The organism is Campylobacter sp. CN_NE2 (genome assembly GCF_027797465.1).
Lineage (GTDB): Bacteria > Campylobacterota > Campylobacteria > Campylobacterales > Campylobacteraceae > Campylobacter_B.
This window is the reverse complement of the sequence record NZ_CP115608.1, coordinates 230342-288012: the sequence shown is the minus strand read 5'-3', so window position 1 is coordinate 288012 and position 57671 is coordinate 230342. Positions and strand designations below refer to the sequence as shown.

The following is a 57671-nucleotide window of genomic DNA, read 5'->3' as shown; positions in this document are numbered from 1 at the left end:
GTATTGCAAGATACCAAAACGAAAAAAACGAAGCTCATATATAATAAACTCTACATTTATTTAAACAACCCATACAAAATTTTTAAAATCGTAACAGCGACAACGAAAAATAGAATTTTTCGCACAAATTTGACATCTTTTTTCATAACCATATTTGAGCCAAAGTATCCGCCAAGCACCTGCCCTACTGCCATGACGCCACCAAGCAACCACAAAATTTGACCGCCGATGATAAAAACTATCAAAGAGACAATGTTTGAAGTGAAATTTAAAACTTTTGTGTGAGCGACTGCTTTTTTCATATAAAGCCCCAAAACCCCCACAAGCGCAAGTGTCCAAAACGACCCTGCTCCTGGACCAAAAAAGCCGTCATAAAACCCGAGTAAAAAGCCAAAAATGATATAAAAAGCTCTGGCGTTCATCTTTGCGTTTCGCTCTTCTTCGCCTAAATTCGGCGAAAAAATCATATAAACCAAAAGTGCTAAAAGCAAAAACGGGATTATGTAATTTAAAAATTTTGAATCTATCAAAAGCACAACAAATGTGCCTAAAATCGCTCCAAGTAGCGTAAAAACAATGCCAAGAGCGATCTCTTTAAAATCCACATAGCCTTTAAATGCGAAATTCGCAGCAGCCGTAAAACTACCAAAAGTGCCTTGAAATTTATTTGTGGCTAGTGCGGCATGTGGCGGAACACCGATAGCAAGGAGTGCAGGAAGTGCTATCATACCGCCACCGCCTGCAATCGCATCAACAAAGCCCGCAAAAAACGCAGCCAAAAAGGCAACCACAAAATGCCAAATTTCAAATTCCATTTTTTTCTCTTTCAAATTTAAATAAAAATTTGCAACTAAATTTGCAAATTTTACACTTTTATATCCTTAAATTCGCCACTTTGACCCAAACGATAAAGCGCAAAATCATATTTTATAGGATCGTTTTTATCAAATTTACGCAAAGCTTTTGTTAGCAAATTTACCGCTTCAAAATCATAACTTTTTCGCTCTATTAGCCCCAAATTTAGCGAAACTCGGTGTGTATGCACATCAAGGGGAATAAGCAAATCTCCCTGACTAATTTTTTCATAAAAACCCAAATCAATGTCGCTTTTTCGCACTGCCCAACGCAAAAAAAGATTGTATCGTTTATACGGCGAGACGGGCTTATCTGTAAAATTTCGACCGAAAAAAAACTCATAGCCAAAGCTTTTATATGAATTTAGCTTGTAAATTTGCGAAATTAGCAAATTTATGCCATCTATTATCTCGCCTTTTTGCGAAAGTCCTTTTAAAACGCACTCTTGGATAGAAATTTCATTTTTTAAACGCCTTAAAGTGATAAAAATTTCAGCCACATCTTGCGAATTTTGAAAGCGATATTTATGGCTTTTTAACTCTTTTTTTATCGTGCTTTCACTGGCATTTAAAAGCGAAAAATCAAGCGAATTTAAAAATTTTAAAATTAAATTTGCATTTCCGTAAGCAAAAAGCGCACAAATAAGTGCGATAATATCGTCATTATGGAGCTTTGCGACTTGCAAGGGATCGGCTTTTGCAAATAAATTTTCGTCACAATTTTTTAAATTCGCATGAAAATCCAAAAGCTCTTTTAAATTTGTAAATTTATCCATTTTTTCTCACAAAAAAACTGATTGTCGTAGCACCAAATTTGCGTGATTTTTTAAGGCAAAATTCGCAGATATTTTCATCAAATTTAACGCTACTTTGGTGTTCTAGGCAGATTAAATAAACAAACTCAAATTTAGAAATTTCTTCGATAAATTTGATAACTTTTTGATAAATCAACTCAAATCCGTCGCGAATTTCAAACGGCGGATCGATATATAAAATAGTGCCAGAATTTCCACCCAAATTTGCCAAAATTTGCGGAACTTTTGCAAAGCAATCGCCGTGCAGGGCAAATTCCGCTACACCCAAAGAAGCAAAATTTGATTTTGTGATTTCGTAAGCTTTTTTATCAAGTTCAACTGCATAAACGCTTTTTGCGCCGTTACTTAGGGCTTCAAGCGCCATAACGCCGCTCCCGCCAAAGCACTCGATAAAAATTTTCCCATATAACTCCGTGCGTAGGCTATCAAAAACACTTCCTTTGACTATGCTTTTTGTGCTTCTAGTTGTCGCTAGGCTTGGCAGATTAAGCTTTTTGCCTTTGTAAATTCCGCTTGAAATAGCCGTGAAAATGGGCTTTGGCATTAATTTTTGCTCTCTTTGATGATTTTTATTAGCTCATCTTTAAAATTATCAATTAAATCAGAAATTCTATCTTCTAGCGAATTTTGTGAATTTGATAAATCTGTCAAATTTGATGAATTTTGCAAATTTGACGCCGTTTGCAACTTTTGAAACTCTTCATTTTGGCTTAAATTTGCATTGAATTTGATAATTCTATCGTATTCAAGCAGTTTTTCTACCAAAATATCTTTGTTAAAAGGCATTTTTAAATCACCGTTTTCATCGCCGACTAAAAAAAGCGGTTTTGGTGTATCTTTTTCTTCGTCGCTGATTACCATATCGCATTCATCGTAACTAGCGATAAATTCGCTCAAAAACATTTCTAGTGATTTTTGTAACATCAAACAACCACAATCGATAAACACTTTCATTTTCGCCCTTTTAAATTTGATTAAATTTCTTTAAGCACAGCCTTTAAACGCTCAAAACCTTCTTTGATTTCGGCTTTTGTGATATTTAGCGGCGGCAAAAATCGCAAAGTATTTTTGCCGGATTTTAGCACCAAAAGTCCGTTTTTTAGGGCTTTATCAAAGATAATGCCAAGATTTTTTTCATCTTTTAAAACTAGCCCTTGCATAAGCCCAAGACCAACCCTTTTTTCAAAAATTTCAGGGTTGTCGCTGACGATTTTATCTAATTTTTTTCTAAAAATTTTAATAGTGCCGTCGAGTTTGCCCGTAACTTTGAGCTTTCCAAGCTCATTTAGCGTAGCAAGTGCAGTCGTGGTGGCTAAAAAATTCCCGCCAAATGTGCTTCCGTGTTCGCCGGGAGAGAAAATATTTTCTTTGGCCAGTGTCGCACCTATCGGAACGCCACCTGCTAAACCTTTTGCAAATGTGATAATATCCGGTTTTATGCCATAAATTTTGCTAGTTACAAACTCACCCGTGCGAAATACGCCACACTGAACTTCATCGGTGATTAAAAGCAGTTTTTTCTCTTGCAAAATCTTTGCTAATTTTTGCACTTTTTCTTTATCCAAAGGCATTATTCCGCCTTCGCCTTGAACTAGTTCTATCATCACGGCAACCGTGTTTTCGCCGATATTTTCGATGATTTCATCGATTCCGTCAAAAAATTTAAATCCGTCAATATAAGGGGCAAAAATTTCGGGGTGAAATTTATCCTGTCCTGTGGCGCACAAAGTAGCCATCGTGCGCCCGTGAAATGAATTTTTCAAAGTTAAAATTTCATATTTTTTCTTTTCAAATTTGGTTGCGCCGTATTTTCGCGCCATTTTGATTGCTGCTTCGTTGGCTTCGGCACCTGAGTTGCAAAAAAACGCATAAGTTTCAAAACCTAAAAATTCACTCATTTTTTTAGCAAGCCCCTCTTGTGGTGCGATTTTATAGATATTTGAAGTGTGAAGCAAAGTTCTAGCTTGTTTTGAAATGACTTTTGCAAGTTTTTTATTTGCATGACCAAGAGAGCAAACGCCGATTCCTGAACCAAAATCGATATATTTTTTGCGTTTATCATCAAGCAAAATCGCCCCGCTTCCCTTGACGAAACTCACATCAACTCTGCCGTAATTATCCATTAAAAAATTCATTTTTCATACCCCACTTTCGGTAAATTCCAAGATCTGTAATATGCAAACACTCTAATCGTAACGCCCAAAATAAGTAACGCAATAACGCTAAAAACATTTGCAAAACCAAGTTTATATAGGCAAAAATAGGCTAATCCTACGCCCATACTAATGGTGCCGTAAAGCCCCGTGCGAAGTAGCCACGGAACTTCGTTTAACAAAACATCGCGTAAGATTCCACCGCCCACGCCGTTTGCAAAGGCGATTAATACTACGCCAAAGACATTGTAATCATGATTTATCGTTACCATTGTGCCAACCAGCGAAAAGCTTACAATGCCGATAGCATCGGTAAAAATAAAAAAGAATTTATCTTCAATATCCTGTTTTTTATGTAAATTTAGCACAACTGCCAAAATCATCATAAAAATAACGATGATAACGGGCAAATAGTTTGAAAATGAGTAAATTTCTCGTCCCACAAGGACATCTCGTATTATGCCGCCGCCAAGTGCGGTCAAAAATGCTGCGATAAAAAGCCCAAGCCAATCACAGCTTTTTCTCACGCCAAATAAAAATCCGCTTAGCGCAGCAGAAGCGATACCGATATAATCAGTAATAGTTAAAATATCCATAAATTCCTAAATTCTGCGTAAATTCAAAAACAGCACATTACAATAAACAAAAAGCCGAATTTGCGAAAAATTCACAAATTCGGCACATATTGATCCGACAAGATAAAACAAATTACTAAAAATGCCCCATAATCATCTTACAAAGCGGAGCAAATACCGCCAAACAACCCACAAAACAAACTATAAAAAATATCAAATTCGCATAGCCTATCGAAATATTTGCGCAACTTGGTTCAAATTTGCAATCGCCTTCTAAAAGCGCAGGATTTGCCAAAGTAGCCTTATCGCCTAAAAATTTAAAATAATTTTCTTCTATCTTTTTTTGCTCGGCTTTTGTGATTTTTCGATTTTTATAACCTTTAATCTCTTCTGCAAATTCGCAAATTTGCGCTAATTTGTTTATAGCGTCATTTTCTCCCATAAATTCAACCAAATAATCGACATACGAATCGTTATTTATATACTCTAAATCACAAAATTTATCAATCTCGTAAAGCATAAGCTGAATTTTTGCCGCTTTAATTCTATTTTTAGCAGCCTTGCTCGCTTTAATCCAAAGCAAAGAAAAAACGATTCCTAAAAATGAAAGTAGCAAAAATAACAAAATATAACCGTGAGTTAAGGATTTTATCATATTTCCGCTTTGTGCGGCGTTGTTAAATAAATTTAGTGCAGTAAGAGCAAAAACGATATAAATAACAGCTAAAAATCCAAACAAAACACCACAACCCCGTCCCGAATTCCTAATCGCAAAGCCGTAATTTCGAGACAATCGGTTCCAAATTTCAATATCTGAAACTTCATCTTTTAGCATACAAAATCCTTTAAAAATTTAATATTTTTGTAATTATAGTAAAACAAAATTTAAAAATATTTGATTTTTGCACAAAATTTAGCCAAATTTACTCTATTTTTTGATTTTCGATATAAATAAATGGCTCATTTTGGTAAAAATTTCTTATCTCATCATCGATTTTAACGATACGACGAATATAATTTTCTAAATTTTCTCTGCGTGAATAAATAATGCCTAAATTTTCTCCGCTTACTGCGCGAGAAAGTGCCACATAAAGCTGTCCGTTTGCAAAAATATTATTTATATCGCAAACCAAATTTCTTATACTCATACCTTGCGATTTGTGGATTGTGATTGCGTAGGCTAATTTTATGGGAAATTGATAATAACTTGCTAAAACAATCTCTTTTATCTCATTGTCTATTCGCATAAATTCGCTCAAATCATAGCTTTGGCGTTCCACTTCGACAATTTTTCCGTCAAGTTTTGCTACGACGATACTACCAAGTTTTCCGTCTTTTTCTTTGAATTCTTCGATAATTCCTTGTTCGCCGTTATAAAATTCTCCCCAGCGATTTGTCGTAAAAATAACCTTTGCACCGACTTTTAGACGCAAATTTTCACTTACGCTTAGACTTTTTATCCATTTTGCGATTTTTTCATCATTTAGCGCAAAATCATAAATTTCATAGTATCCATCTGCTACCACCAACGGCGAATTTATCGCATTTAAGCGAAGTGCGTTAAGCTCGTCAGCTTCCATATTTCGCCCAAAAATCATCGTCGAACTTGATTTTGCCCCGCTAAAATCTATCAAATGAGATTTTAAAAAATCAATCATTTCATCATTTACCACGCCAACACGCAAATTTGAAAGCATTTTGTATAAATTTTCATCTTGCGTTCGCTTTGAGCCTATCATTTCGATATAAGCGAAATTTAACTGCGCCCAGCCGTAAGACGAAAACGCATAAAAGCCCGAAAATAGTGAGTTTTGTGGTTTTTGCGTTTCATCTTTTTTTTGCACCGGGGGAAGCTGATAAAAATCCCCCACGACAAGCACTTTTCCGCTAAATTCGCTATTTATTAAACGATAATAAACAAGATCAAAAACTTCGGCACTTATCATCGAAATTTCATCGATTACTATGAGTTTTGCGGTTTTTAGGATTTTTTTAAGCTCTGAAATTTTATCTTTTTGTTTTTTATCCAGCTGTTTTAACTCGTCTGCGTTTTTGCAAATTCCAAGTTTAAAAAAACTATGAAGCGTTACGCCACCGATTTCAACTGCGCTTATGCCGGTGCTTCCAAGCACGACAACCGACTTTTTTGCGCCTTTGTAAGCGTTGATTATATCTTTTGTGATATAACTTTTCCCGACACCACCACCACCTGTAATAAAAAGATTTGATTTTTCTAACTTTTCAAGAACGAAATTTAACAAGTATTATCCTATTTTTGGCACAATTATAGCCAAAATTTTTTAAAAGGGATAAAATTTGAGATTAAATTTAATCAAATATTTGATATTTTTGTTTTTTGTGCTATTTTTTACGGCATGTTCGAGCAAATTTAGCGAACCAATCGAGCCGTTTTTAAGGCTCGAATTCGAACAAAACGCAACGATTTTACCAAAAATAAAAAGCGAATTTAACGCAGATACCAAGAAATTTTTAGAAAAATATTTTGCCGTTTGGAATTTGGAAAAACCGACAAATAAACTTGCCTTTACAAAGCTAAAAATCGAAGCACTTTGGGGGCTAAAATACGCAGATAAGGCTTATGCGAGATTTGATTCGCACGGCACAAACTACGACGAAGCGTTTTTAAATTCTATCAAATTTAACGCAAATGAAAGCGAATTTGGCAAAATTTGGCTTCCTGCGATTACGACAAATAACGCTTTGCTTCGCAATCTCCCAACCAACGCTCCGATTTACGGAAATCCTAAAAAAGCAGGCGAAGGTTATCCGTTTGATTATGCTTCGGTTTCGGCTCTTAGCGTAGCTTATCCGCTTTTAGTGTCGCATTTTAGCAAGGACGGCGAGTGGGCTTTTGTGCAAAATGACACGGTTTGGGGCTGGATACAAAGCTCAAATTTGAAAATTTTAGATGAAAATTCGGCTGAGATTTATAAAAATTCAAATTTTTTGACTATTTTAAAAGATAATGCGCAAATTTATGATGAAAATAATGCCACAATTTTTTTGGCTAGAAGCGGGACGATTTTGCCTTATGAAAGCCAAAATAACGCCAAATTTAGCGGTAAATTTTTAAGCAAAATGGGCTATAAAAAATATTTTGTAAATTCTAACGACGCTTCAAAATTTCCTGCCAAGTTAAATAATGAAAATTTGCAAATTTTGACAAATTCGCTTATCTCGCAAAGTTACGGCTGGGGCGGAACTTCGTTTTTGCGAGATTGTTCTTTGATGACAAAGGATTTTTTAGCGAATTTTGGAATTTGGCTTCCTAGAAACTCAAAAGCCCAAAGTAACGCAGGTTTAAAATACGAACTTAGCGAATTTAACAACGCAGAAAAGCTAGAATTTATCAAAACGCATGGCATTGCGTATCGCACCATACTTTATTTAAGCGGACATATCATGCTTTATGTCGGCGAAATTAACGGCGAAGTAGCGGTTTTACACAGCATTTGGGGGCTAAGAACCATAAATGACGATAGAGCAGTCATCGGCAAAACAGCCCTTACCACGCTTGAAATCGGCAAAAATCGCCCTGACATAGCCAAAGATAGACTTTTGCTTTCTCGTATAAGCGCAATGACGATTTTAGGGGAATAAAAAAGTTTGCAAGTGTCGAATTTAACACTTGCAAATAAAAATTTTTAGGATTTTGCAAATTTAACAACCGCTTTTGCAAGTTCTAGTGTAGGATCAATAAAAACTTTGTTTGATTTTATAAGCGGTAAAAAGATTGGAATTTCAGTGCAACCTGCTATATAAGCATCTGCTTGTGTGTTTTGCAAAATTTCTTCAAATTTACTCACAAATTCGGCAGTTTTTCCGGCTTTTACACCTTTATAAATGCAATCCATGAGCAAATTTTGCATTTTTAAATTTGGCAAAATAGGATTTAAATTCGCATTTTTTAGCGGATTTTCATAAATTTTTGCCTTTATCGTGCCGTCTGTCGCTAAAATAGCGATATTTTTCGCATCGCTAAAATCACGCAATATCGCTTCAACTGTAATTTCTGCGATATGTAAAATTTTTACTCCTGTTTGTTTTTTAACATCTTCGGCAAAAAAATGTGCCGTATTGCACGGCATACAAACAGCTTCACAACCTGCGTTTTTTAAACGATTTGCACTCTCAACAAGTCTAGGCAAAGGATTTTCTCCTTTACCTAAAATAAATGCGGTGCGATCTTCGATTTGCGGATAGCTATCGATCAAGAGCGGAATATGCTCTTGATCGCACTTTGCAGGAGTTTGGCTTATGATTTTCATATATAAATCAGCTGTTGCCAAAGGCCCCATGCCACCGATAATACCAACTCTTTTCATTAAAATTTCCTTGTCAATCTTTCCATTTTTCCATGTCTAATTCGTTTTCTGTTTTTGCCACATATAGCGAAGCTACGACATCACCTGTTACATTCATAGAAGTTCTACCCATATCCAAAATAGCGTCAATTCCTAAAATCATACCATAAGCGATAGCGACATTTCCGCTAACTTGAACACCTATTGATTCTAAAACCAAAAGAAGCATTAATGCTCCGGCTCCCGGAACCCCAGCCGTGCCGATAGCAGCTAACATAGAAGTTAGAATGATAGTAAAATAAGCACTGCTATCTAGATCTATACCACAAGCATTGGCGATAAAAAGCGTGCAGACACCAAGATATACGGTTGTGCCGTTCATATTTACGGTTGCACCAACAGGCAAAACAAAGCCGTAAATTCCTTTTGGAATTCCCATTTCTTGGTCTGCTGTTTTCATAGTAATCGGCAAAGTTCCGTTTGAACTTCTAGTTACAAATGCAGTAACCATCGGCTCTCGCACTTTTTTAAGGAATTTTACAGGACTTAATCCTAAAAGCAAACAAATTCCGCAATAAACCACAAAAACTTGAAGCGCTAAACCCACATACAGCGCAATCGTAGTAGTAGCCAATGAGCCAAACGCAGCCGCTCCTGCTTTGTTAAAAACAACAAACATTAGTGCAAAAACACCGATAGGAGCATATTGCATAACCCAACGAATAACTTTAAACATGATTTCGCTCATACCGTCGAAAAAGTTAAAAACGGTATTTGCTGAATTTTTTATGCGTTCATCATCGCTATCGCGACAAAACGCAAGACCTATACCAAAAAATAAACAAAATGCAATAATCGGCAAAATATCGCCTTTTGCGATAGATTCAAAAGGGTTTGTAGGTATGATATTTAGCAAAATTTGCGATAGTTTTGGTGCATTTGCTGCCTTTTCGACAGCTTTTGACGCATCGCTTAGATCTAAACCGCTTCCCGGACTAAAAACAAAAGCACAAGCCAATCCGATAACAATAGCAAATAGCGTAGTAATTGCATAAAAAATAATCGCTTTTATACCCACGCGTCCTAAATTCGCAGGAGAAATGCTACTTGTACCGACGATAAGCGAACATACTATAATCGGCACCATAATCATTTTAAGCATTCGCACAAACAAATCACCAAATGGAGTTAAAAAGTTAATAAGTCCGTCGGTTTTAGGTATGAGCATACCAAGTGCCGAGCCTAAAACAAGGGCAATCATAATACGCCACAGCAAACTAGAATTGAAATAAAAAGATAAAATTCCGCCTTTTTTTACGACTTCTTGTTTAGTATTTTCCGACATACTAGCTCCTTTAAGTTAAATGGACTAAACAATTTTACAATTTTTTCACTAAATTTAAAGAACAAAATTTACAATTTGCAAGGAAAAATTAATTTCCTTGCAAATTTGGGTTTATATTAGCGCAGGTGCTACAATGAAACCTAGCGCAACAGAAATGGCTACCATTATAGTTCCAGGGATAAAGAAAGAGTGGTTGAAAATATATTTTCCTACTCTTGTAGTACCTGTATCGTCCATAGCGATAGCTCCTAGCGTAGTCGGATATGTAGGAAGCACAAATAAGCCTGAAACAGCAGCAAATGAAGCAACCAAAATCCAAACTTGTCCTGCATTTTCCGGACTTGTCATACCAAGAGCAGCAGCGATTGCCGGCATCATAACCTTTGTTGTAGCAGCTTGTGAATATAACAAACAACTTAGGAAATATAGTGCAACAGCAAGAATAAACGGATATTGAATAACTATATCTTTTGCCACCTCTTTGATTCCGTCAAGGTGTCCATTTACAAATGTCGTTCCCAACCAAGCAATACCAACAACGCAGATAACAGCCTGCATACCGCTTTGGAAAGTGCTTGTGCTTAGAAGTTTGCTTGTATCTGCTTTACACAATACAACAATAGCAAAACCGACTGTTAGCATACAAGAAATAATTCCCAAGTCTCTTGTCAATGGCGGTTCTTTTATAAGTCCGACACTTCCTGAAATAGCCAAAGCATAGAAAACTACAACCAAAACGCCGATTGCAAAAATAGCAACCGATCTTTTTGCGTAAGGTTTAATCTCTTTTTCTTGCATACCTTTGTTTGCTTTAACAAGACCTTTTGCCAATCTTTCTTGGTAGATAGGATCTTTTGAAAGATCAAGATCATAAAGTTTATTTACTATAAAAGCTGTGATTATCATAGCTACAAATGTAGTAGAGATACAAATTAGTAATAATTTTGGATAACTAACACCCAAAGGCTCACAAACACCTGTCATAGCAACAAATGCAGCTGAAATAGGAGAAGCAGTGATAGCTACTTGACTTGAAACAACAGAAAGCGCAAGCGGAGCAGAAGGTTTAATGTTTTGCTCTTTTGCAACTTCTGTGATAACAGGAATCATAGAAAATGCAGTATGTCCTGTACCTGCAAAAATAGTTAGCAAATATGTAACAACAGGAGCTAAATAGTTTATATATTTTGGATTATTTCGCAAAATTTTCTCCGCAATGGAAACGAGATAATCAAGTCCCCCTGCAACCTGCATTGCCGTAATGGCAGAAATAACTGACGCTATGATCAAAATAACATCTAGTGGTATATAAGTCATTTTGGTTTCCATGCCTAAAAGCACGGTTAAAATAATCAAACCTAAACCACCTGCGTAACCTACGCCCATACCGCCTAGACGAACGCCTAAATAAATCGCACCCAACAGGACGATTAACTGTAAAATCAACATAATGTCCATCTGAAATCCTTTTATCCTTTTTTATATTTTTAGGGGAAATTTTACTTTCCCCATTTTATTACTTTATTTTTTACCTTTAAATTTATCTTTGTCTTCTGCCGTCATATGCGGATTTAACAAATTATCAGGGCGCAAAATATCTTCGATTTGCTCTTTTGTTAAAAGTCCGCGTTCAATAGCAATCTCTGAAACACTTTTTCCTGTATTTAATGCTTCTTTTGCGATACTAGCACTATTTTCATAACCGATATATGGGTTAAATGCAGTAACGATTCCGATAGAGTTATAAACATAATTTTTGCAAACTTCGACATTTGCTGTAATCCCAAGAATACATTTTTCACCCATTGTTCGCATTGCTTTTCGTAACATAGCAATTGAGTTAAACAAATCATAAGCGATAATCGGCTCAAATGCGTTTAGTTGTAATTGACCGCCTTCTGCGGCTAGTGAAATGGTAACATCGTTTCCGATAACTTCGTAGCAAACTTCACTAACGACTTCTGGAATAACAGGATTTACTTTGCCCGGCATTATCGAGCTTCCCGGTTGCATTTTTGGTAAATTTATCTCATTAAATCCGCATCTTGGACCGCTTGAAAGAAGTCTTAAATCGGCACAAATTTTGCCAAGTTTTGTAGCAACTCTTTTTAAAACGCCTGAAATTTGAACATACGCACCGGTATCTTGTGTGGCTTCGATTAAATTTCCTGCTTTTACAAAAGGTCTGCCTGTAACTTCTTGCAATTTTGCTTCGACTAATTTTGGATATTCAGGGTGCGAATTTATACCTGTTCCGATCGCAGTTCCGCCCAAATTCATCTCTCGCACCAAATTTCTTGCTTCCATAACTCGTTCGATGTCTTCATTTAACATTACAGAGTATGTTTTAAATTCTTGCCCCAAAGTCATAGGAACGGCATCTTGCATTTCGGTTCGTCCCATTTTGATAATATTTCTAAATTCGTGAGCTTTTTTATTAAAACACTCAACCAAAAATCGCATAGCATCGGTCAGCTCGCAAAGTCTTTCATAAATAGCCACTCTTAGCGCCGTCGGATAAGCGTCATTTGTGCTTTGTCCTAAATTTACATGATCATTTGGATGGCAGTATTTATACTCGCCTTTTTTGTGCCCCATGTGTTCAAGTGCCAAATTTGCGATAACTTCGTTTGCGTTCATATTCGTGCTAGTTCCAGCTCCACCTTGAATCATATCTACTACAAATTGATCTATAAATTTACCGGAAATGATTTGATCGCAACCCCAACAAATGGCTTCTTGAATTTCTTTATCCAAAAGTCCCAATTCGCCGTTTGCCAATGCTGCTGCTTTTTTAACTTGCGCTAGGGCTTTTACAAAACCCGGAAAATCTTTTAGTTTTTCGTGGCTGATATTAAAATTTTCAACCGCCCTAAAAGTTTGCACACCATAATACAAGCTATCGTCGATTTCTAATTCGCCGATAAAATCGTGTTCTTTTCTTGTTGCCATGTTTTCCTCCTGACATTAAAGATTTAAGATTTTCATCTTTCTAATGAAATTATATGATTTTTTTTCGCTAAATATGGCAATCTAAAAACATAAATTTAAACTTAAATTTTTTTTGTTTTTTTATTTTTTAAGTTTAATACTGAAAATATTCTGAATTTAGTATAAATTTTTACATTTTTTTGCCATAAATTTCGCTTTTTAGCTGAATTTTATATTAAAATAGAACTTTCTTAAACTTTCAAGCTTAAAAACAAAGTTTTAAAATTGAAAAAATTTTTTTAATTTTTTTTAAGAAAAAATGATTTTTTTAATTTTAAGTGTTACAAAAAGTAACACTTTTTGGAATTTAACAAATTTGCCAAATTTGGTTAAGCTATATTTAAATTTCAGATAAAATAGAAAACTGATTTTTCATTATAGTCCTAAATTTGGTAATTTTATAAATTCTTAAACAATATTAAGTTTTTAAAATTTAAAAAAATAAACATTTTTTTTATAAATTTCAGCATTTTTCTTAAATTAATTTTAATGCCATTTTTAAAGAGAATTCTTAAATAATTTAACGATATAATTTTCTATTTAAAAAACGGCAAATTTAAAGACCTTTCTCTTTAAATTTGCCGTGATTTTTTACTATTTTTTGCGATAAAGCTACCAATTTTGTTTAGTATAAAATTTACAAAATTCCCGCTTCTTTTTTAAGCCTGTTTGCATACATTTGCCTTAAAATCGGCACGAATTTTCCTACTTTTCCGCCGCCGATTGGCTTACCGTCAGCCTTTATGACAGGAAGTAGCATTAAAGTCGCCGCACTGATAAAAGCTTCATCAGCATCATAAACCTCTTCCATACTAAATTTTCGCTCGACCACTTTTAGCCCTGCTTCGCCAGCAAAACCTAAAATAACCTTTCTGCGAATTCCGGGAAGTATCTCGTTTGATAGCGGTTTTGTGATAAGTTCGCCGTTTTTGATGATAAAAGCAGATGAGCTGCTACACTCGGTTACAAAGCCGTCTTCAACCAAAAAGCACTCGTCAGCTCCCATTTTGTGCGCTTCGTGTTTGCTTATGCACTGCGCTAAAAGCGAAACTGATTTTATATCGCGTCTTTTCCAGCGAATTTCAGGCAAACTTACGATTTCGATACCCTTTGTCGCGTCAGGGTTATTAAAAATCTCTTTTGGATATGCAAAAACAAAGCAAGTCTCTTCCAAACCCACAGGAAAATCAAAATCTCTCATAGCCACACCACGCGTAACTTGTGTGTAAATTCCGCCCTCAACGATACCGTTTCGTTTGATGACTTCGTAAAAAACTTCTTCGTATTTTTCTTTACTCATCGGAAGTTTTAGCTCTATTGCAGCCAAGCTTCGCTCGAATCTCTCCCAAAAATCGGCTCTATCGACGAGCTTGCCATTTACCACAGGAACGACTTCGTAAATTCCGTCGCCAAATATAAAACCACGATCAAACGGGCTTATTGTAGCTTCTTTTGCGTCGCAAAATTTGCCGTTTATATAAACTATTCCGCTTAAATTCGAACTCATTTTTAATCCTTTTTAATGAATTTTTGCGTAATTTTAACTCAATATTGATTAAATTGATTTAAATCGGCAAATTCGGACGATTTTTAGCCATAAATTTAAACAAAATTTTGTATAATACGCAAAAAATTCAAGGAAATTTTATGTGTAAAAACCTAAAAAAACTAGTTTTGCAAAAAATGTTTCATGTATCAAAAAAGCCTGTGCTATTTCGCGATTTGCTTGAAGCAAATGCTGAATTTAACGATGGTATGCTAGTAGATCCTGCAAAGCTAAATTTCAAATTTAACTACGGAAAATCTTATATTTTATTTGGCATTTTTGCTTTTATTATTTTGGTGCCGACCATTTTGCTAACTCACGCATTTTTTGCCAAAATCGATGTGCATTTATCACTTTTAGCCGTTATCATCGCCACTTCTGCTGTGTTTATCGGGTTTGATTGCTTTAAAGCGTGGGCGAGAAAAGAGCTAACGCACGAACTTATCAAAAAAGCGTGGGAAAACCACTTTTTGTATTTTCCTTATGAAAAATACTCCCAAATAGTCGAGCAAATTTACGACGAAGCCGTCAAAAACGAAATTCCAAAGCGAGATTTGGAAAAATATGTTTTGGATAAATTGGTGCAAAAGTAGGAATTTGCGCCAAAATTTCCTAAATTCGTTTAATAATCAATAAAATTTTTAAAATTCGTATCGCTTGACGATACGACCTGAATTTAAATTTGCTAGAATTTGTCATTGCGAATTTTTGAAATGGTGCGAATTTGCGTTATTTGTCATTGCGAGATTGCCACACTACTACTTCGCAGTGCCTTGTAAAGTATAAAGGATAAAATTTGAAAAAATTGAAAGAATTTGCAAAACGCAAAAAAGAACAAGAAGAATTTGCCAAAAAAGCTAGGCAATCTTCTTTAAAACTAGAAGCAAAAATGCAAAAATTAGCCCCAAAAATAGAAGAAAAAGAAGCCAAATATCAACAAGATTTAGAATTTCAAAAGAAAAATAATCCGAATTTTAGGGATTACGATGAAAATCCGTTGATAATAAAAAATTATGAAAGATTTTTTGTTTTAAGTTCATATTTAATTTGCCTTTGTGTCGGCGGGGTGTGCTGTGTTATTTTTAGGGATATGTTTTTTTATGGCAGACCATTTAAATTTGAACCTTTGTCAATGGTAGTTGTATTTTATTTTGCCTTTGTTTATTTATGGGTGGTTAAGTTAAATTCATTTGAGATAGTGTTTGCAAACAGATTTATTCAATTTGTAGATAATGGAGTAGTTAAAAGGCAAATTGAAATTTCATTAGAAGAGCTCTCTAAGCCATATTTTTCATACTCTTCAATTGGATATGATTCGTCGTTTGTGTATAACGCAGTGCATTTTTGTGTTTTGTTGCTCCTTATTATAGCAATGCCAAAAATCATTATACCTTTTTCGATATTTTTTTATCTTACAAATTTATTAATTAAATTATTTTTTCATTTATTATTAAATAAGAGCTTAAAAGGATTTAGAGTATTTTCATTTATTAGAATTTCAGACGGAATTTTTACTAGTTATGCCTATGGTGCTTTGTTATCGCATAGGTATTTTATGCTCCATTTGTATAATAATGAAATTTATTATGAAGTTAAAAAATATTTTTTACAAAAAAATATAAATATAGATGATTTGCCGAAAAGGTATTCAATTTTTTAATAACAAAATTTAATAAACCAAATTTTTATATGAAAAACAAAGTAAGATTTCAAAAAAAACTTACTTCCCGTTTTCTACGCTAAATGAGTCCAAAATTTCGTTTTTAAAACGCAAAAGTTCTATACTATTTTTAAGCGCTCTATTTTCTTCGAGCAAAACTTCGTGTTTGCTTCGAAGCTCGGCTATATCGCGACTTATGTAGTAAATTTCGTTTCTGATATACACAACAGGCACGGTCAAAAAGAAAAAGATCATCATCACTATCCACACTTTTAACAGCGTGTAAAATGGTATTTCTTTGGTTTTTTTGATTTCGTTGTCGAAATTTAGGACGATTTCGTCTTTTTCGTTAAAACCAAAAAGCGGTTTTTGCTCCATTTATGCCTTTCTATCTATCTCAAAAACTCTCATCTTAGCGCTACTTGCGCGAGAATTTGCCATTAACTCATCTTTGCTAGCTGTGATCGCTTTTTTACTCAAAATTCGCCCAAGCGCGTGGTTACCGCCACATTCGCATTTGATAAAAAAATCAGGGCAAACACAGTTTTTTTCCCATTTTTTGAAGCGATTTTTCACAATCCTATCTTCTAGTGAGTGAAATGAGATTATAGCGACTTTTGCTTTATTTATCTTTGAATTTTCGATTGAATTTAGTAAATTTGTTAGCTCTGCTAGTTCGTCATTGACTTCTATGCGAATGGCTTGAAAAACCAAAGTCGCTTCGCTCACACTTCGCCCTTTTACGCTTTTATCCCCTATGATACTAACTAACTCTTTTGCGCTTGTTATTGTTTTGTTAGTGCGATAAGCCACGATTTTATCGGCAATCTTATGCGAATTTGCTAACTCGCCGTATTCGTTAAAAATTCTTGTTAGTTCATCTTTTGAGTATGAATTTACCACGAATTTGGCATCTTTTTCACTAGTTTTATCCATACGCATATCTAGCTCGTCGCTTTGCAAACCAAAACCGCGTTCGTTTTTATCGATTTGAAGCGATGAAACGCCGATGTCAGCTAAAATGCCACGCACCGAATTTGTATCGATTAAATTTAAAATTTGCGAAAAATTACTTTTGAAAATTTGAACTCTATCTCCAAATTCGCTCAAACGATTTTTTGAAAAAGAGATAGCTTCGTCGTCCCTATCACAAGCGATCAAATTCACATTTGGATTTGATTTTAAAATTCCGCTACTATGACCACCATAACCCAAAGTGCAGTCGATTATAACGCCATTTTCTACGCTTTTAAAAACTTCCAAAACTTCGTTATACAAAACCGGAATATGTGGAATTTGCAAATTTAACCCCTAATTTTTCTTTTTTTAGTATAATAGCAAAATTTAATTTAAAAGGCAGATTAATGAATTTAGATTATTACTATAAAACTTTGCAAGATATTTCGCTTTCGATGTTTAGAAAGAGCTTTTTTGGCATTTTTCACGGCTCGATTTCGGCAAAAGTCGAAGAAAATCAGTTTATGATAAACAAAGAAGACACCATTTTTGATAGCGTAAAAAAAGACGATTTGGTTTTGCTTTACACAAAAAAGGATTATCGCTGGAACGAAGCTAGTTTGGATGCCGATATTCATTTAAATATCTACAAAAATATAAAAGAGGCAAAATTTGTTTGTTATGCGATGCCGCCGTATTTGGTTTCATATACTTTCGAGCATGATTTTATAATTCCAAAAGATTATTTTAGTTTTATGAAATTCAAAAAAATCGAAATTTATGACCCTAAAAATTTTGAAGATTGGTATGAACGAGCCCCGCACGAAGTTTATAAATATATGCTTGATGAAAACAGCGATATTATGATTATCCGTGGATATGGCGTGTATGCGTATGCAAGAACTGCTAGTGCGTTAGCCAAAAAAATCGCACTTTTGGAAAATAGTTGCAAATTACTAAATTTAAGTCAAAATTAGTTTTTTGTTAGTTAAATTTACTAACAATTTGTTAGTAAATTCATTACAAAATACCGAATTTTTCAGCATTACATAAGTTTTATGTTAGTATAATTATGGCAATTTTTGTTAGTTAGAAGTTAGTAAAGGATTTCAATGATAAATTGGATGCAAAAGCATAAAAAGTCGCTCATACCTACAATCTGGATAAGCACAATCGCATTTGTGGGAGCCGGATTTGTCGGCTGGGGAGCTTATGATTATAACAAAAACAGAGCTGGCGCAATCGCAAAAGTCGGCGACATAAAAATCAGCAATCAAGAATTAAATACCAAATATAGAGAGCTTTATTCATATTTTAGTTCGACAAGCGAAGGATTTACACAAGAAAAAGCAAACGAAATGCACCTTGATGAAATAGCTGCTTCAAATCTAATCCAAGAAGCTTTGCTTTTAAATTTTGCAAAAGATTTAGGCATAAAAGCTACCAAAGAAGACATCGCAAAATATATAGTTACAGCACCAGAATTTCAAGTCGATAATAAATTTAACAAACAGCTTTACTCACAAGCGATTAAAAATTTAGGCATAACAACGGCTGAATTTGAAAAGAATTTAGAAAAAACGATAGTTTTGCAAAAGCTAATGGAAGGAATTTCTTACGAGCCTACTGATACTGCGCTAGAAGCATTTCTTTCTTCAAGCCTTATTCAAGATAGATTAAGTATTGAAGTCGTCAAACAAAGTGATGAAAACATAACTGTTAATAACGACGAACTTATGAAATTTTGGGAAGAACACAAAAGCAACTATATGACAAAACAAACTTATGAACTTGATACGCTTTTTGTCGCACCGCAAACAACACAAATCGATGATAAAACGCTAAATGAGTTTTTTGAAGCACACAAAACTACTTATAGAAACGAAGATGATACGCTAAAAAGTTTTGAAGAAGCAAAAGATAGCGTTTTAGCTGATTATTTAGTTGAATTTAATAAAGACGAAGCCGTAAAAACATATCTAAATGTAAAAAAAGGTAGCATAGCCACTGATAACAAAATGGTTGTTAGTGATGAAAATTTTCCTGTTAGTGAGTTAGAAAATGCTAAAATAGGCGAATTTATCAAACCTTTTGAGTATAACGGTGGAAATTTAATAGCTAAAATAACAAAAATCAACGAACCAAAAGTTATGGAATTTGAACAAGCCAAAACTATGGCAGAAGATGATTTTATCGTAGAAAAGAAAGAAGAATTATTAAAACAAAAAGCCGAAGAAGCGTTAAAGAATTTTAAGGGCAAAGATATAGGTTTTATCGCAAGAGATAGCGCAAACAGCGTTAGTGAGTTAGCAGATTTTGAATTTGCTATGCTTTTAAACGATGTTTTTTCTAACAACAAAAAAGAAGGCTATACTATTTTTGGCGATAAAGCAATAGCCTATAAAATAACAGAACAAAAATTTCCCGATACGGAGCAAATTTCACAATACAAAGATGCACTCAAAGGCGAAGCTTCGTATATGATGAATTCTGCATTGCAAAATGATTTATTAAAATCTCTTCAAAAAAGATACAAAATAGAAAGATTTTATAAAGGTAGAGATAGTGAGTGAGTATATTTTAGGGCTTGACATAGGCTCTGTCGAAATTCGTGCCATTATTGCAAAAAAAGATGAAAATTTAGCAGTTTGTGGTATGGGCAAGGCTAAGACATACGGCGTAAAAAAAGGCATTATCACAAATATCGAACAAGCTGCAAACTCTATAAAACATGCAGTTAATGACGCCGTAAAGAGCGCAGGACGCAGATACGATAAGGTTATAGTTTCGATTTCCGGTGCCTATACAAAAAGTGTTCCATCACAAGGCATTATAAGCGTTCCTGATCATGAAATCGGCATAACAGAAATCAAACGAGCTATGCAAATGGCAGAACACAACGCAAATGTTCCAAATGATTATGTCAAACTTCACATTTTACCTTATGATTTTAAAGTTGATGAGCAAGACCACATAGAAGATCCTTTGGGTATGAGCGGAAACAGACTTGAAGTTTCCACTCATATCGTTATTGTTCCTGAAAGTTCTGTTAAAAATTTAACCAAATCTGTCGAAATGGCAGGAATAAAAATCGATAATATCGTTCTTTCAGGCTATGCTTCGGCTATTTCAACCCTTAGTAAAGATGAAAAAGAGCTTGGTGTTGCACTAATCGATATGGGTGGCGCAACTTGCGATATGGTTGTGCATTTAGGAAATTCGCTTCGATATAATGATGTTTTACTTATCGGCTCTACTAACATAACTAACGACTTATCAAAAGCGATTCACACACCGCTTCCATACGCCGAAGAGATAAAACTATCTTATGCCGATTTAATCGATGAAGGCAAAAGAGAGATAGAACTTCCCGTTCTTGGCGAAGATGAAAGCACTCACAGTGTTAGTTTAGAAATTATAACAAATGTTATTTTCTCGCGCATTGAAGAGACTTTGATGTTTTTGGCTAAAAAACTTGATGAAAGCGGATATAAAGATAAAATCGGTGCGGGAATCGTCCTAACAGGCGGTATGACAAAGCTAGATGATGTTAGAGAACTTGCAATGGCAATCTTTGATAGCATTTCTATCAGAGTTGCAAGACCAAGAAATGTTAGCGGACTTTATGAAATAGCAAAAGACGGAGCAAATTCTTGTGCTATCGGTCTTTGTTTGTATGGATTTGGCGAATTTACACCTTATGAAATCGATTCAAACGGCGAACTTCGTTATAAAGATGAAGTTATCAAGCCGTCAAATTCAAACGATATTTACGCAAAAGAGATTGCAACGGCAATCGACAATGAAAACGGCAAACGAGTTGAAGTCGGAGTTGGTATGGACAAAAATGATATGACTTTACCAAAACTTCCTGAACCAAATGTTTTGAAAAAATTTTGGAATTACATAAAACAACTATTTTAACCAAGGAGAGATTTTATGCAAGGTTATAGTATAGCAGAAAAGAAAAAACCTGTTTTTAGTGCCGAGATTAAGATTATCGGTGCAGGCGGTGGCGGCGGAAATATGATAAATCACATAGTCCGCACTATGGAAAATAGCGACAAAGTTGATTTGATTGTCGCAAATACCGATAAACAAGCACTGAACGGATCTAGTGTAAAACTCAAAATTCAACTTGGAAATAACGGACTTGGTGCCGGTATGGACCCGGAAGTCGGCAAAGCAGCAGCAGAAGAAAGTTATGAAGACATAAAAGATGCTTTAAGCGGTGCCGATGTTGTCTTTGTTAGTGCAGGACTTGGTGGCGGCACAGGCACAGGGGCAGCTCCTGTCATAGCAAGAGCCGCAAAAGAGCAAAAAGCTCTAACAATCGGCGTTGTTACTACTCCGTTTAGTTTCGAAGGCAACAAAAGAATGCGCCTAGCACAAGAAGGTATCGCCGAACTTAAAAAAGAGTGCGATTCTATTATTGTAATTCCAAATCAAAAATTATTAAGCCTAGTAGATAAAAAAGCAGGATTTAAAGAAGCTTTCAAAATGGTCGATAGTGTTCTAACACAGGCCGTTTCAGGTATGACTTCTGTTATCATTGAAAGCGGAGATAGCGATATAAATGTCGATTTTGCCGATGTTAAAATGGTAATGACACACAGAGGCCTAGCTCTTATGGGCGTAGGCAAAGCAGAAGGCGAAAATGCAGCCAAAGAAGCTGTGCAAAATGCTATCCAATCACCGCTTCTTGAAGATATGTCAATCAACGGTTCAAGAGGTGTTTTAGTTCATTTCAAACTTCACCCTGATTGCTCACTATTTGAAATCGATGAAGCTATGCAAATCATTAGAGATGCAGCGCATGAAGATGCGGCAATTATTTTTGGAACTACAAGCGATGTAAATATGGATAACAACCGCGTTGAAGTTACTTTAATCGCAACAGGTTTTGGTAACGAAAGCGTCGAAAAAGACGAGCCCAGTAAGGATTTAAACAGCATTAGACAAGAAAGATTTTCTCAACTACGAAGAAAAGTAAGCGGTAGCGATTTTGATAACGCTTACGATGAGCTTGAAGAGCCGTCATATTTAAGAAACAAAATGGATTAATAAATCCTACAAATTCTCCTTGGATAAATTTATCGCCCTACTCTCGGGCGATAAATTCTTTGTTTGCCATTTTATTAAATTTCATTGACTTTATGATTTTAAATATCAAAAAATTTATTTTACATACGGGATATACTCGCCGTATCCAAGCTCTTGCATTTTTTCAAGCGGAACAAATTCGAGCGAAGCGCCGTTTATGCAGTATCTAAGACCGCCTTTTTCTTTTATGCCGTCATTAAAAACATGCCCTAAATGGCTATCTCCGAGCCTAGAAGTTACTTCTGTTCGCACCATGCCGTGGCTAGTGTCGTTTGCATAATTCAAAGCATCCGTAGTTATGGGCTTTGAAAAGCTCGGCCACCCGCACCCTGCGTCGAATTTATCCGTCGAGCTAAAAAGCGGTTTTTTCGTGACGACATCGATATAAATGCCTTTTGCACTCAATTTATCAAATTCGCTCGTATATGGGCGTTCGGTCGCTTTTTCTTGCGTCACGGCAAACTGCAAAGGATTTAAAGTCGCTTTCAACTCTTCATGGCTAGGAAGCGTAAATTTACTCTCATCATAAAGTGGTTTGGTCGCTAAATTTAGGTCGATATGACAATATCCATTTGGATTTTTCCCCAAATAATCTTGATGATACTCTTCTGCTTTGGCATAATTTTTTAACGGCAAGATCTCGACGGCGATTTTTTCCTTATATTTTTTTTGCTTTATAGCAATGAAATTTTGCAAAAATTCCTTATCACTCTCATCTGTGTAGTAAATCCCTGTGCGATACTGCCTGCCGACATCATTGCCCTGTTTATCGACGCTCGTTGGGTCAATCACTCTAAAAAAATGCTCTAAAATCTCGGCAAACGCAACCACATTTTCATCAAATTTGATTTTTAGAGTTTCTGCGTGATCTGTATTTTTGAGCGAATAATAATCCGTTTTTTCGCTCTTGCCATTTGCATAGCCTACTTCGCTTTCCACTACGCCTTTTACTTGCTTAAAATAGCCTTCCATACCCCAAAAACAGCCACCTGCTAGGTAAATTTCTTTTAAATTTTGATTTAAATTTGCCATATTTCCTGCCTTTAAATTTGTATCATTTGCATTTAGAAATAACGCAAAAAATAGTAAAATTTTTAAAAATTTAAACATTTTTTCGCCTTTTGATTTTTAAATTTGTGCGAATTGTAGCTAAAATTTGTAAATTTATTAAATTTTTGCCCATTTGTCATTGCGAAAACAAATTTATAAATTTTGTTTAATCTGTCATTGCGAGAAACTGCGTAGCGGTTTCGTGGCAATCGCCAGAGCTTAAACTACAAATTTAATCTTTTGCAAATTTAAATAATTTTGTTATTTATCAAATTCTTTAATCTGTAAATTTACATTATGGTAATTTTGCCACTAGCGATTGCTTCGAATTTACTTCGTAAATTCTCGCAATGACAATGGAGGTTTTTTTATTATTCATTGAATTATTTTGAATTTGTGCAGCAAATTTGATGTAATGACAAAAGAATTTAAATTTTAATTGATTTAAAAAACTCGCAAACGCTGACTTCTAGGACATTTGCGATTTTAATTAGATGTTCTATGTTGAAGTGTTTTTTGTTTATGCCAAGTTCAGCCATAGAAATCGTGCCGACTGCCTTGTGTCCTATCGCCATAGCTAGGCTTAACTGCGAAACGCCCTTTTGTGTGCGTATGCGTTTGACATTTTCGCCGATAGTTTTGTAAATTTGCTCCATTTGTTCGTCTGTAATGGTGCAGTCTTTCAATTTCGCCTACCTATGGTTAAACTAACTGTAAGTATATAAATATTAAAATTTAACTATGCTTAAATAAATTCATTTGTGAAAGGTAAATGCATGAAATACCCAGAAAATTATCAACCAACTTTCTGTGAAAAAACCAATACTTGCAGATTTTCATTAGGCAAAAATGGTAATAAAAATTTAATGATAATCGGCTTTAATCCAAGCACGGCTAATAAGGAAGTTTCAGACCCTACTATGAATAGTGTAATTAAATTTTGCGAATTTAATGGATATGACGGATACATTATGGTTAATGCTTATCCGTTTATATCTACAAATCCTAGCGAGATAAAATTTGATGAAAAAATTATTCCTCAAAATTTAAAACATATAAAAGACAAAATAAAAGAACTAGAAATTTCGGATATTTTGTTAGCTTATGGTGATATGAATATGCCAAATTTCATGCTAAAAGCTTTGTTTGAAATTTTAAATATAGTAGAAGATAAAAATATTTTTGTGATTAAAACATTAAAAAGTGGAATTCCAGCACATCCATTATACAAAAAAGTAAATAAACTACAAAAATTTACAGACATTAAAGGCGAAATGGATAGATTAAAAAGAGAATTATCCAATTAATTCTATTTTAATATCTCATTTTACCATTATGGTGGGCAAGGATGCCCACCCTACGAAAGTTAGATTTGGAATTGCAAAATTTAACACTTATGCCGACGATTTTTCACGGAGTGGGCGACGGACTAGACCGACTCGTCTGTCCTAGCCCACGCCGTGAAAAAGCTAGGCTTGTTTAATTGCAAATAATATTTTAATGCAAAAAGTGGCGAATTCCCGTAAAATACATCGCCATGCCAAATTCGTCCGCCGCAGCGACGACTTCATCATCACGGATTGAGCCACCCGGTTGGATTACGGCTTTTACGCCCACTTCATTAGCGATTTCTATACTATCTTTGAAAGGAAAAAACGCTTCACTTGCCAAAGCACAGCCCTGCAAATCAAGCCCCAAATCCCTTGCTTTTGCCACAGCTGCGCGCGCAGCATCGACACGGCTTGTCATACCCATGCCGATCGCCACCATTGCCGAGTTTTTCACATACACAACGCAGTTTGATTTAGTCAGAGCTGCGACCTGCCAAGCGATTTGCAAATCGGTAAATTCGCCAGAATTTGCCGAACGCTTGGTAACGCATTTAGCATTTTTAACCTCATCAGCACCCACATAGTCGCGTTCTTGATAGACAAATCCGCCGTCTATGAATTTAAAGTCATATTTATCATTTTCACGCATTAAAAATTTATTCTCTTGCGTGAAAATTTTAATGCGTTTTTTGTTTGCAAATACTTCAAGCGCGGCGTCATCGACATTGGCTGCGATGATGACTTCCACAAAAATTTCATTGATTTTCTCTGCCAAAGCCTTATCAAGTGTGCCGTTTATCGCCACCACGCCACCATAGGCTGAAACAGGGTCGCATTTAAGCGCTTCGGTGTAGCTTTCTAGCAAATTTGATTTTATGGCAAACCCGCACGGATTTGCGTGTTTGCAGATACTTACTGCTGGGGCTTCGCCAAAGCTACTTGCTAACATAACTGCGCCGTGAATATCGGTCATGTTATTAAAACTTGCTTCGCCTTTTAGGGCTTTGAAATTTAGGCTAAAAAAGTTTTCGAATTCATACAAAGCGCCCTTTTGGTGCGGATTTTCGCCGTATCTTGTCGCCATGACTTTTGAGCCTGTGATAAATTTTTTAGCACCAAAACCGCCGTTAAATCGCTCGTTCATATAGTTTGCTATCATGCTATCATACGCAGCAGTATGCTCGTAGGCTTTTATCATAAGGCTTCGGCGAAATTCCAAATCATCGGCTTTTGCTTTGATTTTTTCGATAACTAAATCATAATCTAAAATGTCCGTTACAATCAAAACATCTTTGAAATTTTTAGCGGCACTTCGCACCATGGCAGGTCCGCCAATGTCGATATTTTCGATAATCTCATCAAAATCATCTGTGCGAATCGTGGTTTGTTTAAAAGGATATAAATTTACACAAACCAAATCAATCCCGCCAATGCCGTGCGTTTTGGCTTGTTCGGCGTGATTTTTATCACTCCTTTTGTGCAAAATTCCGCCGTGAATTTTAGGGTGCAGGGTTTTTACTCTGCCTTCAAACATCTCAGGGCTTCCTGTGTAGGCACTCACTTCCACAGCATTTACGCCGTTTTCGCAAAGTAGCTTATAAGTGCCACCCGTGCTTAAAATTTCCCAACCCAAATTTGCCAAATCTTTTGCAAATTCCACTACGCCGTCTTTGTCGCTAACGCTGATTAACGCTCTCATTTTTACTCCTTATTTCTCTCCAAATTTTTCTTTTAAAATTTCATACGCTTTGTTGATTTCTTGTAATTTTTTTGTGCCTTCTTGCACGATTTCATCATCTGCGCCCTTGCCCATTAAAATATCAGGGTGATATTTTTTCACTAGCTCACGATATTTTTTCTTTATCTCATCAAACGACGCATTTTTTGAAACGCCAAGCACTCCGTAAGGGTCGAATTCTGGCTCTTTTTTATACGAGCTAGAATTTCTTTGGTAGCCGTTTTGATTGTAGTTTCCGCCATAACCGCCACGGCTGCCGTAGTTTCGCCCATAACCGCTTTGACTTTGGCGAGAATATCTATTTTTCCAAGCACGAGCCTGTTCAAAATCGCTTTGAAATTTGGCAAAAATTTGCTGTTTTAGGCTCTCGCTGATTTCAAATCCGTCGCAAATTTGGCTTATTGTGTTTTTTTCTGATTGGCTAAATTCGCCATCGATATAGGCTAAATTTAAAAAATAATAGATTAATCCAAACGCCCTATTTTGGTCGAATTTAAACCTTTGCTTATATTCAAACGCTACGCTAAAAACATTGTTTAAATTCTCTTTTTCGATATTGTAAATTTGCTTTAACTCATTTCGGACTGCGCTATTTCCGCCTAATTTATATGTCAAATCATCTAAGCTTTGACTGATTAGCTCGGCTTCTATCTCATTTACTCGCCCGTCGCTTTTGGCGACTTTGGCTAAAAGTGCAGTTAGGTATTTGGCTTCTTCAAATGAGAGCGAATTTGCCCTACTTTTGCCGCCAAATACCCCGTCTTTGGACGCTATGATATATAAAATAATTAAAAAAACGATAGTCCAAAACGACATTTTTAATCTTCGCTTCTAATAATCTCGCTAAATTTATTGTAATAAATCTCTCGCAAATCGCCTAAATTTCGGCTAACTTCGTTTATGCTAAATTTTTCTCCGCCAGTTACGCCAAGTTTTAGGAAATTTAAGCCCAAACTTTTAGCTAAATTTTCAAATTTCGCTTCATCGCTAACGCCAAAAATCGCGCGAGAAAAGCTCTCATCAAAAATATCTCGCTTATCATCGCACGGCATTTTAAACTCACCACCAACTTTGCCTACACACGCCATTTTAGCTAGTGTTATAGCAACACCGCCGACACCGACTGAATTTGCAAATTCAAAAATGCCTTGCTCGTTGCCTTTTATCGCCAAATTCCATAAATTTAGCTCTTTTTTATAGTCTAAATTAGGCAAAACACCACCGATTTTATTTAAAATCGTTTTCATATACAAAGATCCTGCAAACACGCCACCAGTGTCGCCAACCAAATAAACAGCGATATTTTCGGCGACAAAATGGCTAGGCAAATTTGCATTTTTATTTACGCCGACAGTTACGATCGCAGGGGTCGGCTGGATACTAACGCCCTCGGTTTCGTTATAAAGGCTCACATTTCCGCTCACAACAGGCGTATTTAGCTCTTTACACGCCTCTTTTATGCCTTCGCAACCTTGCGCAAACTGCCACATAACTTCCGGGTTTTGTGGATTTCCATAATTTAGACAATCTGTAATTGCTAACGGCGTAGCCCCGCTAAGAGCTACCTTGCGACCGCTAACGGCAACGGCTAATGCGCCACCGACGCGAGAATTTACAAAATTCATGCGGGTGTTACAATCCATACCCATTGCCAAATTCACGCCGTTTTCTTTCACACGCATTACAAAAGCACCCAAAGTTCCCGGTTGCTTTATAGTATTTGTGCCGATATTTGCGTCGTATTGATCGTAGATTAGATTTTTATTTAGTATTTCAGGTTCGCTAAACATTTTATCGAAAGCTTCGTTATTATCTATATTGCACTCGCAACCACAAAGGCTAAAATTTGCTATTTCGTCCAAATACGCTGGGCGTTTTGTAGGGCGGTCTAAAATCGGAGCTGCTTCGCTTAAAGGCTCGATTGGAATCTCGCCAGCTAGCTCGCCATGCCAGTAAAGCTCCATTTTACCGGTATTGGTTACTTCGCCGATGACTTCTGCGTCTAAATCCCACTTCGCAAAAATCTCTTTTATCTTATCTTCGCAACCTTTTTTCGCGCAAATTAGCATACGCTCTTGGCTTTCGCTTAGCATTAGCTCGTATGGCGTCATACCGCTTTCACGCATTGGCACTTTATCTAAGTGCATTTTCATACCGCTTCCGCTTCGTCCTGCCATTTCAAAGCTACTTGAAGTAAGACCAGCCGCACCCATATCTTGAATTCCGACAACATAATCAGTTTTAAAAAGCTCCAAACAAGCTTCCATTAAAAGCTTTTCGGCAAACGGATCGCCAACTTGCACGGTTGGGCGAAGAGATTTGTTTTCATCGTTAAAGCTATCACTTGCCATAACAGCTCCGCCAAGCCCGTCCCTGCCTGTTTTTGAGCCTACATAGATGACTGAGTTTCCCACGCCTTCTGCCTTGCCGTAGAAAATTTCATCACTTTTTACAATTCCCAAAGCAAAGGCATTTACCAAAATATTTCCATTAAAACTGCTATCAAATGTCGTTTCGCCACCTATCGTAGGGATTCCCATGCAGTTGCCATAGTGTGCAATACCGCTAACTGCGCCTTTGACCAAATATCTTTGATAACGATTTGTTTTGGAATTTCCCACGACATCGCCAAAACGCAGAGAATTTAGATTTGCTTCGACCCTTGCACCCATTGTGAAAATATCGCGCAAAATTCCACCCACGCCTGTGGCTGCGCCTTGAAACGGCTCAATGTAGCTAGGGTGATTGTGACTTTCCATTTTAAAAACAGCTGCCATGCCACCGCCAATGTCGATGACACCGGCATTTTCACCGGGACCTTGTATGACCCATGGAGCCTTGGTCGGAAAGCCGTTTAGGTATTTTTTGCTTGATTTATATGAGCAGTGTTCGCTCCACATAGCCGAAAAAATGCCAAGTTCTAGCAAATTTGGCTCACGCCCTAGAATTTCTAAAATTTTCGCATATTCGTCTTCGCTGATTTTGTGTGCTTCGATAGTTTTCTTATCCATTTTTAGCCTTTTTTGGAATTTATAAAAATAAAAGAATATAATACCCAAAAATAGCTTTAAATTTGATTTTGTGATTGTTTTTATTAAAATCGCAAATTTAAAAAAGCGAAAACTTTTTTAAATTTGCAACCTTGCAAAGCGTCGTCGGGGGTAAGGGGGTTGCAGGGGAAAGGGGAGCGACTTCGCAATTCAAGCCCCCTTTCCCCCTGCAAGGCAACTTCCTGCGTAATTAAATTTAAAAAATGATAACAATGCCAAATTTGATTGAATTTTTAAATTTGCAAATTCGCATAGTGGTTATTTTAGCTTTTGCTCTGCTACGCTTCGCTTCGCAAGAAACCTGCCACGCACTTTGGCGTGTCATCGCTTCGCTTGTTTTGGCGATTGCCACACTCGCTACGCTCGTTCGCAATGACAATGGAATAAAATCACAATTACAATGGATTAAAATTCATTTTCCTAAGCAAAAATTTGAAAACATTTCATCTAAAATTTCATCTCTATCAAACGGGCGAGAGATAGAAGAAATTTCTTTTATGGCGACATTTAATTCAAAGGCAAAAATTTCAAGTTCGCTTTCATTTAACTTTTCCTTTGCCCTTTGTATCGCATTTACGGCATTTTTACAAGCGATTATTTGGCGATTTGAGCTAAGCATAAGTCCGTCAAAATTTTGTGAATTTAGATACTCATTTAGCGAATTTATAAGCTCATCCGTGCCAAATTTAGCTGAAATTTTTATAGAATTTGGCAAATTTTTACTAAATTTTTGTTCTAAATCGCTTTTGTTAATAATATAAAAAACCTTTTTATCTTCATCTTTTAAAATTTCTAAAATTTTATCATCTTCGCCGTCAAATTCGCTACTTCCGTCAAAAACTGCTAATATAATATCGGCTTCTTTTACAGCCTTTATGGAGTGCGAAATGCCGATATTTTCTAAATTTGAAGCCCCATTTCGAATTCCAGCTGTATCTATAATGCGGATTATATGAGTGCCGATTTTAAGGCTTTCTTCTATGCGATCCCTTGTCGTGCCTGCTTCGTCGCTGACAATCGCCCTTTCGTAGTTTAAGAGTGAATTTAAAATGCTACTTTTGCCGACATTTGGTTTGCCAATAATCGCTACTTTAAAGCCTTCGATTAGCCCTTTTCTTTGTTCGCTAACTTCGGCTATTTTGCTTAGTTTGTGCGAGTTTTCATCTAGCATTGCGCTAGTTTTTTCTAAAATATCGCTTGGCAAATCCTCTTCGGCATAATCAATGCAAGTCTCCACAAAAGCCAGCGTCTTAACAAGCTCCGAGCGCAAGGTTTCGACATAGTTTTTAAGTTCGCCGTGCAGGTTTTTAGCTAGGATTTTTGTTGCGCTTTCGCTGCGTGAATTTATGAGAGCTTGAATAGCTTCTGCTTTTGTTAAATCCATTTTACCATTTAGATAGGCTCTTTTGCTAAACTCACCCGGGCTTGCAATTCTAGCGCCTAAATTTACAAGCTCGTCGATGATTAAATTTGAAATCACCAAACCGCCGTGCGTGTGAAATTCGACGACTTCTTCGCCTGTGAAACTAAACGGGGCTTTAAAATAAATCACAATGGCTTCATCGATAAATTCGCCATTAGCATTTTTTATCTCGCAAAGTGTCGCATAACGGGGTTTTAGAGAATTTTTATTTATAAGTTTTAGGGCAAGATTAAGCGAATTTGCACCGCTTAATCTCACTATGGATATACCGCCTGTGCCGTGCGCTGTGGCGACGGCGACAATATCATCATTCATTACTGTTGTCGTTTATGACTATGATTTTTCCGTTTTTGGCACTTTTTACGCCGACATATTTTTCCGGAAATTCAGCCCTTAATCTATCTACCGCAAATTTTACCAAAGCACCGTCATAAGGCTTAGTATAAGCCTTTCCTGCCGTTTTTACCTTTTCGATAACACCGCTTAAATACTCATTTAAAATTCGCTCTTGGTTTTGCAAAAATTCAGAAATTTCTAGGATTATCGAAAGGTTATATTTTATACTAATCCAGTTATAAATCATATACGAAAGTGCCTTGTAGCGGTAACCTTCTTTGCCGATAAGAAGAGCAGCATCTTCGCCGTCAAGCTTGATATAAACATTTTCATCATCGTATTTTTTCACTTCGACGACACTTACGGCAAAATCACTCGCGCTTAAAAGTTCGCCAAGTTTAATCTTAATCTCTTCTAAAACTTCATCGCTAACTTGCGATTTTAGCTTTCTTTCTTCTTTTTTGCGTGATTTTTTCGCAGGTTTTGGAGCAATTGCTTCTTCGCTATTTTGAGTTTTTAAATTTTGCGATTGCGAATTTTCCAAATTTGATGAATTTTCTAAATTTTGAGCTGAATTTTGGCTCGAATTTGCTTCTTTGTTTTCGCTTTTTTTAACTTTTTTATGCTGTTTTGCTTCTGCGTTTTCATGCGAATTTGGCTTTTTTCTAGGATTTTTTTGTTTTTTCTCAAATTTTTCCTTTTCGCCTTCGACTTTAACTTCTATAATCGCATTTTTACTAAATAATCCAAAAAGTCCGCCGCTTGGGTGTTGGATAACTTTTATATCAAGTTCGGTTATAGAACAATTTAGTTTTTCGGCGGCTTGTTTATATGCTAGTTCTAAATTTTTAGCTTCTATCTTCATTATGTTTCTCCGCTGCCAATTTTTTTTGTTTGTCAAAAAGTTTATTTATCGCGTATTGTTGCACGATTGAAGCCATATTGTTGATAGTCCAATACAGCGTAAGACCTGCCGGAAATGTCGCAAACAAAAATGTAAAAATCAAAGGCAAGAATTTCATAACCTTTTCTTGCATAGGGTCGGTAAATGTCGTAGGCGTGATTTTTTGTTGTAAAAACATTAAAATACCCATAGTTATCGGTAGGATAAAAAACGGATCTTTAATCGATAAATCTTGAATCCATAAAACCCACGGTGCGCCTTTTAGCTCGATAGCATTTAACAAAACTCGATAAATAGCAAAAAACACAGGAATTTGCAGTAAAATCGGCAAACAACCGCCCATTGGGTTTGCTCCGTGTTTTTTGTAAAGTTGCATCATTTGAGCTTGAAGTTTTTGTGGTTCATTTTTGTATTTTTCTTGAAGCTCTTTCATTTTCGGTGCTAAATCTTTTAGCTTATTCATCGACATCATACCTTTGTAGCTTAAAGGGAATAAAATCAAACGAATAATAAGCGTTAAAATCACGATCGCCCAGCCCCAGTTGCCGATATAATCGTGAATTGCACTTAAAAATTTAAACATAGGCCTAGCGATGAAAGTAAACCAACCATACTCGATGACATTTGTAAGTTTGCTATCAATGCTATTTAGCGTTTTGTACTCTTTTGGTCCGATATAGCCACCGGCGTTAAATTCGCCGTTACTTTTGGCAAAAACCTGCGTAATATCGTCTTTTGAAGTAAGCACGAGGCTTAAATCATTTCCGTTTGTGTAGAAAAATTTTGTATAGTATCTATCAGAAACTGCTGCGATATTTGCGTTATTTATGACCTCGTTTGATTTTACATCGCCGTCTTCGAAAATAGCCAAACTCTCATCTGCATTTCGCACCAAAGCACCATGAATAGTGTATCCATCAATCACTTCGCTAGGTCTGCTTCCAGGGCTTATATAAAAAACTGCATTTTTGCTTAAATTTACTTTTATATCGTAGTTTCCATTAGGATAAAATGTCAAATTTTTTGTAACTACAATATCGCCTAAATTTTGAGTTAAAACCAAATTTGCAGAGCCATTTGTGGCGTCTAAATTTGACGAAGTTGCCGTATAAGGTGTAGCAAACGCAAGATTGTTTAAATTTGCATCTTCAAAGCGAATTTCAAGCGGCAATGGCGACATATCTGCTTTAATCAAATTTATCGCTTCGCCGTTATCATTTTTGTATTTTTCTTCTTTTAAAACAAAAGAATTTATCCGTCCAAGCTCGTCAATACTTAAATCTGCTTTTTGTGTGGCGATTTTTACGATAGGTTCTTTAACTACCACACTTGTTGTAGGCGCAGGAGTTGCCGAGCTTTGAGAATTTGAATTTTCCACCTTTGGAGCGGCATTTTGAGTTTGAAGTGCTGTTTTGTTTGCTTCTAATGCCTGAGCTTCTCTGATTTTTGAAAGATAAAAATGATCATAGGCTATAAAAAATATAAAGGCAAGTGCCAAAGCCAAAACCAATCTTTTTTGAGCTGAATTATCCACTAAACTTCCTTTTATATAATTGATTTTACAACGAAATATCTGTTTTTTCCGTTTGGGATCAGCCAAAAATTCGGTTTTTTTACGCTAGTTTTTGAAAAAACGCTAATAGGCGAAAAATTCGCCTTTATAATCGGATAATCAATCCCGCCCTTGAAAAACTGATTACATTTTAAAATCCGTAAAATTGTCGCAAAAAATGCGCCAAAAAAACTATTATGTTTAAATTGCCAAAGCGAATACTCCGAACAACTCGGATAATGTCTGCAAGATGCCGGTAAAATAGGCGAAATAAAAAGCTGATAAAATCTTACAAATTTAATAAAGATAAATTTCATTTAACACAACCGATTTTTTTAAATGACCATCTCAAATTTTTCTCTATTTTATCAAAACTTACATCTTGTGTAATCTGTTTTTTGGCTATCAAAATGTAAGTTCCGCTTGCTAAATCGTCTTTTATATTAAAAAAAGCGGCTTTTAAAAGCCTTTTGGCTCTGTTTCTTACTACCGCTTTACCTACTTTTTTGCTTACGACTACGGCTAAATTTTTATTCTCGCTAGCCAAAAAATAAACAACTGCGGTCTCGCAGTGCCATTTTTTGGCGTTTTTGTAGATCTCGGCAAAAATCTTGCTATCGCTTATAGGAGCGAATTCACCTAAGCAGCCAATCTTTTTCTGCCTTTTGCGCGTCTTGCGTTGATAACTTTGCGACCGTTTTTAGTCTTCATTCTAACGCGAAATCCGTGTGTTCTCTTTTTAGGAGTTACATGCGGTTGATATGTTCTTTTCATGATTTTCCTTTTTCACAATATAAGAGTTGGATTTTATAAAAAAATTGCTTAAAAATCGGTTAATAAATAATTTAATCAGATTTTTAATATTAAGTGATAAAATAGCATTTGTTAAACTAAGATTACAAGAAGGAATTTGCTATGAGATCTATCAAATTTAGACTTTGGGATTATGCAAATAAAAAATTCTTAGGCAACTGGGAAAAGGAAAATTTTTATCTTGACATCGATAACGGCGTGGTTTATAAGCTAAAAGGCTACACTAGAAAAGGTTTTTTTCTAAGATACAAAAAAGAAGAGCTCGAACCGCTAAAATCGATTAAAATTTCGCAATCAACAGGTATGTTTGACAAAAACGGCAAAGAAATTTTCGAAGGCGACATTGTAAAAAACACAAATCAAACAAGCATGGCATTTAACGATGTCTCAGCCGTGCTATATAACGAAGTCATCGGCGGTTTTACCGTTTATTTTAAAGATATAGAACAATACAAAATGCTAGGAAGCTTTGATAGCCTTGAAATAGTCGGAAATATCTACGAAACCCCTGAATACAATGAAAATTTAGAATAACAAAAGGAAATAAATGAGTAAAATTTTAGGAATTTATCTGTTTTTACTAGCCGCTTTAATCGGCATAGAACTCGCTCTTGGGGCGTTTGTGGCTCCTACGATATTTTTTCCGCAAAGTTTTTTAGGCGACGGCGTTTTAAGCCACTTTCAAAGTGGTCAGCTTATGACACAAATTTTTTTAAAATATAACAAAATTCTTATGATAATCACGGTGATTTCGTTTATTTTTGAAATGGTAAATTTCAACAACAACAAATCGCAAAATTTCAATTTTCGCTTTTCAACGCTAATGTTAGCCGTGCTAAATTTGATACTTATGGTGCTTTTTGTTTTGGTTTTTACAGACTACATAGTCGAAGCGCAAAAAGCAGGTGCAGCCGCCACGCAAACAGCCGAATTTGCAAAAATTCACAAAGGTAGCGAATGGACGATGAAATTTATGATAATCGCGCAAACAATTCTGTTTTTTATGAAATTTCCACGCTCGAATTCGGCAAATTCGAGCCAAAATTCGGAGCAAAAATGAAATTTAGAGTTTATTTTGAAGATACCGACGCGCAAGGGATCGTTTATCACTCAAACTATATAAAATTCTGCGAACGCGCTAGAAGCGAAGCTTTGCTTAGAGCAAGGCTAAATTTGGATAAATCAAAATATATGGTTGTTGCAAATTTAAGTGCGAAATTCGTTCGCCCTGCCAAATACGGCGACATAGTAGAAGTGCGAAGCAAAACGCTTGAAATCGGCAAAGCAAGTGCCATCTTCGAGCAGAAAATTTACCGACTTGAAGACATCGACGGAAATAAATTTGACGAGCTTTTATTTAGCGCAGAGATCACAATCGCATATTTGCAAAACGGACGAGTTACAAAATTCGAACCTGAATTAATCAAATTTTTTAAGAAATTTTGAGCATTAAGTTGAAATTTTAGATTTTCGGTGGGCGAAAATGCCCACCCTATGATACTATATAAATCAAAAACCAAAAAATGCGCTAATTGCACTAGTTACAATTTGCGTTGTAAATTTTGTAGATATGTTAATTCCAGCTTCTATGTTCTCTTTTAGTTCTTTTTTATTTTTTTCTTTTTTTATGATTTTTTTAACTTGTTGTAATTTTTCAAGCAGTTTTTTGTCTTTTTGATTTAAATTTTTATTATTTTCTAGTATTTCTAATTCTTTTAACAGCATAGACAAAAAATTATTAGCTTCAATCTCAACAATTTCTTTATTTAAATGATAGTCCAAAGTATCACCGATAGCATTTTTTAGTTTTGTTTCTAATACCAAGCGGGTTGCAGGATTTTCTAATACAAATTTAATCTTACCTTTTTCTATACTTTCTTTAAATTTTATAAGATTATTTTTACAATCGTTTAAAAAATTTATAAAAATTTCATCATATTCATTTTCGTTCATAAATTTTACAGAAATATTTGTTTTGGCTGTTTTTATGCGAGTTTGCGAAACCTTTAAAAGCCTTGAATTTAAGGCATTGGAGTTAGTATCGAAAAAGTGGTTTTCATCATATTTATTTAGCAAATAAATCAAATAATCATAAATATCATTTTTCGAGTAGGCATAAAGCCCACTCGATTGTAGTTTTTCCCAAAGTTCGTTTATAAATTCACTTGATTTATCTATTTTAATCTTTGTGTTTGCCATATTAAATGCCTAATTTTGTTCAAACATATATTTAAAATCTCCACCATTTGTTTTTAAGATTACCTCTAAAACTTCTTTTGGAGAACACTCGTATGGAACTGCTAGAATTTTACCAAAATCTATTGGTCCCATAGGATAAATCGGTTTATAATCATACACTGAACGACTTTCATTATCTAAGCTATTGATATATGTCATTGTTTTATCATCATTAGCATTTAAAGAACGGTCGCTTACGCCTATAAGGCTTCCATCTTGTTTTTTAAGAGCTCTTTCTAGTTCTATTACAAATAATTCCCAATGTGCATTTCCAGCTTCACTAAGATTATCGGAATATTTATATGCGTATTCTTTTGCTTTTTCTTCTATGAGTTCATATTCTATGATAGTTGTTTGTTCTCTTATACATTTTTTGATTTTATTATTATCTTGTATATCGATACTATTATTTTCCCCTAAAAAATAACACTTAATAGATGATTCATATTGATTATAAGGAGTTTCGCCATAAGCTAATACAACTTTAATATTTACTTTTTTAAATAATGCTTTTATTTCATCATCCAATGAATCAAATCTTGCAAGATTTGATTTGCTATTATTATTTTTTCTTTCTTGAAGAATTTTCTGTAAGGAATCTTTTTTGTTACTACTATAAATCACATCGCCAAATTTCTTGCTTCTACTAGCTATACTATGATAGGCATAATCGTAGTATTTTTTATATAATGACGCCATATTTCCGTTTTTCATTTTAACATTTATTATTTTTCTTTCAAAGCCAGTAAAGCTAGTTGGTTTTTCTTTTGAAGTATAAAGTATAAAATTTTTTGGATTTTTTTGAAAATATTCATTTAGTTTATTTTTATTTATTTCATACTTATTTTGTTGTGATATTTGACAATTTCCACGATTTATTATAATTTCGTTGATTAAAGTCCCATTATCTCGTGATTGTATTATCAATGGATAGATAGTTCGCTTACCCCAAAAGTCATTAATTTGTCTAGCTTCTATACTTACAATTGGTTTTTCAAAATTTACCATTTGTTTGACTTCATCGACCTTATTTTCAACATTGTTTATAAAATTTTTAATTTTATCTTTTGCGTTTCCTGCAAAGCTATCGGCATTATTTTGGATATTATTTGTGTTGCCAGCAAATTCTTCATGATTGGCTTCGCTCTCAGTAGCGACATATTCTTCAACACATTCAAAAAGATATTCTTTTGTGCTAAATTTCTCTTTTGCGCCATTATCATTTTTAACAAAATTAAAAATATCATCTACTTTGCACTCATTTTGTTTGCATTTTAGTGCATAGACTATGGTTTTTATATCTAGTGGATTGTCGCCACCATAATCACAAGTTTGCGTAACTTCGACTTCATCTGAGCCTATTGCTTTGAAATCATATTTTGGTTTATCGCAAATTTCTTGTCCGCTGACAACTGGATCAAAATCCAAACAACCTGCTGCTTCACCATCAGAAATAGCAGTTTTAAATGAAGCTGTTCCAAATTTTTTTGCGTTTTCCGACAAATCGCTATTATTGTAAAAATTTTTTACAACATTTATTTTTATGTCGTCGTTGTTTTGTGCATTTACAAAACCCATTATCGCAATGATAAAACATAAAATCTTTCTCATTTTTTATCCTTTTATTTAAATTTATTAAATTTTTCTTTTCCTAATAGCCATAAATATTGGTCTAACTTTTTGATACTAAATTCTTCTAAGTCATAAAATTTTCTAAATTCAAATATTGCGTTTTTATATGTTGGATAATTTTTCAAATCGTTTTGACTAAATTTTGAAAATTTGTCTTTTTTGTCGAAATACAACAAGATTTTTGCGACATAAGAATCATAAATAGGAAATTCATCCGGATTGTGAAAAGAGCAGTATTTGCTAGCAAAAGAGTAGAAATTTCTCTCTTTTTCTTTTATCTTAATCTTCGCTATTTTATTTACCAAATTTGCGTCGCCTTTTTGCAAGCTTTCATCGATTTTTAGCTCTTTTATGTGCTTTGCCATTTCATAAATCGAAAATATATTTGTGCTGTAAAAGTCATTTAAAGCAGCCGATTTGAGCAAAATTTTAATCAAATCGGTGTTTTCAGAATAAGCCTGAAAAAGCTGATTAAGTGCCTTTTCTTGCACCCTGTAATGCTCGTTTTCTTTGTCATTATTCCAAGATTTTATGTATTTTTGCGCTTCTGATAAATTTGGTGTGGAAATTTGCAAATTTTGCTTTGTTTTTGACATTTATATCCTTTATAAAAACTTTTACATTATAATACCCCCCCCCCCCCAAGAATTTGCTTAAATTTTTAAGAATTTTGCTTTAAATAAAAATTTTGTGAAAATTTGTAACATTTATTTTATGAGTTGTAAAATTGGCATTTTTTTTGGCTACCTAGCTTCGTAGGATAAGCATATTACCCATCAAAAATTATACAAATTTTTCCATTGTCATTACGAAAAGTTGCGAAGCAACGACGAAGCAATCCAGCAATGCCGAAATGCGTTTTTAGATTTTGTAAATTTGAGCTATGAGCCTAAATTTTCTTTAATAAACGACTTCGCTGTTTGAACTGGATTGCCACGAATTTGCTACGCAAATTCTCGCAATGACAGATTAAACAAATTCGCAATGACAAATTTTCGTCATACTGAGCGAAGCGAAGTATCTCGTAAATTTAAATTCGCAAATAACTAACTCATAAATTCAAATAAAAGATTCTTCGCTACACTCCGTTTCGCTCAGAATGACAGGTTATGTAAATTCGGGTCGTATAGCAAAAACGATACGAAAATTTAAAATTCGCAAAGTTATTAAGGCTTATAAGCTTAAAATTCACAAAGACTGCTTAATTTTTTCTAAATCGCTTTTAAAATCATCAATCCTACTTGGGTTTGAAAGCAAAAAATTTACTCCAAATGTCGGTATATAGGTAATCCCGCTATCTTTAAAAAGGCTTCCGTGGATAATATCAAGGCTAGGCAGATTATCATTTCTAAGTAAAACTTTCGCGCAAAGTTCGCCAAAACTAAGCACTGCTTTTGGCTTTAAAATGCGAATTTCATCGCTTAAATACGGCGCACATTTTAGCAGTAAATTTCTATCGATTTTCCTATTTTGCGGAATTCTGCACTTCATCAAAAATGTCGTGTAGCACTCTTTTACACTCACACCGACGACCTCTTCAAAAATCTCAAAAAACTTCTCGCCAAGCTGTCCGTTGTAAGCCGTCGCATTTTTATCTGCGCTAAAACCGGGGCTTTCAAAAACTATCATTATTTTTGCGTTTTCATTTCCGCTTGGGATTAGCACATTGTTGCGTGTTTTGCAGAGTTCGCAAAGATTGCAAAATTTAAGCTCTTTTTTTAATTTATCCAAATCATCAAACCAAATATCGTAATCTTCGAGCAAAAAGCCTTCATCGACATACTTATAACCAAATGCCCTGTAACAATAAAGCCTGTAAATTTGCGATTTTGTCATTTTTTGCCTTTGCGTTTTTTTAAAATTATACCAAGTTTCTGTTTTTTGCGCTAAAACCGCGATCAAACCCTGCTAAATCTTTGTAAAAAATAGCGTGAAAATTTGCGTTTTGCAAAATTTTTTCCATACTCTCTTTTTGATCGTATCCCATTTCACAAGCTAAAAATTTTGCCCTAGTTTTGGCGATTTGCACGATTTTTTCTAAAATTTCGTTGCCGACTTCTCCGCCAAAAAGTGCGATTTTTGGCTCGTTTAAAACCCTAGCGTCTAGCTCGTAAGAATTTGCGATATACGGCGGATTTGAAACGATTATGTCAAATTCGCCTTCCACGCCGTCCATAAGCGAAGTGTGTCTAAATTCGATTTTTGCGCCGTGTTTTTTAGCATTTAGCTTAGCGACTTTGATCGCACTTTCTGAAATATCGGTTGCGATGATTTTTGCGCCACGCAAATTTTTTCTTAGGCAAATGCTGATTATCCCGCTACCTGTGCCGATTTCGCAAATTTTTGGATTTTTAAAATTTGAAGCGATATTTAGCACCTTTTTTACCAAAATTTCGGTTTCAAAACGCGGGATCAAGACCCTTTCATCGACAAAAAAATCAAGTCCGAAAAATTCGGCTTTATTTGTGATATATTCGAGCGGAACGCCACCGGCAAAACGCTCGACGGCGTGAGAAAATTTGTCAAAATCGCTAAGCTTGGCGTTTAAATTTAAAACCAAACTCTCATTTGTAAAATTTTCGCAAAATTTGATGATTTCCCTTGCGACGAAGTCTGAATTTACGCGAATTTTAGCAAATTTTAACGCTTCATTTATCGTCATTTTAGCTCTTCGATACGCTCATAAAGGCTTGGGTGCGAGTGATACACAGCCGAGTAAATTTTGTGCGAAATCGGAAACGCCTTGTTTTCGCTACCAAGCTTTGTTAAAGCACTTATCATATCATCTTTATTGCGAACGCTACTAGCAAATTCGTCGGCTCCAAACTCGTGCATACGGCTAAATTTAGAAACCAAAGGCTCTAAAAATGCCTGTAAAATCGGCAAAAACAAAATCATAAAAACCAAAATCGCCCCGCCGTCAAGCTTTAAATTTAGGCTAGAAAAAACGGAACTTGGCATATTTCCAAATACCGCAAAAATCACGCCCAAAAGCACAAAGCTAAGTGCGATATTTTTCAAAATATCGCCGTGTTTAAAATGCCCTAGCTCATGCCCTAAGACCGCAAGAATTTCATTTTGAGTTAGTTTTTCAATAAGCGTATCAAACAACACAACCTTTTTTGTTGCACCAAATCCACCAAAATAGGCATTTAAGCGTTTATCTCGTTTGCTTGCGTCCATGACAAAAACACCGCTTGATTTAAATCCGCATTTTTGTAAAAGTTCGCAAATTTGCTCTTTTAATTCGCCGTCTTGCAGTGGCGACATTTTATTAAACATCGGCGCGATAATGGTCGGATAGATCAAATTTATAAGCAAAATCACGCAAAAACTAAACAAAAACGCCCAAATCCACCAAAAATTCCCTAAATTTTGTATGCAAAATATCAACGCACAAACAAACAACGAGCCAAAAATAAGCATTAAAAGAAGCGATTTTAGCGTGTCGATGATAAAAATTTTTGGCGTCATATTTGAAAAACCAAGCTTTTTATCTTTTACAAACGAGCTATAAATATCAAGTGGCAAACTAAGAAGCGAATTTATTATCAAAAATGCTACGACAAGGGCAGTTGCTTTAAAAATTTCGTTTTGAAAAACGCCACTTTCATAGATGAAATTCTGCAAAAAACTAGCCCCAAAAACTATCCAAAAAACGGCAACTAAAAGCCCGTAAAAATCGCTAAAAATGCTAAATTTTTGATTTATGATTGCAGTTTTTGCCGCTTGTTTATAATCTTCTTCGCTTAAAACTACGGCTTTTTCGTTCATTTTCTGACGCACAAAATTTAGCTCTAAATTCGACAAAAAAATCTTGTAAATCGTGTAAATAATGTATAAAAACACCAAAAACCAAACCATTTTTTTCCTTTTGTAAATTTTAAATTTGCAAATATTAGCACGAATTAGTAAATTTGGATTATTTTAAATTCTCAGCAATCGATAAAACTTCGTAGTATTCGTTTTCCATATTATACAAATCGCCTTTTTTCTCTTCAAGCTCTTCAAAAAGCGTTTGAATTCCGACTTCTTGGTAAATTTCAGGCGTTGAGAGTGCTTTGTTTAGCTCTTTTATGCGAATTTCTAAGGCTTCGATTAGGGCAGGATATTCTTCAAGGATTTTGCTTTGTTTGTATGAGAGTTTTGCGCTTTGTGTTTTTTCTTTTTTGTTTGCGTCGTTTGGCTTTTTGCTATCGAATTCTTTTTCGATTTCATCAAGCTCTTTTATCTCATCTTCATACTCCAAATACTCGCTATATGGCACATAAATTTGATCTATATTTCCGTTTTCAAACGCCCAAAGTTTATTTGTGATTTTATCGACAAAATATCTATCGTGGCTGACGACGATAACGGCACCTTCAAAACTCATCAAATACTCTTCTAAAATGTTTATAGTGGCGATGTCAAGGTCATTTGTCGGCTCATCTAAAATCAAACAATCAAACTCTTGCGTAAAAAGCTTTGCCAAAGCTAGGCGATTTCTCTCGCCACCGCTTAACACGCTTACAGGCTTATCCAAAAACTCTTTTGGAAATAAAAAGTTTTTAAGATACCCATAGACATGCATATAATGCCCTCTAACCATTATATGGTCGCCGCCGTTTGGGCAGAAAATTTCAATCAAGCTCTTATCATCGCTAATGCCCGTTCTGCTTTGATCAAAATAGCCGATTTTAATATCGCCCCGTTTGATTTCGCCGCCGTCGATTTTACTCTCGCCAAGCATAATCTTTAAAAGTGTGCTTTTGCCTGCGCCATTAGCCCCTACTATGCCGATTCTCTCGCCTTGCAAGACCCTAGCGTTAAAATTTGAAAATAGCGTTTTTTCGTTCTGTTTTTTGCTGACATTTTTAAATTCAAAAAGCATTTTACGGCGATTTTCATCAAGTCCGCCTTTGTTAAAGCTCTTGTTTGCGCGTTCGAGTTCGAGTTTTACTTTTCGGATTGCGCCCGGATTTTTTTTGGCTTCTTCTCGCATAGCTAAAATTCTAGCTTTTCTGCCTTCGTTGCGTTTAAGCCTTGCTTTTACGCCCCGTCTAAGCCACTCTTCTTCGTATTTTAGCTGTTTAAGTAGTGTTTCATGGGACTTTTGAAGACTTGCTAACATTTCTTGTTTTTTTTCTAAATAGTTTGCATAACCGCCGTCAAAATTGCTTAAATGCCCGTCTTCAAGCTCCACGCAACGCGTCGCAAGTCTATCGATAAAATATCTATCGTGCGAAATAAAAACGATAGTTTGTTTTGAATTTAGTAAGAATTCTTCCAAAAATTTAACCATATAGACATCAAGGTGGTTTGTCGGCTCATCAAGCAACAAAATATCAGGCTTTTTTAAGATTAGTCCCCCAAGAGCAACACGACGAATTTCGCCGCCGCTTAGTGTGCAAGCAGAGCGATTTTCATACTCTTTTAGCTTGAAATGCACTAAAATTCGCTCGATTTTATTGTCGATATTCCAGCCGTCTTTTGAATCTATAAATTTAATAAGTCTATCTTGATACGCAAGTAAATCTTTATCATCCGGCTCGTTTGCGATTTGATCTAAAATCTCGCCGTATTCGGCTATGGCGTTATAAATTTCCTTTGCTTCGTTTCGTAAAACATCTTTTACGGATAGATTTTCGCTAAATTTTGGGGCTTGTTCTAGCATTTGGATATTTATGTTATTTTGCGTTACTACTCTGCCATCATCGACTTCATAAATTCCACATAAAATTTTCATTAAAGTTGATTTTCCGCCGCCGTTTTTACCGATGATAGCGATGCGTTCTTTGTCATTGACACTAAAATTTACAGCGTCCAAAACGACATTTGAACCGAATTTTTTAGTTACATCAATCAAATCAACTAATGCCAAATTTAAATACCCTTGCTGAATAAATTTTTTAATTTTACAGAAATTTAGTTAAAAAATTTATTACAAATAAAGATTTTTTGCGAATTTGCTTTAAATTTATAACTTTTAGCTAAAATATCAGACCAAATTCACAAAAATTCCAAATTTACAAAAGAGAGTTGATGAAAGAAGTTTCGCTTTTCCGCCTAAGCGGTGCCATTTATATCGATATGTCATTAAGGCTACTAACTGCATTAATAAACACATATATGATAAGTTTGGTAAATGTAAAACTAGTAGGCGCTCTTGGTGCGGGAAATCAAATTTTCTTACTTTTTATCACCATTTTTGGCTTTTTAGCCGTCGGTTGCTCAGTCGTAGTCGCACAGGCAATCGGCGCAAAAAATAAAATCCTAGCCCTAAAAGCAATCCACACAAGCATAGTTTTTAACGCATTTTTGGGGCTTGTGTGTGGTGCTTTTGTCTTTGCTTTTGCACCGAATTTACTAAGACTTTTGCAGGTGCCTAGCGAGCTTTTAGCAGATAGTGCGATTTATCTTAAAATCATTAGCATTGTTTTTGCAATCGATGCTTTGGCGATTTTAATGTCAGCTGTGGTGCGGGTCTATGGATACGCAAACTATATTATCATTATCGCTGTGATTATGAATTTAATCACACTTACGGGAAACTATATCGCCCTATTTCAGCCTTTTGGACTGCCGTTTTATGGTCTAGCTGGTATTGGCATTAGCACCATAACAGCTCGTATCATCGGCGTAACGCTATTTTTCATAATCGCCGTAAAAGTGATAAAAATCAAATTTTATCTAGCTATGTTTTTAAATTTAAGCACCACGATTTTACGCAAAATTCTCTCCGTCGGACTTCCAAGTGCCGGAGAAAATTTGCTTTGGATAACGCAGTATATGGTTGCTTTTGCCTTTGTAGCGAGTATGGGCGAAGCAAGTCTTACCGTGCAAACCATTTATTTTCAAATTTCAAGCTTTATATTTTTTGCAGGAAGTGCGATAAGCATGGCAAATGAAGTCATCGTCGGTCGCATGGTTGGGGCAAATGCTATGCAAGAAGCCTATAATCACACTTTTAAAGCTCTTAAATTTGGTCTAATAGCCACTGCGTTTTTCATAGCGATCGTATTTTTTGGGCGTGAAATTATAATGGAAATCGTAAATTTAAGCGATGAACACAAAAGCGTAATGCGTCCGCTTTTTTACCTTACAATCGCCCTTGAAATCGGGCGAACGCTAAATATCGTTTTTGTAAATGCACTTCGTGCTAGCGGGGACGCTAGATTTCCGTTTTACATGGGATTAATTTTTATGTGGGGCGTGTCAATCCCGGTTGGATATTTGCTTGGAATTCACTACGGAGTTGGAATTTTAGGCGTTTGGATAGGATTTTTTTGCGATGAGTGGCTAAGGGGATTAGCAAACACACTTCGCTGGAAGAGTAAAAAATGGCAAAACAAACGGCTAGTTTAGAATTTGCAAATTTTAGCGTTTTAATCGAATTTAAGGCTGTAAAATACGCTAGGATTAAAATTTCTAAAAACGGCGAGATAAAATCGAGTGTGCCAAAAAGTTTTACTTTGCAAGATTGTAAGGATTTTATAGATAAACACACGGCGTGGGTGGAAAAAACGCTTTTAAAAGTGGAACAAAAAAAGATAGAAAATGACGAGATAAAGCTATTTGGCAAGGTTTATAAATTTGAGCTAAATGATAAATTTAAAAATGTTGAAATCACGCAAGATAGGATATTTGCAAAAGATAAAAACGAAATTTATAAATTTGCACATTTAGAGCTTAAAAAAATCTGCAATGAATTTATCGCTCAATTTTTACCCTTTGTAAATCGCCCTGTAAATCGCGTTGTATTTCGCAAAATGGAGACTCGCTGGGGCAGCTGCAACCACAAAAAAGGTTATATAAATTTCTCTTTAAATTTGGTAAAAAAAGATTTTAAATTTATCGAATATGTCGTTCTGCACGAGCTAACACATTTAATCTACCCGCACCATAGAAGCGAATTTTACGAATTTATCGCTAAAATCATGCCTGATTTTAAAGAACGCATAAAAACTGCAAAAATTTAATCAAATTTCATTATAATAACGCAAAAAAAATAAAGGATAAAAATGAGAGCATTTGGCGAATGGGAAAGACAAGATGGCCTTTTTGTGGCGTTGCCACATAAAGATACCGACTGGGCGGAGTATTTGGACGAAATTTGGGCTAGTTATAGAGAATTTATAAAGGCAGTTGCGAGATTTCAGCCTGTTTTTGTGATTACGCCAAATGACGATGATTTTAGGCGAATTTGTGGCGACATAGCAAATGTAAGGCATTTTAAAATTCCGACAAACGACACTTGGATTAGAGATTATGGTGCGATAAATAGGGAAAATAACGGCAAAATTGAGAATTTAAATTTTAAATTCAACGCTTGGGGCGGAAAATTTGAGAGCGAAAAAGATAACGCCGTAAATGAAAAACTTTTTAAGATTCTAAGCGAAAATTTGATAAATTTGGATTTGATTTTAGAGGGCGGAAGTATCGATTTTAACGGGCATGGCGTAATGCTAACGACAAAAGCGTGCCTGCTAAATGAAAATCGAAATTCACACCTAAACCAAAACGAACTTGATAAAAAGCTAAAAGAAATTTTCGGGCTTGAAAAAATCATTTGGCTAGATCACGGCTTTATCAAAGGCGATGACACCGATAGTCATGTCGATACCCTAGCGAGATTTGTTGATGAAGAAACGATCGCATTTAGCATTTGCGAAGATGAAAACGACGAGCATTTTGCAGAGCTAAATTTGCTAAAAAACGAGCTAGAAAAAACAGGATTTAATCTCATCGAGCTTCCGCTTCCAAGTCCGATTTTTTATGAAAATCGTCGGTTAGGGGCTACTTATGCGAATTTTATCTTTATAAATGACGCTTTAATCGTGCCGACATACAATGACAAAAACGATAAAATCGTGCTAGATCGCCTTAAAAAAGCGTGTCCAAATCGCGAAATAATCGGCATTGATGCACGAGTTTTTATCCGTCAAAACGGAAGTTTGCACTGTTCTAGTCAAAATAAATTTGCACTTTAAAATACAAATTTAAGATTTTATTTAAAAATACTTTATTAAAACATTGTTGTATAAATTTAAATTGCCTTGTAAGGGGGAAGTGGGCTGACTTGCGAAGCGCCCCCTTCCCCCTTACAATCCCCCAACCCCTGCACGCTAGAAGTGGCAAATTTAAAAAGCAATGCTTTTAAATTTGCGAATTTTTACTGACAACTTAGTCGTGTTTTAAAAATAAAAATCTAAATACTTTACTTAATAAAGTCTAATAAAAAATATTTTGCTATAATTTTGAAATTTAAAATTTTAAGGAAAAGTTATGAAAAATTTGCAAGTCGGGCTTGTAGCACATAAATTTATGGGAAATAAAGAAAAAACTATCCAAAAAACGCTAGATTTAATAGAAAAGGTTGCAAAAAATGGCGCCCAGCTTGTGATTTTGCAAGAACTTCATCAAAATTACTATTTTTGTCAAAACGAAAGCGTTGAGTGTTTTGATTTGGCAAATTCGTGGGAAGATGATAAGGTTTTTTGGGGAAAAGTGGCGAAAAAATTCGGCATTGTTTTGGTAACTTCGCTTTTTGAAAAACGCACCGCAGGGCTTTATCATAATACTGCCGTGGTTTTTGAAAAAGACGGCAAAATCGCAGGAATCTACCGAAAAATGCACATACCTGATGATCCGCAATTTTACGAAAAGTTTTATTTCACGCCGGGTGATCTTGGTTTTGAGCCTATCGATACGAGCGTGGGGCGACTTGGCGTTTTGGTGTGTTGGGATCAGTGGTATCCGGAAGCTGCGCGTTTGATGGTATTAAAGGGTGCTGAAATTCTCATTTATCCTACTGCTATCGGCTGGTTTGACGGAGACGAAAAAGATGAAAAATCACGCCAACTTGAAGCGTGGGTTGCCGTGCAAAGAGGTCATAGCGTGGCAAACGGAATTCCCGTAATCGCCGTTAATCGCATAGGTTTTGAGCCACAAAATATAAGCGAATTTGAAAAATGCAAAAAAACTAAAAATCCAAAAGAAAACGGAATTCGCTTTTGGGGAAATAGCTTTGTTTTCGGAAGTCAAGGGGAGCAAATTTTTCGTGCAAACGACACGGACGAGCTATCGCAAGTCGTTACAATCGATATGCAAAGGTGCGAAAATGTCCGTCGGTGGTGGCCGTTTTTACGCGATCGTCGTATCGAAGCGTATGGAAATTTGACAAAAAGATTTATCGATTAATTTCGGAATTTAGATGATTTTATAAAATCATCTAAATCTTATCCGATTTCTACAAAATTTATTACTTTTTTATAAAATGATTGCTATAATCAAAAAATTTTTTTGCAAGGCAAATTTTGAAAAACGATAATATTACACTTGATAAATTAAAAGTCGGCGAAAACGCCAAGATAACCGAAATAAAAGGCAACGGAAAGCTTAGGCAGAGATTTTTAGATATGGGGCTTATCCCGCAAACCACTATAAGCGTGATTAAATTTGCGCCTATGGGCGATCCGATTGAGCTAAATTTGCGTGGTTACACGCTTAGTTTGAGACTTAACGAAGCAGAACAAATCGTAGTGCAAAAACTTAGCGATAAAGATTTAGCTGATAATGAAATAAAATTTAGCGATGAAACTACGCTAAAACAAGAAATAGCCCACCCAGGGCTTGGCGAAGAAGGAATTTATCACATCGATGAAGGTGGCGAAAAGATCAACGCCTGTGAGCTTTTATCTTTTGCCTTAATCGGTAACCAAAATAGCGGAAAATCAACGCTTTTTAATCAATTGACAGGGATAAAACAACATATCGGAAATTTTCCCGGCGTAACAGTCGAAGGCAAAAGCGGTAAGATAAAAAATTATCCAAACACGATTGTAACGGATTTACCGGGCATTTACTCGATGACGCCGTATTCAGACGATGAAAAAATCGCAGTAAATTTCTTGCTAAATCATAAACCGCACTGTATTATAAATATCATCGATGCAAGTAATATCGAGCGAAATTTATACCTTAGTATGCAACTTTTAGAACTAAATATTCCGATGATTGTAGCGCTAAATATGATAGATGAAGTAGCCGGTAATGGCGGAAGCATAGATATAAATACTATGGAACACCTGCTTGGAGTGCCTGTAATCGCTATTTCTGCTGTTAAAAATCAAGGCGTAGATGAGCTAATTCGCCATGCTGTGCATATCGCTCATTATCAAGAAAAACCGCAAATCGGAGATCTTTGCGACAAAGACGACAACGGCGGAGCCGTGCATAGAGCCTTGCACGCAGTTATTCATCTAATCCACGATCACGCCGTAAAAGCTGAAATTCCGGCAAGATTTGCCGCCGATAAACTTTTAGAAAGAGACCAAACAATCGCCCAAAGGCTAAATTTAGACAAAAACGAACATGAAACAATCGAACATATCATTTTGCAAACCGAAAAAGAACGCGGACTAGATATAAATTCGGCCATTGCCGATATGCGATTTTCATTTATTCACAAGGTCTGTGCTAAAACAGTAAATAAACCTAGCAAAAGCAAAGAGCGACTTCGTTCGCAAAAAATCGATAGCGTGCTTACAAATAAATATTTGGCTATTCCGATATTTTTTGCCGTTATGGGGCTTATTTTTTATGCTACTTTTAACCTTGTCGGAGCAGGTTTGCAAGATATTTTGGCGAATTTAATAGATAAATTTACAGAATTTTGCGATGAAAATTTAAGCGCATTAGGCACAAACGAAGTTTTGCACGGGCTTATTATTGACGGAATTTTTGCAGGCGTAGGAAGCGTTTTAAGCTTTTTGCCGATTATCGTAACCCTATTTTTCTTTTTAGCGATTTTAGAAGATACAGGTTATATCGCTAGGGTTGCTTTTTTTATGGATAAACTTTTGCGTGGCATTGGCTTATCGGGTCGCAGTATCGTGCCTATGCTCATCGGTTTTGGCTGTTCTGTTCCTGCTATTATGGCGACACGCACACTTCCAAGCGATAGAGATAGAAAGATGACGATCTTGCTAACGCCGATGATGAGCTGTTCGGCAAAACTGCCGATCTATGCCTTTTTTGTGGCAGCGTTTTTCCCTAAAAACGGCGGAGCGGTTATGCTTGGATTATATTTGCTTGGAATTTTAACGGCGATTTTAATTGCATTTTTATATCGCAAAACGCTGTTTAAGGGCGAACCTGTGCCGTTTGTAATGGAGCTTCCAAATTATCGTTTTCCTAGCCTTCGCAATATAATCCAACTTCTTTGGGAAAAGGCAAAAGACTTTATCCAACGAGCCTTTACGGTTATTTTTATCGCTACGATTATAGTTTGGTTTTTACAAAGTTTCGATTTGCGTTTAGACTTAGTGGAAGATTCATCAAAAAGTATCTTAGCAGGAATCGCAGGATTTTTAGAAGCTCCGCTTTCTCCGCTTGGACTTGGCGATTGGCGAATCGGGGCGTCGCTTATTAGCGGATTTATGGCAAAAGAAAGTGTTGTTTCTACAATCGAAGTTTTGATGGGTGGAAATTTAAATTCGCTTTTAACACCGCTATCTGCGATTTGTTTGCTTGTTTTTAGTTTGCTCTACACCCCTTGCGTGGCTGCGATTGCTTCTATTAGAAGAGAGCTTGGCACAAAATGGGCGATTTTTGTTGCACTTTGGCAATGTGTGATTGCTTGGATTGTGGCGTTTATTATTAAAATTATCGCTACGATTTTTGGATTTTAATATGAATATAAATTTGATTATTTTAGCTATTTTACTACTTGCTGTTTTGTTTGCTCTTCGAAGTATCATTAAAAAACGCAAAAACGGCGGTTGTTGTGGTGATGGTTGCTCTGGGTGCAGTAGTGCTTCTTTTTGTTCGTCTGCGAAAATTTGCGATAAAACATGTGAGTGCAAAAGATAAATTTACATTTGTAACATATAAATTCGCTAAATTTGACAATGTTACAAATTTTCACACTAGATTATTAAATTTGGCTTAAAATTTAATAATTTTATCTCAATTTTATGAATAGAATGCGATACTTTTCTATAAATTTTTTTAAGGAGAATACTGATGAAAAAAATTTCAGCAGTTGCTGCTAGTTTGGTATTAGCAGGTTCATTTTTGGGCGCAAAAGAATTCGTTACTATTGGCACTGGTTCTATGACGGGAACTTACTATCCGGTTGGCGGTGCGATTTGTCGTTTGGTAAATATGAATAAAGATATGAAATGTTCGGTGCAATCAACAGGCGGTTCTGTTTATAATGTAAATAATGTTTTGAAAAAAGAGCTAAATTTCGGCTTTGTTCAAAGCGATGTTGTTTATGACAAATTTAACGGAAAAGGCAAATTTGAAAACGACGGCAACCAAGACTTACGCTCTGTTGTTTCGATTTACCCTGAGCTTCTAGCTTTTGTCGTTTCAAAAGAGAGTGGCATTAAATCATACAATGACTTAGAAGGCAAAAAAATCAATGTCGGAAACCCGGGCAGTGGCAACGAAGTAACAGCTCTAATCGTTTATGATCAATACAAATTTGATGTAAATAAACTAGGTCATCGTGGCGTTTTAACCGTAAATGAATGCCCAATGGCACTAAAAGATAAAAAAATAGACGGATATTACTTTATGGTTGGACACCCAACAGCAAATGTAACAGATGCCGCAACTTCACTTCCGATTGATTTAGTAGGTATCGAAGATGAGCAAATGAACGCACTTTTGGAAAAATATCCATATTTTGCAAAAGGTGTGATTCCTGCAAATATGTATGAAGGTGTTGATCACGATACGCAAACTGTCGGCGTAAAAGCTGTTTTGGTTGCTAGCAAAAATCAAAGCGACGAAAGCGTTAAAGCCGTAGTTAAAGCGATTTTGGATAACTTTGATGAGTATAAAAAACTTCACCCAGCACTTGGCTTGGTTACAAAAGAATCGCTTGTTGAAGGACTTTCAGCTCCACTTCACCCGGCAGCAGAAGCTGTCTTTAAAGAAGCAGGAATTCTTAAATAATGGCTGAAACTAAGGACGAAAAATTTGTGGAAGTAAAAAATCGTGAATTTACTTCCACGAAACTTGCATATTTAGTTACGGCAATATGCTTTTCTTGGTCGGTATTCCAGCTGTATTTAGCATTTTCGCCGACAAATACGACGATTGCTCGTTCTATACATGTGGCATTTGCTGTTGCGATTATATTTTTGTATTTTCCGTTTAGTTCCAAAAAACTTTCGACTTATGTTCCGATTTACGATTGGATTTTATTTATAGTTGGCGTTTTGGCAGTGCTTTACCCTGCGCTTGCGTTTTATTCGCTTTCGCAAAGACCAGGAGATTATACGCAATTTGACATTATCGTAGCTTTTACTGCTCTAATCGTGCTTTTTGAAGCAGGACGGCGCATGGTAGGACCTGCACTTCCGATAATAGCGGGAATTTTCTTGTTATATTGCTATTTTGGGCAGTATATGCCAGATCTTATTTCTCATCAAGGCGCTAGTATAGAACGCCTTGCAGGGCATATGTTTTTGACAACCGAGGGCGTTTTTGGCGTTCCTGTCGGAGTTAGCACGAGTTTTATTTATCTGTTTGTGCTTTTTGGAGCATTGCTAGAAAAAGCAGGTGCCGGGCAGTATTTCATAAATGTAGCCTTTGCTTTGCTTGGTAAATTTAAAGGTGGTCCTGCAAAAGCAAGTGTGATAGCAAGTGGATTAACTGGTATGATAAGTGGAAGTTCAACCGCAAATGTCGCAACTGTCGGCACTTTTACGATTCCGCTTATGAGAAGATCAGGGCTTACGGCTGTAAAATCAGGCGCGATTACCGTCGCAGCAGGTGTAAATGGTCAGCTAATGCCGCCTATCATGGGGGCAGCGGCCTTTATCATCGCCGAATTTTTGGGTATGAGCTATACAAATGTTATGATAGCAGCGGTGATTCCTGCGTTTGTCTGTTATGCAAGTTTGGTTTATATCGTGCATTTGGAAAGTTGCAAACTTGGGCTTACGGGCAATGACGATAAGCTTAAATTTATAGAAAAACTCAAAATTATACTTAGTGGAATTCACTATTTAATCCCTGTTTTAGTGCTTTTATATACGCTTTTAATCGCCAAAGAATCAGCCATTTCAGCGGCTTTTAACTCGATTTGCGTTTTGTTTGTGATGATTGTTATCCAAGAGCCGATTCGCAAATTTATAATGAAAGAAAAAATCGAAAAATCAGATTTCACGCGCGGATTTAGCGATATTTTCTGGGCGATGGTCGATGCAGCCAAAAATATGGTAACGGTTGCCATAGCAACGGCGTTAGCGGGTGTTATTATCGGTTCGATTTCGCTAACGGGACTTGGGCAAGTGCTATCTGAAATCGTCGAAGCAATCGCAGGAAATAGCATAATTTTGATTTTGCTTTTAACGGCTGTAATGAGCCTTATTTTGGGTATGGGCTTACCGACAACGGCGAATTATATCGTGGTTTCTAGCCTAATCGCACCCGTGATTTTGCTACTAGCAGCCAAAAACGGCTTTTTAGTTCCTGCAATCGCCGTGCATATGTTTGTTTTTTATTTTGGAATTTTAGCTGATGACACCCCGCCTGTGGGAATCGCAGCTTACGCAGCAGCAGGAATCGCAAAAGCAAATCCCGTAACTGTGGGCGTTCAAGGCTTTATCTATGACCTTAGAACAGCACTTTTGCCGTTTGCGTTTTTCTTTAATAACAAACTTTTACTTATAGAAAGCGTTGGCGATGCGATGGACGCAAAAAGCATAGTTTGGATAAACGATCCGCTTCAAATTTGCGTGATTTTTACGACTGCACTTTTGGGTATGTTTGCCTTTTCATCGGCTTTGCAAGGTTGGTTTGTAACCAAATGCAACGCGGTTGAGCGCATTTTATTACTAGCTGTTACGCCGTTTATGGTCGTGCCAAATATCTGTGCTAAATACTTCTCTTTTGTCGCAAACGAAACTATGAGTTTTGGCGTAGGCTTGGCTATATTAGCCCTTGTTTTTGCCAAACAGTGGGTTTTACGCAAAAAAACTACAACGCAAACTGCGTAAAATTTATTTTATTCTTTATGATATAGTGGGCATTTTTGATCACTATATCATTTCTTAATTATCGTTGCGAGAATTTACATCACAAAATCTAAAATTTACAATCAAAGCTCTATGCTAAAATAGTGAAAAAATGGGCTTTTATTATAAAAATGCAAATTTTTTAAAAAATTCCACAAATAAATTTGCATTTTTTAAAAATTTTGGGTATAATTCGAGTAACATTTTACATACAGGTATGTAAGGTGAAATTTATTTTAAGGAGTAAGCCATGAAAAAAGGTTTCACTATGATCGAATTGATCTTCGTTATTGTTATTTTAGGTATCTTGGCAGCTGTTGCTATCCCAAGACTTGCTGCAACTCGTGATGATGCTGAGATTTCAAAAGCAGCTACAAATATTCAAACTGCTATCAGTGATGTTGGTAGCTACTATACATCACAAGGTAAATTTGGAACAATTGCGGAAATGACTAATGTTCCAAATCCTATTATGGCAAAAGGCTCAACTTGTTTGACTTGGGGAGCTGGTGATGACACAGAAGGAAATATCACAGTAACTCCTGCGACTGCTGGTCTTTGTGATAAAGTATGGAAAATGCCTGGTTTAGAACAAGTTAAAGCGCAAATTGGTACTGGCAATGCATTGAAATTTGGTGGTCAAGGTGTTGTTTATACTCCGGCAGCTGGCACTAACACTCCTAGCAATCCAACCCCAGCTCCAGCAAATCCATAATCGCAGTTAATACAATAGTTTTGCCCCCTTTTAAAGGGGGCTTTTTAAATTCTACACAAATAAAAAGTATCCCTATAATTATTACAAGATTTTGATTTTATTAATATGGTTTCCACGAATTTGCAAAAGATTCTCCATTAGATTTTACAAAATAACATTAGAAAAATTAGATACTTGATTTTTGAAATCTGAACAGAAAGGATAAATTTTATTATTCTCCAAATGCAAATATGACGAAATACTAAAAACACTAACAGATAGTAAAATTTTGGTATTTGCAAAAAATTTAGACACCACTATCTTAAAAAATTTTTATTATTATAAAAACTATAATTTTTTATATAATTTACTAGAAAAATAATACAAAAAACAATTCTCACTTTGCTTTTATACTTTGAAAAATTTCGTCTGAAATTTGCTCAAAAGAAGCGTTTATGTCGTTATTTAGTGAATTTTTAAATTCGTCTTTGCTTTGTAGAATTTGATTGTAAATTTGGCGTTCGAAATCGGCACGATTTAACGCTTCATCGCCCTTTGCAAAAATGTAATCAAACCCAAACCAAGTCGCCACAGCTAGCATTGGCACGCACACGATCGCCCCTGCACCGCACACTACGCCACTACTGCCAGTGGTCGCACTGGCTGCTAGTTTAGCATTTGTTTTAGCTAGGGATTTTGCGATTATTTTTAGTGTTATCGCGCTTCCCACAAAACCTGCCCCCATAGCACTTCCTTGCACCCTAGTAAGCTTATTTTGTAGCAAAAATTCATTTGTAATATTTAGATCAAAACTTAAATTTCCGCTAGTTTTAACTAAGAGCGAATTTAGATTTTTCTCATATTCGCTAATGCCTGAAATAACGAGTTTTTCGATATTTTCGTTGAAATTAGACGGAAAACTTTCATTTAAAAACTGCGTAAATTTATCATTTAAAAATTTGCTTGAATTTTTATCGACCACTCCGTGAAATAGCACCAAATAATCACTCATTGCCGAATAGTTAAAATCTGCCGTTTTTTTCGCAACAAGCCTTGCGCCGTTTTCAAAAACGCTGTCTATGTAAGCATTTAGCGCATTTATCGTGATATTTTTGGCGCTAGTTTTTGTAGCGTTAAATTCATTTATAAATTCGCTAACTTTTTTGCTTTCAAGCTCGAATTTTACGCCATTTTTAAGTATGAATTCAAAAGTTTTTGCACTTATCGTTTCTTGTGAATTAAAATTTTGCAAATTCTTTTGCGTTTTTGGGGCTAAATTTAATATCAAAGTAAAATAAGCCAAAGTTAAAATCGTGCCGATAAAAAGTCCAAATTTAGGCAGTTTTTCGCTTTGTCTTGTTCCAAAAAAATAAGAGATAAAATGCAAAATAGCGACAAAAAACAGAAATTTATTTAAACTGATAAAAAGCAAAATAAATGCCTTTTCATCGCTAAAATAGGCATTTTGCAGATAATTTTGCGCTTCGTTTATGTAAAACGAATAAACAAAAATTTCATTTAAAATCCGTGAAGCAAAACCTGCATTAACGCTTAGTGAAGCTAAATACGACCACAGCGAAGTTTGTTTTGAAATTTCGCCTGTAAAATTTGCATTAAAATCAAAAACCAAATTCAAAATAAAAAATATCAAAATGCCTAAAAAAGCTGTAATCAAAATTACCCATTTTTTGGTAGCAAAATGCAAATTTTTAACTTCGTTTTTGAAAATTTTTAAGATAAAAAATCGCACCAAAACAAACAAAACAGGCAGTATCGTAAAAACAAAAGCAAACTCAAAAGGCAAAATGCTAAGCAAATTCAAAATCAATGAAAAAGCTAAAATAACGGCACTAAAAAATGCAAAAATCGTACTTAAAATTTTGCCTGAAAGAAGTTTGCGAATTTTGCTTTCGTTTTTATAAAAACCCCTGTGCAAGGCGATTTTACGAGCATAAATATAATCAAAAATCTCTTTTGCAATAATAAAAGTCCAAAATACAAAAAAGGCAAAAACGCTTATGTCGCCAAATTCGGCACAAAAAATCGCAAAGACAAAAAGCGAAGCAAAAATTACGATTTTTACAAGCAAATTCGCCATTTTTTTCCTTTTTTTTCTTTAAATTTTGCAATAAATTTGCTTAATTTGCAAATAAATATTCAAGACAGAGTGGGCGTAGTAATTTAAAAAATTTCACGCTTCCTAGCGTAGCACACTTTGTCGTGTGTGAGCGACGGAAGCGTAAAATTTTTTAATTTAATCCGTCTGGTATGGGGAATTTTAGCCCTGAAACTCCACAGCTTCGAGTGGTTCGATATTTGTCGGCATAAAACTATTATCGACAAATCTTGTAAATTGCTTTTGAAAAACCACTTCGACCGTGCCAAGTGCGCCGTTTCGGTTTTTGCCGACTATGATTTCGGCTTTTTCTTCGTTTGCGTTTGGTATAAATTTGCGTTCATACTCGCGTCCTTCGTTTCTAGCGCGTTCTTCTCGCTCTTTTTCTTCTTGTTCGGCGTAAAAATCGTTTCGATAAACAAATAAAATCACATCGGCGTCTTGCTCGATC

General features: G+C 35.6%; 56 protein-coding genes and 1 pseudogene (1 of these 57 cut by a window edge). 21 read left to right on the top strand and 36 right to left on the bottom strand.

What is annotated here, in order from left to right:
• Positions 1–56: 56 nt before the first annotated feature.
• The 8 genes from PF028_RS01475 to PF028_RS01440 all read right to left on the bottom strand — a co-directional run bounded on the left by PF028_RS01475 (position 57) and on the right by PF028_RS01440 (position 6658).
• Complete coding sequence (locus PF028_RS01475) at positions 57–815, bottom strand: TSUP family transporter (RefSeq protein WP_270860899.1); 759 nt, start codon at positions 813–815, stop codon at positions 57–59.
• Positions 816–865: 50 nt separating this feature from the next.
• Positions 866–1630, bottom strand: a complete 765-nt coding sequence (locus PF028_RS01470; protein WP_270860898.1) for a TIGR02757 family protein — start codon at positions 1628–1630, stop codon at positions 866–868.
• Complete coding sequence (locus PF028_RS01465) at positions 1623–2213, bottom strand: RsmD family RNA methyltransferase (RefSeq protein WP_270860897.1); 591 nt, start codon at positions 2211–2213, stop codon at positions 1623–1625. The genes PF028_RS01470 and PF028_RS01465 overlap by 8 nt, the downstream gene beginning before the upstream one ends.
• Complete coding sequence (locus PF028_RS01460) at positions 2213–2623, bottom strand: hypothetical protein (protein ID WP_270860896.1); 411 nt, start codon at positions 2621–2623, stop codon at positions 2213–2215. Before PF028_RS01460 ends, PF028_RS01465 begins: the two co-directional genes overlap by 1 nt.
• Positions 2624–2643: 20 nt before the next feature.
• A complete protein-coding gene (locus PF028_RS01455; RefSeq protein WP_270860895.1) occupies positions 2644–3804 on the bottom strand; it encodes an acetylornithine/succinylornithine family transaminase in 1161 nt (386 codons plus the stop codon).
• Complete coding sequence (locus PF028_RS01450; RefSeq protein WP_270860894.1) at positions 3801–4418, bottom strand: trimeric intracellular cation channel family protein; 618 nt, start codon at positions 4416–4418, stop codon at positions 3801–3803. The genes PF028_RS01455 and PF028_RS01450 overlap by 4 nt, the downstream gene beginning before the upstream one ends.
• A 115-nt stretch (positions 4419–4533) precedes the next feature.
• Positions 4534–5232, bottom strand: coding sequence for a hypothetical protein (locus tag PF028_RS01445; protein WP_270860893.1), 699 nt, complete (start codon positions 5230–5232; stop codon positions 4534–4536).
• An 88-nt stretch (positions 5233–5320) separates the two neighbouring features.
• Positions 5321–6658 carry an ATP-dependent DNA helicase gene (locus PF028_RS01440; protein WP_270860892.1) on the bottom strand — a complete coding sequence of 446 codons (1338 nt, stop codon included), beginning with the start codon at positions 6656–6658 and terminating at the stop codon, positions 5321–5323.
• Positions 6659–6713: 55 nt separating this feature from the next.
• On the opposite strand from PF028_RS01440, the gene PF028_RS01435 reads away from it, so the two are divergent.
• Positions 6714–8018, top strand: coding sequence for an SH3 domain-containing C40 family peptidase (locus PF028_RS01435; protein ID WP_270860891.1), 1305 nt, complete (start codon positions 6714–6716; stop codon positions 8016–8018).
• A 44-nt stretch (positions 8019–8062) separates the two neighbouring features.
• Here the strand turns inward: PF028_RS01435 and PF028_RS01430 are convergent, their stop codons facing one another.
• From PF028_RS01430 to PF028_RS01410, 5 genes are all read right to left on the bottom strand, one after another.
• Positions 8063–8743: an aspartate/glutamate racemase family protein gene (locus PF028_RS01430; RefSeq protein WP_270860890.1), complete on the bottom strand. Its 681-nt coding sequence runs from the start codon at positions 8741–8743 to the stop codon at positions 8063–8065.
• A 13-nt stretch (positions 8744–8756) separates the two neighbouring features.
• Positions 8757–10067, bottom strand: a complete 1311-nt coding sequence (locus tag PF028_RS01425; RefSeq protein WP_270860889.1) for a dicarboxylate/amino acid:cation symporter — start codon at positions 10065–10067, stop codon at positions 8757–8759.
• Positions 10068–10178: 111 nt separating this feature from the next.
• Positions 10179–11525, bottom strand: coding sequence for an anaerobic C4-dicarboxylate transporter (locus PF028_RS01420; protein WP_270860888.1), 1347 nt, complete (start codon positions 11523–11525; stop codon positions 10179–10181).
• A gap of 63 nt (positions 11526–11588) precedes the next feature.
• Positions 11589–13019, bottom strand: a complete 1431-nt coding sequence (gene aspA, locus PF028_RS01415) for an aspartate ammonia-lyase (protein WP_270860887.1) — start codon at positions 13017–13019, stop codon at positions 11589–11591.
• 676 nt (positions 13020–13695) lie between these two features.
• Positions 13696–14565, bottom strand: a complete 870-nt coding sequence (locus PF028_RS01410; protein ID WP_270860886.1) for an aminotransferase class IV — start codon at positions 14563–14565, stop codon at positions 13696–13698.
• A 140-nt stretch (positions 14566–14705) separates the two neighbouring features.
• Between PF028_RS01410 and PF028_RS01405 the strand changes: the two genes are divergently transcribed.
• On the top strand, positions 14706–15197 hold the full coding sequence (locus PF028_RS01405) for a hypothetical protein (protein WP_270860885.1): 492 nt from the start codon (positions 14706–14708) through the stop codon (positions 15195–15197).
• Between the two features lie 203 nt (positions 15198–15400).
• A complete protein-coding gene (locus PF028_RS01400; protein ID WP_270860884.1) occupies positions 15401–16264 on the top strand; it encodes a hypothetical protein in 864 nt (287 codons plus the stop codon).
• A 60-nt stretch (positions 16265–16324) separates the two neighbouring features.
• Here the strand turns inward: PF028_RS01400 and PF028_RS01395 are convergent, their stop codons facing one another.
• Together PF028_RS01395 and rsmH are read right to left on the bottom strand one after the other, a co-directional pair.
• On the bottom strand, positions 16325–16642 hold the full coding sequence (locus PF028_RS01395; protein ID WP_270860883.1) for a hypothetical protein: 318 nt from the start codon (positions 16640–16642) through the stop codon (positions 16325–16327).
• Positions 16643–17566: a 16S rRNA (cytosine(1402)-N(4))-methyltransferase RsmH gene (gene rsmH, locus PF028_RS01390; RefSeq protein WP_270860882.1), complete on the bottom strand. Its 924-nt coding sequence runs from the start codon at positions 17564–17566 to the stop codon at positions 16643–16645.
• 62 nt (positions 17567–17628) lie between these two features.
• Here rsmH and PF028_RS01385 point away from each other — a divergent pair, with 62 nt between their 5' ends.
• The 4 genes from PF028_RS01385 to ftsZ all read left to right on the top strand — a co-directional run bounded on the left by PF028_RS01385 (position 17629) and on the right by ftsZ (position 22285).
• Positions 17629–18198: a class II aldolase and adducin N-terminal domain-containing protein gene (locus PF028_RS01385; RefSeq protein WP_270860881.1), complete on the top strand. Its 570-nt coding sequence runs from the start codon at positions 17629–17631 to the stop codon at positions 18196–18198.
• 135 nt (positions 18199–18333) lie between these two features.
• Entirely contained in the window at positions 18334–19794 is a 1461-nt protein-coding gene (locus PF028_RS01380) for a peptidylprolyl isomerase (protein ID WP_270860880.1), read from the top strand.
• Positions 19787–21145: a cell division protein FtsA gene (ftsA, locus tag PF028_RS01375; protein WP_270860879.1), complete on the top strand. Its 1359-nt coding sequence runs from the start codon at positions 19787–19789 to the stop codon at positions 21143–21145. Before PF028_RS01380 ends, ftsA begins: the two co-directional genes overlap by 8 nt.
• A gap of 15 nt (positions 21146–21160) precedes the next feature.
• Positions 21161–22285, top strand: a complete 1125-nt coding sequence (ftsZ, locus tag PF028_RS01370; protein ID WP_270860878.1) for a cell division protein FtsZ — start codon at positions 21161–21163, stop codon at positions 22283–22285.
• Between the two features lie 114 nt (positions 22286–22399).
• On the opposite strand, the gene msrB is transcribed toward ftsZ, so the two are convergent.
• Both msrB and PF028_RS01360 read right to left on the bottom strand, forming a co-directional pair.
• Positions 22400–23434 carry a peptide-methionine (R)-S-oxide reductase MsrB gene (gene msrB / locus PF028_RS01365; protein ID WP_270860877.1) on the bottom strand — a complete coding sequence of 345 codons (1035 nt, stop codon included), beginning with the start codon at positions 23432–23434 and terminating at the stop codon, positions 22400–22402.
• Positions 23435–23802: 368 nt separating this feature from the next.
• Complete coding sequence (locus tag PF028_RS01360) at positions 23803–24060, bottom strand: helix-turn-helix domain-containing protein (protein WP_270860876.1); 258 nt, start codon at positions 24058–24060, stop codon at positions 23803–23805.
• 90 nt (positions 24061–24150) lie between these two features.
• Between PF028_RS01360 and PF028_RS01355 the strand changes: the two genes are divergently transcribed.
• Positions 24151–24681 (top strand): DUF1643 domain-containing protein, encoded by a 531-nt coding sequence (locus PF028_RS01355; RefSeq protein WP_270860875.1) that lies wholly within the window; start codon positions 24151–24153, stop codon positions 24679–24681.
• Between the two features lie 190 nt (positions 24682–24871).
• Here PF028_RS01355 and purH read toward each other — a convergent pair whose 3' ends face one another.
• The 10 genes from purH to rpmH form a co-directional block, all read right to left on the bottom strand.
• Positions 24872–26404, bottom strand: a complete 1533-nt coding sequence (gene purH / locus PF028_RS01350; RefSeq protein ID WP_270860874.1) for a bifunctional phosphoribosylaminoimidazolecarboxamide formyltransferase/IMP cyclohydrolase — start codon at positions 26402–26404, stop codon at positions 24872–24874.
• A gap of 9 nt (positions 26405–26413) precedes the next feature.
• Complete coding sequence (locus tag PF028_RS01345; protein ID WP_270860873.1) at positions 26414–27259, bottom strand: DnaJ domain-containing protein; 846 nt, start codon at positions 27257–27259, stop codon at positions 26414–26416.
• A gap of 2 nt (positions 27260–27261) precedes the next feature.
• A complete protein-coding gene (purL, locus tag PF028_RS01340) occupies positions 27262–29454 on the bottom strand; it encodes a phosphoribosylformylglycinamidine synthase subunit PurL (protein ID WP_270860872.1) in 2193 nt (730 codons plus the stop codon).
• A gap of 235 nt (positions 29455–29689) precedes the next feature.
• On the bottom strand, positions 29690–29872 hold the full coding sequence (locus PF028_RS01335) for a hypothetical protein (protein ID WP_270860871.1): 183 nt from the start codon (positions 29870–29872) through the stop codon (positions 29690–29692).
• Between the two features lie 33 nt (positions 29873–29905).
• Positions 29906–31231: a tRNA uridine-5-carboxymethylaminomethyl(34) synthesis GTPase MnmE gene (mnmE, locus tag PF028_RS01330; protein WP_270860870.1), complete on the bottom strand. Its 1326-nt coding sequence runs from the start codon at positions 31229–31231 to the stop codon at positions 29906–29908.
• On the bottom strand, positions 31224–32117 hold the full coding sequence (locus tag PF028_RS01325; RefSeq protein ID WP_270860869.1) for a Jag N-terminal domain-containing protein: 894 nt from the start codon (positions 32115–32117) through the stop codon (positions 31224–31226). The genes mnmE and PF028_RS01325 overlap by 8 nt, the downstream gene beginning before the upstream one ends.
• Positions 32101–33690 (bottom strand): membrane protein insertase YidC, encoded by a 1590-nt coding sequence (yidC, locus tag PF028_RS01320; protein ID WP_270860868.1) that lies wholly within the window; start codon positions 33688–33690, stop codon positions 32101–32103. The genes PF028_RS01325 and yidC overlap by 17 nt, the downstream gene beginning before the upstream one ends.
• A gap of 11 nt (positions 33691–33701) precedes the next feature.
• Positions 33702–34025 (bottom strand): membrane protein insertion efficiency factor YidD, encoded by a 324-nt coding sequence (gene yidD / locus PF028_RS01315; RefSeq protein ID WP_270860867.1) that lies wholly within the window; start codon positions 34023–34025, stop codon positions 33702–33704.
• Positions 34022–34360, bottom strand: coding sequence for a ribonuclease P protein component (gene rnpA / locus PF028_RS01310; RefSeq protein WP_373566996.1), 339 nt, complete (start codon positions 34358–34360; stop codon positions 34022–34024). The genes yidD and rnpA overlap by 4 nt, the downstream gene beginning before the upstream one ends.
• Positions 34348–34482 (bottom strand): 50S ribosomal protein L34, encoded by a 135-nt coding sequence (gene rpmH, locus PF028_RS01305; RefSeq protein ID WP_270860866.1) that lies wholly within the window; start codon positions 34480–34482, stop codon positions 34348–34350. The genes rnpA and rpmH overlap by 13 nt, the downstream gene beginning before the upstream one ends.
• Before the next feature lie 141 nt (positions 34483–34623).
• Here rpmH and PF028_RS01300 point away from each other — a divergent pair, with 141 nt between their 5' ends.
• The 3 genes from PF028_RS01300 to PF028_RS01290 are packed head-to-tail and all read left to right on the top strand — an operon-like array spanning position 34624 to position 35967.
• Positions 34624–35055 carry a YopX family protein gene (locus tag PF028_RS01300; RefSeq protein WP_270860865.1) on the top strand — a complete coding sequence of 144 codons (432 nt, stop codon included), beginning with the start codon at positions 34624–34626 and terminating at the stop codon, positions 35053–35055.
• Positions 35056–35068: 13 nt separating this feature from the next.
• Entirely contained in the window at positions 35069–35581 is a 513-nt protein-coding gene (locus tag PF028_RS01295) for a DUF4149 domain-containing protein (RefSeq protein WP_270860864.1), read from the top strand.
• A complete protein-coding gene (locus PF028_RS01290; RefSeq protein WP_270860863.1) occupies positions 35578–35967 on the top strand; it encodes an acyl-CoA thioesterase in 390 nt (129 codons plus the stop codon). Before PF028_RS01295 ends, PF028_RS01290 begins: the two co-directional genes overlap by 4 nt.
• Before the next feature lie 63 nt (positions 35968–36030).
• Here PF028_RS01290 and PF028_RS01285 read toward each other — a convergent pair whose 3' ends face one another.
• The 7 genes from PF028_RS01285 to abc-f form a co-directional block, all read right to left on the bottom strand.
• Positions 36031–36720 (bottom strand): hypothetical protein, encoded by a 690-nt coding sequence (locus PF028_RS01285; RefSeq protein ID WP_270860862.1) that lies wholly within the window; start codon positions 36718–36720, stop codon positions 36031–36033.
• A 9-nt stretch (positions 36721–36729) separates the two neighbouring features.
• Positions 36730–38370: a hypothetical protein gene (locus PF028_RS01280; RefSeq protein WP_270860861.1), complete on the bottom strand. Its 1641-nt coding sequence runs from the start codon at positions 38368–38370 to the stop codon at positions 36730–36732.
• Between the two features lie 11 nt (positions 38371–38381).
• The gene (locus PF028_RS01275) at positions 38382–38987 is read right to left on the bottom strand and encodes a hypothetical protein (protein WP_270860860.1); all 606 of its coding nucleotides are present in this window, start codon (positions 38985–38987) and stop codon (positions 38382–38384) included.
• A gap of 592 nt (positions 38988–39579) precedes the next feature.
• Entirely contained in the window at positions 39580–40227 is a 648-nt protein-coding gene (locus PF028_RS01270; RefSeq protein WP_270860859.1) for a uracil-DNA glycosylase, read from the bottom strand.
• 25 nt (positions 40228–40252) lie between these two features.
• Complete coding sequence (gene prmC, locus PF028_RS01265; protein WP_270860858.1) at positions 40253–41053, bottom strand: peptide chain release factor N(5)-glutamine methyltransferase; 801 nt, start codon at positions 41051–41053, stop codon at positions 40253–40255.
• Positions 41050–42255 carry a M48 family metallopeptidase gene (locus PF028_RS01260; RefSeq protein ID WP_270860857.1) on the bottom strand — a complete coding sequence of 402 codons (1206 nt, stop codon included), beginning with the start codon at positions 42253–42255 and terminating at the stop codon, positions 41050–41052. The genes prmC and PF028_RS01260 overlap by 4 nt, the downstream gene beginning before the upstream one ends.
• A 58-nt stretch (positions 42256–42313) precedes the next feature.
• A complete protein-coding gene (abc-f, locus tag PF028_RS01255) occupies positions 42314–44254 on the bottom strand; it encodes a ribosomal protection-like ABC-F family protein (protein ID WP_270860856.1) in 1941 nt (646 codons plus the stop codon).
• A 161-nt stretch (positions 44255–44415) separates the two neighbouring features.
• Here abc-f and PF028_RS01250 point away from each other — a divergent pair, with 161 nt between their 5' ends.
• The 10 genes and pseudogenes from PF028_RS01250 (at position 44416) to PF028_RS01210 (ending at position 55125) form a co-directional block, all read left to right on the top strand.
• Entirely contained in the window at positions 44416–45738 is a 1323-nt protein-coding gene (locus PF028_RS01250) for an MATE family efflux transporter (protein WP_270860855.1), read from the top strand.
• On the top strand, positions 45714–46352 hold the full coding sequence (locus PF028_RS01245; RefSeq protein WP_270860854.1) for a M48 family metallopeptidase: 639 nt from the start codon (positions 45714–45716) through the stop codon (positions 46350–46352). The genes PF028_RS01250 and PF028_RS01245 overlap by 25 nt, the downstream gene beginning before the upstream one ends.
• 42 nt (positions 46353–46394) lie before the next feature.
• Entirely contained in the window at positions 46395–47363 is a 969-nt protein-coding gene (locus PF028_RS01240) for an agmatine deiminase family protein (RefSeq protein WP_270860853.1), read from the top strand.
• A gap of 304 nt (positions 47364–47667) precedes the next feature.
• Positions 47668–48573 (top strand): carbon-nitrogen hydrolase, encoded by a 906-nt coding sequence (locus PF028_RS01235; protein ID WP_270860952.1) that lies wholly within the window; start codon positions 47668–47670, stop codon positions 48571–48573.
• Positions 48574–48689: 116 nt separating this feature from the next.
• A complete protein-coding gene (gene feoB, locus PF028_RS01230) occupies positions 48690–51065 on the top strand; it encodes a ferrous iron transport protein B (protein ID WP_270860852.1) in 2376 nt (791 codons plus the stop codon).
• A gap of 1 nt (position 51066) precedes the next feature.
• Positions 51067–51141, top strand: a pseudogene (locus PF028_RS07750) (hypothetical protein); the annotation flags it as partial.
• A gap of 19 nt (positions 51142–51160) precedes the next feature.
• Positions 51161–51325, top strand: coding sequence for a hypothetical protein (locus PF028_RS01225; protein ID WP_270870152.1), 165 nt, complete (start codon positions 51161–51163; stop codon positions 51323–51325).
• A 74-nt stretch (positions 51326–51399) separates the two neighbouring features.
• Positions 51400–52341, top strand: a complete 942-nt coding sequence (locus PF028_RS01220) for a TAXI family TRAP transporter solute-binding subunit (protein WP_270860850.1) — start codon at positions 51400–51402, stop codon at positions 52339–52341.
• On the top strand, positions 52341–54392 hold the full coding sequence (locus tag PF028_RS01215) for a TRAP transporter permease (protein ID WP_270860849.1): 2052 nt from the start codon (positions 52341–52343) through the stop codon (positions 54390–54392). Before PF028_RS01220 ends, PF028_RS01215 begins: the two co-directional genes overlap by 1 nt.
• 268 nt (positions 54393–54660) lie before the next feature.
• Positions 54661–55125, top strand: a complete 465-nt coding sequence (locus PF028_RS01210; RefSeq protein ID WP_270860848.1) for a type II secretion system protein — start codon at positions 54661–54663, stop codon at positions 55123–55125.
• Between the two features lie 376 nt (positions 55126–55501).
• Here the strand turns inward: PF028_RS01210 and PF028_RS01205 are convergent, their stop codons facing one another.
• Both PF028_RS01205 and PF028_RS01200 read right to left on the bottom strand, forming a co-directional pair.
• The gene (locus PF028_RS01205) at positions 55502–57202 is read right to left on the bottom strand and encodes a hypothetical protein (protein WP_270860847.1); all 1701 of its coding nucleotides are present in this window, start codon (positions 57200–57202) and stop codon (positions 55502–55504) included.
• A 180-nt stretch (positions 57203–57382) separates the two neighbouring features.
• Positions 57383–57671, bottom strand: the final stretch of a protein-coding gene (locus PF028_RS01200; RefSeq protein WP_443101190.1) for a replicative DNA helicase. Its footprint extends 1112 nt past the window's final position; 289 of the gene's 1401 nt are visible here — the last part of the coding sequence; the start codon falls outside the window, past its right edge — the gene reads right to left on this strand; it ends in the stop codon at positions 57383–57385.

Coding starts and splice junctions, on each gene's coding strand:
- PF028_RS01475 (WP_270860899.1), bottom strand. CDS start 815: ATGGAATTTGAAATTTGGCATTTTGTGGTTGCCTTTTTGGCTGCGTTT.
- PF028_RS01470 (WP_270860898.1), bottom strand. CDS start 1,630: ATGGATAAATTTACAAATTTAAAAGAGCTTTTGGATTTTCATGCGAAT.
- PF028_RS01465 (WP_270860897.1), bottom strand. CDS start 2,213: ATGCCAAAGCCCATTTTCACGGCTATTTCAAGCGGAATTTACAAAGGC.
- PF028_RS01460 (WP_270860896.1), bottom strand. CDS start 2,623: ATGAAAGTGTTTATCGATTGTGGTTGTTTGATGTTACAAAAATCACTA.
- PF028_RS01455 (WP_270860895.1), bottom strand. CDS start 3,804: ATGAATTTTTTAATGGATAATTACGGCAGAGTTGATGTGAGTTTCGTC.
- PF028_RS01450 (WP_270860894.1), bottom strand. CDS start 4,418: ATGGATATTTTAACTATTACTGATTATATCGGTATCGCTTCTGCTGCG.
- PF028_RS01445 (WP_270860893.1), bottom strand. CDS start 5,232: ATGCTAAAAGATGAAGTTTCAGATATTGAAATTTGGAACCGATTGTCT.
- PF028_RS01430 (WP_270860890.1), bottom strand. CDS start 8,743: ATGAAAAGAGTTGGTATTATCGGTGGCATGGGGCCTTTGGCAACAGCT.
- PF028_RS01425 (WP_270860889.1), bottom strand. CDS start 10,067: ATGTCGGAAAATACTAAACAAGAAGTCGTAAAAAAAGGCGGAATTTTA.
- PF028_RS01420 (WP_270860888.1), bottom strand. CDS start 11,525: ATGGACATTATGTTGATTTTACAGTTAATCGTCCTGTTGGGTGCGATT.
- aspA (WP_270860887.1), bottom strand. CDS start 13,019: ATGGCAACAAGAAAAGAACACGATTTTATCGGCGAATTAGAAATCGAC.
- PF028_RS01410 (WP_270860886.1), bottom strand. CDS start 14,565: ATGAGTTCGAATTTAAGCGGAATAGTTTATATAAACGGCAAATTTTGC.
- PF028_RS01405 (WP_270860885.1), top strand. CDS start 14,706: ATGTGTAAAAACCTAAAAAAACTAGTTTTGCAAAAAATGTTTCATGTA.
- PF028_RS01395 (WP_270860883.1), bottom strand. CDS start 16,642: ATGGAGCAAAAACCGCTTTTTGGTTTTAACGAAAAAGACGAAATCGTC.
- PF028_RS01385 (WP_270860881.1), top strand. CDS start 17,629: ATGAATTTAGATTATTACTATAAAACTTTGCAAGATATTTCGCTTTCG.
- PF028_RS01380 (WP_270860880.1), top strand. CDS start 18,334: ATGATAAATTGGATGCAAAAGCATAAAAAGTCGCTCATACCTACAATC.
- ftsZ (WP_270860878.1), top strand. CDS start 21,161: ATGCAAGGTTATAGTATAGCAGAAAAGAAAAAACCTGTTTTTAGTGCC.
- msrB (WP_270860877.1), bottom strand. CDS start 23,434: ATGTTTAAATTTTTAAAAATTTTACTATTTTTTGCGTTATTTCTAAAT.
- PF028_RS01355 (WP_270860875.1), top strand. CDS start 24,151: ATGAAATACCCAGAAAATTATCAACCAACTTTCTGTGAAAAAACCAAT.
- purH (WP_270860874.1), bottom strand. CDS start 26,404: ATGAGAGCGTTAATCAGCGTTAGCGACAAAGACGGCGTAGTGGAATTT.
- PF028_RS01345 (WP_270860873.1), bottom strand. CDS start 27,259: ATGTCGTTTTGGACTATCGTTTTTTTAATTATTTTATATATCATAGCG.
- purL (WP_270860872.1), bottom strand. CDS start 29,454: ATGGATAAGAAAACTATCGAAGCACACAAAATCAGCGAAGACGAATAT.
- mnmE (WP_270860870.1), bottom strand. CDS start 31,231: ATGAATGATGATATTGTCGCCGTCGCCACAGCGCACGGCACAGGCGGT.
- PF028_RS01325 (WP_270860869.1), bottom strand. CDS start 32,117: ATGAAGATAGAAGCTAAAAATTTAGAACTAGCATATAAACAAGCCGCC.
- yidD (WP_270860867.1), bottom strand. CDS start 34,025: ATGAAATTTATCTTTATTAAATTTGTAAGATTTTATCAGCTTTTTATT.
- rpmH (WP_270860866.1), bottom strand. CDS start 34,482: ATGAAAAGAACATATCAACCGCATGTAACTCCTAAAAAGAGAACACAC.
- PF028_RS01300 (WP_270860865.1), top strand. CDS start 34,624: ATGAGATCTATCAAATTTAGACTTTGGGATTATGCAAATAAAAAATTC.
- PF028_RS01295 (WP_270860864.1), top strand. CDS start 35,069: ATGAGTAAAATTTTAGGAATTTATCTGTTTTTACTAGCCGCTTTAATC.
- PF028_RS01290 (WP_270860863.1), top strand. CDS start 35,578: ATGAAATTTAGAGTTTATTTTGAAGATACCGACGCGCAAGGGATCGTT.
- PF028_RS01285 (WP_270860862.1), bottom strand. CDS start 36,720: ATGGCAAACACAAAGATTAAAATAGATAAATCAAGTGAATTTATAAAC.
- PF028_RS01280 (WP_270860861.1), bottom strand. CDS start 38,370: ATGAGAAAGATTTTATGTTTTATCATTGCGATAATGGGTTTTGTAAAT.
- PF028_RS01275 (WP_270860860.1), bottom strand. CDS start 38,987: ATGTCAAAAACAAAGCAAAATTTGCAAATTTCCACACCAAATTTATCA.
- PF028_RS01270 (WP_270860859.1), bottom strand. CDS start 40,227: ATGACAAAATCGCAAATTTACAGGCTTTATTGTTACAGGGCATTTGGT.
- prmC (WP_270860858.1), bottom strand. CDS start 41,053: ATGACGATAAATGAAGCGTTAAAATTTGCTAAAATTCGCGTAAATTCA.
- PF028_RS01260 (WP_270860857.1), bottom strand. CDS start 42,255: ATGGTTTGGTTTTTGGTGTTTTTATACATTATTTACACGATTTACAAG.
- PF028_RS01250 (WP_270860855.1), top strand. CDS start 44,416: ATGAAAGAAGTTTCGCTTTTCCGCCTAAGCGGTGCCATTTATATCGAT.
- PF028_RS01245 (WP_270860854.1), top strand. CDS start 45,714: ATGGCAAAACAAACGGCTAGTTTAGAATTTGCAAATTTTAGCGTTTTA.
- PF028_RS01240 (WP_270860853.1), top strand. CDS start 46,395: ATGAGAGCATTTGGCGAATGGGAAAGACAAGATGGCCTTTTTGTGGCG.
- PF028_RS01220 (WP_270860850.1), top strand. CDS start 51,400: ATGAAAAAAATTTCAGCAGTTGCTGCTAGTTTGGTATTAGCAGGTTCA.
- PF028_RS01215 (WP_270860849.1), top strand. CDS start 52,341: ATGGCTGAAACTAAGGACGAAAAATTTGTGGAAGTAAAAAATCGTGAA.
- PF028_RS01210 (WP_270860848.1), top strand. CDS start 54,661: ATGAAAAAAGGTTTCACTATGATCGAATTGATCTTCGTTATTGTTATT.
- PF028_RS01205 (WP_270860847.1), bottom strand. CDS start 57,202: ATGGCGAATTTGCTTGTAAAAATCGTAATTTTTGCTTCGCTTTTTGTC.